The sequence below is a fragment of the Nostoc sp. CALU 546 genome (assembly GCF_048836525.1).
In genome coordinates, this window is sequence record NZ_JAWJTF010000048.1 from 1 (window position 1) to 57,671 (window position 57,671).

A 57,671-nucleotide genomic window follows, 5' to 3' on the forward strand; every position below is an offset into this window, starting at 1 on the left:
CCCCTGCCCCCCTGCCCCTCTGCCCCCTAGCCTTAAATCCGGGGCTTGTTCTAAAATGACGTGGGCATTTGTACCACCAATGCCAAAAGAACTAACTCCGGCGCGGCGTGGTGTGCCGTTGCTTTGCCAAGGTGATAATTTGGTGTTGACGTAGAAGGGGCTGTTGGCGAAGTCTATTTCTGGGTTGGGTTGTTGGAAGTGTAAGCTGGGTGGTATTTGTTGATTTTTTAGGGCTAGGACTGTTTTAATTAAGCCTGTGACTCCTGCTGCTGTGTTTAAGTGACCTATATTTGTTTTTACTGAGGCGATCGCACAAAAGTTTTTTTGTTTAGTACGGGCTGCAAACGCCTTTTTCAGGGCACTAATTTCAATCGGATCGCCTAAAGCTGTACCTGTTCCATGAGCCTCAATGTAAGTGATAGTTTCCGCAGCAACCCCAGCGATCGCTTGAGCCTCAGCAATCACTTCAGCTTGACCACTCACACTCGGAGCCGTGTATCCTACCTTAGCCGCACCATCGTTATTGATGGCTGAACCCTTAATAACTGCGTGAATGCAGTCACCATCTGTCAAGGCATCTTCTAATCTTTTAAGGACAACAATACCCGCGCCATCCCCAAAAATAGTTCCTTGGGCATTAGCATCAAAGGCGCGACAGTGACCATCAGGAGAAGTGATACTTCCTTCTTGATAAAAATAACCTTGCTTTTGCAGAGATTCTATGGAAATCCCACCTGCCAAAGCCATATCGCACTCATAGTTTAGCAATCCTTGACAGGCTGAATGCACAGCAACTAGCGATGTAGAACAGGCAGTCTGAACATTGATACTCGGCCCTTTCAGATTTAATTTATATGAAACTCTTGTAGCTGCAAAGTCCTGACTATTGCCATATATAACTGCCAAACCCCTTGATTGGATAATATCAGGGTGGGAACTGAGATTACTCAGAAAATAGTTACTCATATTGGTTCCCACATAAACACCGGTTAAGCCTTTGCCTGAACTTGGGTTATAACCAGCATTTTCCAATGCTTCCCAAGCACACTCAAGCAGAATTCGGTGTTGAGGATCGATGATCTCGGCTTCCTTTGGTGAGAAATCAAAGAAAGGTGCGTCAAACATCTCGATATCTGACAGACGAACACCAGCTTTTACATAATTGCGATCGTTCAGCCATGCTGGATCTACGCCTGAAGCCTCTAGTTCTTCATCACTAAAGAATGAAATTGACTCCTTTCCTTGACATAAATTATCCCAAAATTCATCAATGCTTTTAGCTCCAGGAAAACGACCAACCATACCAATTACGGCTATGCCTTTGATGGAATCTTGGATTTGTTGGTTATCCATTTACCTTCCTCCTTTGTTGCATTAATTGTCTTTTTTCTTGCATAGCCGCTTCTTTTCTGCTGGCACGTTGATCGGCTTGTTGAAATGTTGGTTCCTCAACTTGTTTTTTGCCGAGATATTCAGCCAAGGTACTTACGGTTGAATATTCAAATAATTCAGCAACGGACAAATTTTTATTTAAGGATTTCAGAATTTTACTGCGAACTTGAATTATTAAGAGAGAATCTCCTCCTAATTCAAAAAAGTTATCATTCAGTCCAACAGTTCTGATTCCTAGAATCTCTTGCCATATATTAGCAATATTTTGCTCAATTTCATTTCTTGGAGCAACATATAGATTTTCTAAATCAGGTCTGTCATGAAGTAATAAATTTGCTGCTCTTGCTGGTAAAGATTCCAGCTTTAGCCATTGGTCAGTTCTAGCTTTAAGTTCTCCAGTTGAGACAATTATATGATTAAACTGACTACATTTAAAAATTCTTTTAAATGCTTTTATACCTTCTGCTGGCTGAATAGCTAATTCATCTAAACTTACACCTACAGATGTACTTTGTTGATCTTCTTTTTGAAGTTGCCAACCATCCCAACTTATGCTTGTCCATGAAACTGGATGATTTTGATTATGTTTGTGTACAAAAGCGTCCATAAAGATATTTGCTGCTGAGTATGCAACAAATCCTAATCCTCCTAATACAGATGATAAAGAAGATAGTAATAAACAAAAATCAAGCTGTTTGTCTTGTAAAACTTTTTCTAAAACTAAAAGTCCATGTACTTTTGGTTGGAATTGCTGCTCACAATCAATTTTCCGTATCTTTTCAATAGACTCGCCGCCAAGAATACCCGCAGCATGAATCACACCATTTAGATTCCCAAATTGCTGTTGAGCTTGAGCGATCGCATTTTGCATTTGTTCGGGGTTGGTAACATCAGCATTCACTACCAAAACTTCTGCACCCAACTGTTCTAGTTCTTTTACTTTGCGAATTTTGCAGCTAATACTATCAGTGTCGTCGTGAGTAATCAACCATTTTTCCCATTCATCTCGGCTAGGTAAAATCGAACGTCCTGTTAATAGTAGTTTTGCTTGTACAGTTTGAGCTAAATATTCTGCTATAACAAGTCCAATACCTCCGAGTCCACCTGTAATCAGGTAGGCTCCCCTTTGCCTTAATTGTGATTTTCCTAGATTAGTTTCATCAAAGTGTACTGGCTCAAAATGTTGCACCCAGCGATTCAAACCTCGGTAAGCAATCACTTTATCAGAATTAGAAGTAGTTAATTCTGCCAGCAACTTTTCTACAAGTTTTTCTTCTTGCCAACTACCAATATCAGGCAAATTAACATCAATACTACGACAATGAAGATTTGAATATTCTTGAGATATAACTTTAATTGCACCAAGTAAAGTTGCTTTTTCTGGACAAAGCACTTCAGTTCCTGTTACTGCCTGTAAATTGTTAGAAATGACTGTAATTTGAAAATCATCCGTAGTTTCTTGTTTTGACAAAGCTTGGGCAAGAAATAGTAGACTATAAAATCCAGTTAGCTGTGATTTTTCAACTTCTTCAATTTTCAATTCTTTGTCAATGGCAGGTGTGACACTCCATAAATGAACAATGGACTTTGGTAATTGATGTTGGATTAATAGTTCTTTAATTAAAGTATCGTAGTCATAATTATACTGAGGATTAAGAGCATATTCACCTTCACTAATTTTTGTGAACTCTGTTCCAACTTTGACAGTAATAACTTTCTGGTTTTTTTGTTCTAACTGTTTGACTAATTTAGCACCCAAGCCACACTCATCAATAAATACTAAAGTACAAGATTGTTGAGATGTGTATTCAAGCGGTGCTGAGACTAAAGATGGTTTCCAGAAAGGAATATAGAACCAGTCAGAAATATCAGGCTTTTTACCCAGTGAGACTAAACTAGAATAATTATCTGGTTTTTGTTTTTCAGGTTCAATCCAATAACGTTGACGTTCAAAAGGATAAGTAGGCAAAGGCAAACGCCAATGCCGTTGATGAAGATAAAATCCAGACCAATCAATTTCAACACCAAACAACCACAACCGACCTAAAGCTTGCAATAAATAAGCAAAATCAGATTGTTCTTCTTTAACATGGGGTAAACAATTCACCACCAGTTGTTTAGAATCAGATTGTAAATGTTGTTTTGTGAGAGTAGTTAACGTCCGTCCTGGCCCTACCTCCAAGAAAACACCCTCAAATTGCAAAAGTTGCGATATACCATCAGAAAAACGCACAGTCTGCCGCAAATGTTCACCCCAATAGCTGGGATTAGTCGCATTATTATCACTAATCCAAGTTCCAGTCACATTGGAAATAAAGCGAATACTTGGCACATTCAGTTTCACCTTGCTCAAAGCATTGACAAACTCTGGCACAATCGGTTGCATCATTTCACTATGAAAAGCGTGAGATGTGTGCAACATTCGACATTCAATTCCTTGGAGTAATAATTGATTGTGCAGTGCAGTTATAGCTTCACTCTTACCAGAAACCACACAAGAAGACGGGCTATTAACCGCAGCAATTTGCGTATCATCAGTTAAGAGCGATCGCAAATTTTCTACTGGTAATGGAATTGCTAACATACTACCTGTGGGTAACTGTTGCATCAGTCGTCCCCTGGTGGCAACTATAGCCAAAGCATCTTCGAGAGAAAAAACACCCGCAATGGTTGCAGCGACATATTCCCCGATGCTATGCCCAATCATTGCTTCTGGATGTACTCCCCATTCCATCCATAATTGAGCTAGGGCATACTCAATAACAAATAATGCTGGTTGAGTAAGGGCGGTTTGTTGTAGTTGTTGGCTAGCAGTTTCAATTTGTTGTTCTGTAGGGAAAAGTATCTGGCGGATGTCAAGATTTAGGTGTTGCTGAAGAATCTCGGCGCAAGTATCTATATTTTGGCGAAATGTCGGTTCAACTTCGTAGAGTTCCCGCGCCATGTTGACATATTGCGTCCCTTGTCCAGAAAACATGAAGATAACTGGACGGTGACTGGGTTTGTGGTGGTAGGTAAATACACGTTGCGGATTTTGGCTGGTTAATGCTTCCACCGCATCGTTTTGGTTACAACATACTAATATACGTCGATGTTCAAATGCTTGACGACCAACTTGTAGGGTGTAAGCGGCATCTGCAAGGTTAATTTCAGGATGTTCTTGAAGATGCCTGACTAGATTAGCTGTAGCTGTTTCTAAAGCTGTGCTAGTTTTGGCAGAAACTACCAACAATTGATACCTTCTCCCCTGCTCCCCTGCTCCCCTGCCCCTCTGCCCTAAATCCGGGGCTTGCTCTAAAATCACGTGGGTATTTGTACCGCCAATGCCAAAAGAACTAACTCCGGCGCGGCGTGGTGTGCCGTTGCTTTGCCAAGGTGATAATTTGGTGTTGACGTAGAAGGGGCTGTTGGCGAAGTCTATTTCTGGGTTGGGTTGTTCAAAGTGTAAACTGGGTGGTATTTGTTGATTTTTTAGTGCTAGGACTGTTTTAATTAAGCCTGTGACTCCTGCTGCTGTGTTTAAATGACCTATATTCGTTTTTACTGAGGCGATCGCACAAAAGTTTTTTTTGTCAGTACTAGCACGAAAAGCCTGTGTCAAAGCCTTGATTTCAATGGGATCTCCTAATGCAGTGCCAGTACCATGTGTTTCTATATAGGCGATCGTCTCAGGTTCTACTCCTGCTAAAGCAAGGGCTTCTAAAATAACTTCCCTTTGTCCATCGACACTGGGGGCTGTATATCCCACCTTTAAGGAACCATCGTTATTAACAGCTGAACCTTTAATTACTGCGTAAATCAAGTCACCATCGGCAATGGCATCCTCTAATCTTTTCAAAACCACTACACCCAAACCATTACCGCCATTAGTTCCTTGAGCCTTGGCATCAAAAGCCCGGCAATGTCCATCAGGAGAATGGATTCCCCCTGGTTGATATTGATAACCAGACTTTTGCGGCACCATTATAGAAACGCCACCAGCCAAAGCCATATCACTTTCACCATTCAGTAAACTTTGGCAAGCTAAATGAACAGCAACTAAAGATGTGGAGCAAGCAGTCTGAACATTAATACTCGGCCCCTTCAGATTCAATTTATATGAAACTTGTGTGGGTAAAAAATCCTTATCATTTCCAATCAAAATTTGAAAGCTATCTACTGACTCCATCAATTCTCGGTTGGGATATAAGTTGGAAAGTAGATAATTACTGGCAGCGACACCAGCAAAAAGTCCAATTTGACCATCATAGTTTTGGGAGTTATAGCCAGCATTTTCTAGAGCTTCCCAAACACATTCTAAAAAAAGACGATGTTGTGGATCTGTAATTTCAGCTTCCCTGGGAGAAAAACCAAAAAATGAAGCATCAAATAACTCTACATCTTCTAGTACACCACCTGCTTTGACGTAACTGCTTTGGTTTAGCAATGCCGCATCTATTCCAGCCGATACTAGTTCTTCATCTGTGAAAAAAGAAATAGACTCTACACCATCTCGGATATTTCGCCAAAAATCAGCAATATTTTCGGCTCCAGGAAAACGCCCTGACATACCAACGATAGCTATTTCTTCTTGAGCATTTAAGTTATTAATATCGGTTAAAAAGTTCATTACCAAAACCTTATGTAATCTTCTAAATCGTCACTATTCTAAATAAAATTGAATGCATTAATTTTTGCAGCAATTTGAATTTGATCATTTAGCACTGCATCAATATCTTCTTCTTTAGTTAACGGATTAGCAATTACTGCTCGCAGAGCAATAATAGGAATTTCTTTGCCTAAAGTAGTGGCTGATTTTGTAGTCCGCGAGATAAAAGTATTACCAATTTGACGCTGGGTTTTCTGCAAACATTCATTAAAATTATTGATCAGTTGATTGTCAATTTCAGTCAACTGTTTTTTGGCAACTAACTCTCTTAATGGCTCTGGAATATATCTATAGAGAAGCAAGTTAGTATCAGGTTTTGCCAACAACTCAAACTCAGGCATACTACAAATACGATCCGCCATATATTGAGTTTTCCTAATTCCTTCATCAATTAAAAATTCATATCCTTTGAGTCCTAGCAGATTCAGTCCAGCGTGTAAAAATAAAGCCATACCAGGCCGAGATCCTTCTAAAGCACGTTTACCTAAATCAAATGACCCTTTACGCATGGTATAGCTTGCTTGCTTTTCGATGGCTGTTGCTATATAAGGATCGCGCAAAAAAACCATCCCAATACCCATTGGTAGATATAGTTGTTTATGCCCATCAATAGTTACTGAATCAGCTTTTTCGATACCAGCAAGTTTATGACGATGTTGTTCAGAAAAAATGAGTGGCCCACCCCAAGCAGCATCCACATGAAAATGAACATTAGCTGCTTGTGCAATGTCGGCAATCTCAGCCAATGAATCCACTCCGCCTGAGTCTGTAGTACCAGCAATGCCTACAATTGCAATAATTAGCAAGTTTTGGTCACGACACTCTTTAACAGTTTGACGCAACTTCTGGATATTAACTCGATTGTTACTGTCAGTGGGGATTCTAATTAAACTCTGCGTACCAATACCCATTAAATCCGCAGCTTTATCAAAGGAGAAATGCATCAATTCAGAACCAATAATCACTGCTCCTTTGTAGCCATAGAAATCTAGAGCCGCGGCTAAACCTTCTTTTTCTATACCAAGAAAATCATTTTTTGCTGCCAAAGAAGCGTTTCGGGCACACCAAAGTGCCGTGATATTTGCCACGGTTCCACCAGAAACTAAAATTCCTAGGGTACTTAAGTTATGTTGAATATGTTGAGCGTAGAAATTATCAGAAAATTGATAAATTAGTCGATGTAACATTGCTAAAGCTTCGCGTTCACAAAAGCTTAATGCTTTAGCAGTTTCTATCTTGACAGCATTTTGATTCATTGCCGTCATCAATTTTGCCATTGGGCGCACAAAAGAAGGAAGCGCCGAGGTCATGTGACCCATAAATCGTGGCGAGGATGTATGTATTGAATGAGCTACAACATTGTTACCTAAATTTTGGATATAGCTCTCAAAATCAACAGGTTGGACAGGTATTTGACTATCAGAATAATTGTCTAGTAAAGAATCTAAATCGATACGACTATTAGCATCGGTTGTACTTAAAAAATCTTGAGATAAATCATTAACTATTGCATCTATTTGTTCTTCGATATATATTCCTTGGCTTGATGAACTAAACAGTTGCATCACTTGCTTTTCAATATCATCATGTAATTTTTGCTCAGTTTTAACAAAATAATTTTGGTTCGACATTTCTTGTTTGCTTAATGTCATTTTATATCCTTGGATAGGTTTCTTTTTTAGTGCATTGTTGTTGAATAAGTTCGTAGTCACGACTAAAGCCCTGGATTTTTAATCACTAAAGTGTTTACTACAAACCTTGCAAAATTAATGGGACTTGTGCTTTGTCGCTGCTCGATGTTCTTTTCTAGCTTGTTTGCGTTGCTGTACTGAAGCTGTTCGGCTTTCGGGGCGATGAGAATGTTGGGTAAAAGATGGCTGTTCGCTTGACTCTTGAATTAGATATCTAGCTAGGTGACTAATAGTAGGATATTGAAACATTTCAATCATAGAGAAGTCTCGCTGAAATGTTTTTTGCAATTTGCTATGAACTTGAACTAATAACAATGAATGACCACCGAGTTCAAAGAAGTTATCATGGATTCCTAAATTTTCAACTTGGATTACTTCTTGCCAAATCTCAGCAATAGTTTTTTCTACTTCAGTTTGAGGTGGCTGATAAACTGCTTGCAATTCTGGGCGTGTAGTATCTGGTGCTGGTAAAGCCTTGCGATCGCATTTACCATTGGGTGTAAGAGGTAGCGCTTCTAGCAATACAAAAGCTGTTGGCACCATGTAGCTTGGTAACTTGGATTCTAAGAAATTCCGCAACTCTGAAATTGCTAGTGTTTGCTCTGTTTGCGGGACTATGTATGCTACTAAACTTTGAGTATCTGTTGCCACAACTACAGTCTCTCGTACTGTTGGGTATTGGCTAATGAATGCCTCAATTTCTCCAAGTTCGATACGAAAGCCACGAATCTTCACTTGGTAGTCAATTCGACCAATGTACTCAATTTCTCCATTGGGTAAATAGCGTGCCTTATCACCTGTTTTGTACAAACGTGTTCCCGGTTGTTCGCTCAAAGGATTGGGGATAAATTTTTCTGCGGTTAGTTCTGGACGGTTTAAATAACCCCGACCTACGCCTACACCACCAATATATATTTCGCCTGGGACTCCGATAGGTACAGAGTTCAGATTCTCATCCAAAAGATAAATTTGGATATTGGCAATTGGATAACCAATGGGAACCGTCTTTTGAGTAGTAAGACTATTTTGACACTGCCAAAAGGTGACATCTACAGCAGCTTCTGTCGGGCCATACAGATTGTGCAGTTGGGCATTGAGTTGATCGCAAAAGCGTTGTTGTAATTCTACTGGCAAAGCTTCACCACTGACTATTACCCGCAGTAAAGAGTCACAGGTTTCCAAATTTTCAGCTTCGAGAAACACTTGCAGCATCGAAGGTACAAAATGAATTGTGGTTATTTGCTGCTGTGTAATCACATTCACTAAATAATTGGGGTCACGATGTCCTTGTGCTTTTGCTACTACTAACCGCGCACCTGTTATCAATGGCCAGAAGAATTCCCAGACTGAGACATCGAAGCTGAATGGTGTCTTTTGTAAAACTCTATCTGTGGCTGTTAGTTGATATTGCTCTTGCATCCACAGTAGGCGATTGCAAATTCCTCTGTGGGTATTCATCGCTCCTTTGGGTTTGCCTGTGGAACCGGAGGTGTAGATGACGTAAGCTAGGCGATCGCTACTAAGATGGTAATCTGGGTTTTGTTGGCGATGTTGGGCGATAACTTCCCAGTTGGTATCTAAGCAAATTAGTTTGGCTTTGTGAGCTGGGAGATTTTCTACTAGCTGTTGTTGTGTTAATAAGACTGTTGGTTGTGAGTCTTCTAACATATAAGCTAGGCGCTGTTGAGGATAGCTTGGATCTAGGGGGATATATGCGCCACCTGCTTTTAGGATGGCTAATAGTCCGATTACCATCAAAAGCGATCGCTCTACACAAATTCCCACCAGTACTTCTGATTTTACTCCCAATGAACGGAGGTAATGCGCCAATTGGTTAGCTTTGGTGTTTAGTTCGCGGTAGGTTAGTTGCTCATCTGCAAATACTACTGCGATCGCATCGGGTGTTTTCTCAACTTGCGCTTCAAACAATTCATGAATACATGTTTTTTGCGGATATTCTGTTTGCGTGTTATTCCATTGGGCAAACTGTGTATTTTCTGCTGGAGTTAACAGTGGTAATTCTGATAAACGCTGCTGCGGATTGCCTACAATGCCTTCTAGTAAAGTCTCTAAATGATTTAATATTCGGCTAATAGTAGCCCTTTCAAAGTGCCGGGTATCGTATGGAATCAACAGATGCAATGAATCTGCATCAGGCTCTACTACTAAAGTTAGGGGATAGTTCGTCTTTTCAAATGAGCGAGATTCGCTGATCCCCATGCTTTGAGCTAGGTTGCCTTGATTGGAATCTACTAGATAATTATTAAAAACTAAAAGGCTATCAAATAGTGATAAACCACGAGGGATCTCACTCCATTGTTGGATCTGTAATAGTGGGCTGTATTCGTACTGACGCATTTCCACTTCTTGGGCTTGCAGATTTTTCAGCCAAGGCAAAAGAAAAGCATTAGCAGGTACTTCTACTCGGAGTGGCAGCGTGTTGATAAAGAGTCCCACCATAGATTCTGCCTCTAGCAGCGCAGCCGGCCGGCCTGAAGATGTGGCTCCAAAAACTATATCTGACTCACCGCTATAACGGCTTAAAAGTAAAGCCCAAGCTCCTTTAAGTAAAATATTTAAGGTCAACTGATGCTTGCGTGCAAAAGATTTGAGGGCGGTTGTGAAAGAAGCCGATATCTGAATCTGTTGTCGATCATAAGCTTCTTTTTGACTAGAAAAACTAGCTGAAGTTTTACTTACTGCAATTGGTGTCGGTACGGTGAATCCTTTAAGTTTCTGTCGCCAGTAAGCTTCTGCTTTCTGCAAGTCTTGCTGTTGTAACCAAGTAATATATTCTCTGTAAAGACGCGGACGTTCTAGATATAAATCTTTACCTTGGCAGAAGGCTTGATAAAGTTGATAAAATTCGTTCCACAGCCAACTAATAGACCAGCCTTCCATGAGGATGTGGTGAAAACTGAAGACAAATTTATAAGTATCATCAGCTACCTGAATCAATGTCAGGCGGATTAAAGGAGCTTGGGAAAGGTCAAAGCCGCGATCGCTATCTGCTTTTAAGAAAGCTTTTAGCTGCTTTTGTTGCTCTTGTAAGGATAAATTTTGCCAGTCTTGAAATTCCCACGGTAAATCTACTTGCTGATGAACGACTTGATAAGGTTTATCAAGATTTTCCCAATAAAAGGAGGTACGCAAAATCGGGTGACGATCTACAACTCGTTGCCAAGCTTTTTGGAAGGCTGAGATATTAAGTTGAGTTTGCAAGGTGAAACAATTCTGCTCGAAATACACCACCGAACTGGGTGCAGCAAGTTTGTGAAAAAGCATACCCTGCTGCATGGGTGAAAGTTCATAGATATCTTCAATATTATTGTTCATGAAAAATTCCTCCTGCCTGATTGACCAACTTGAGCGAGCAACTTAGTCAAATTTTCTTGATTGATATTTGCTGCCGCAAAATCTGAAGGGGTATAATCTACAGTTTCTAGCGATCGGCAGTGAGCAATTATAGACAAGAGCGCCTTGATAAAATTGTCAGATAATTTTTCTATTGTCTCTAGTCGATGCAGATTCTTGCTGTAGTACCAATTAAGCTGCAACTGACCTTCGGTAATTGTCCCAATTAGATGTAACTTATGAGGACGAGTTGCTTGCAGACTGCGCGTCGTATCAGGTAAATCTTCGGTCAATTGGAACAAGGAATTTTGAGGTAAGCTTTTAGCGATTTGACCAACGTAAAGGAATGCTACCTCTGCTTGGGGAAGTGACCGAATTTTTTCTTGAACTACTACATCTTTATTTAAATAACGCAGTACTCCATAATCAATGCCTTCACCAGAAATACTACGTAGCTGCTCCTTAACCACTTTTAAGGCATCGCCTGGACGATCAACTTTTTCCAAGTCCAAAAGTACCGGATAAGTAGTAGTAATCCAACCTACAGTCCTGGAAATATCAACATTATCTATTCCACTGGTACTGACTTCTCGCCCATTTTCTTCAAGATCAACCAAGAGCAAATTTTCGCCTGTCCATTGGGCAAAAGCTTGGGCAAAAGCAGTAAGCAGAACTTCTTGTGTATTAGTCCGATAAACTGCTGGAACCTCCTGAAGCAGAGCTTGAGTATCTTGGTTACTCAGCGTTACTGTCACAGCTTGTTCTGATGCGACATCGTTGATACTCCCAGAATAGTCTACAGGCAGAGGAGAAACTTGCTTGTGGCGATCGCTCAACCAATAATTTTGAGCTTTCTGTAAATTTGCGGAGTGGGCGTATTCCTCTAACCGCAAAGCCCATTGTTTATAAGAGGTTGTCTTTGGTGGCAGAGCAATCGCTTTACCTTGACGGATTTGTTGATAAGCCGTTTGCAGATCCTCTAATAAGATTCGCCAAGAACCGGGATCTACTCCCAAGTGATGGCTAGCAATAAACAAGCGGTTTGATTTATTTGCACCCAAGTTGAAAAGCGCCATCCGCACAATCGGCCCTGTTGACAGGTTCAGGCTAGCTTGTAGTTGAGCAGCCGTTGTCTCCAATGCCAGTTGTTGAGCATCTGATGCCAATGCCGATAAATCTATGTGTGTAAATGGTACTTCTTCCAGGCTAGCGTTCACTGCTTGCCAACCACATTCTGAGAATTTGAACCGCAAGCGAAGGGCATCATGATGTAATAGTAATTGCTGCCACGCTTGTTTTAACATCGCTGGCTCGATCACTTCTGCGGCCTCTAACAAAATTGATTGGTTCCAGTGGTGTGGTTCTGATATATTCCGTTCAAAGAACCTATGCTGAATCGGTGTCAGCGGTAGTGAACCAGTTACTAAACCTTGTTCAGCCTGAACTACTTGGGTTGTGCTTACCACCTCTGCTAATTTAGCGATCGTTTGATGTTCAAATAATTGCTGAGGAGTTAACCGCAAGCCGACTTTAGCAGCTCTGGCACTGACTTGAATGCCAAGTACAGAGTCGCCCCCCAACTCAAAAAAGCTATCGTGAATGCCTACTTGCCCAATACCAAGGAGTTCTTGCCAAATATTGGCGATCGCTTGCTCAACTTCACTTTGAGGGGCAACATAAACGTTATCTAGATTTGGTCTTAAATAAGATGAAGCGGAACTAGTTTTGGGTGCAAGTTGAGAATCTTGACTAAATTCAAGTTGAATCCATCTTTTGATGCTAGCTTCCAAGTCTACTGTTGATGCGACTATCTGTGTAAATTTACTTATAGATAAAGCCCGTTTAAAAACCTCTAGTCCTTCTTGCCGCGTCATCATTGAGTCCGCACCTTTAGGCGCAGTCAATATTTCAGATGATTCTTGAGTAATCCAATCGCCATAATTGATGCTCAACCAAGGAACTAGACTTGTTTGATTGTGTTTGTGTATAAAAGCATCCGTAAATATGTGTGCTGCTGGATAGGCAGCCATACCCATTACTCCCAAAACAGATGCTAATGACGATATGACTACGCAAAAATCAAGCTGTTTTCCTTGTAATATCTTTTCTAAGACAAACAATCCGTAGCCTGTGGAGCGTAATTGATTTTCACACTCAGTTTTACTAATCTGTTGAACAGTGTTGTAAACTCTCACAGTTGCAGCATGAATGACACCATGAATTTCACCAAAGCGGTTTGATGCTTGAGCCATGACTGCTTGCATTTGTTCGAGATTGCCAACATCGGCGTGACAAATTAAAACTGATGCACCCAATGCTTCTAATGCCTGTATTTTTTGAATTTTGCGACTGATGCGATCGCTTTGATCATGAGTTGCCAGCCATTGATACCACTCTGGTTTTGCGGGTAAACTCGAACGACCTGTAAGAATCAGCTTAACACGGGTTGTTTGGGCGAGATATTCTGCTAGCACCAAACCAACATCTCCCAAACCACCAACGATTAAATATACTCCCCCTTCTCTGATGGGAATTGTTTCTTGATCTGGTTCTTCAAGTCGTATTGGTTCAAAAGTTTGCACCCAGCGATGTTTACCACGGTAAGCAACTATATTTTCGGTTGCCGTTTGAGTAAGTTCTGTTACAAGTTGGTCTATGAGTTGATTTTCTGGGGATGTTTCTGGTTCAGGAATGACTACATCAATGTGACGACAAGTGATATTGGGATACTCTTGGGGAATTACTTTACAAATTCCGATGACAGTTGCCTGTTCAGGACACAACTCTTCATCGCCATTTACCTCCTGCACATTGTTGGTTGCTACCAGAATTTGGACATCTGTAATTTCTTGTTTGCCCAATGCCTGGGCTAAGAAAAGTAAACTATAAAAACCATTATTTTGACATTCTTCAAAGAACTGATGCTTTGATTCTCCTTGTGGTTTGGGAGTCAAACTCCAAAAATGAAATATTGCATTTGGTTTTAAATTCCATAGTTCCTTCAGCAAGGCATCATAGTCACAGCTAGCTTGGGGATTAATTGCATAAGAGCATTCGCCTAACTTGGTAAACTGCTCTCCAACCCTCACAGTAATCACATTATGCCCTTCTAATTCCAACTGTTTGGCAACTTGTGAACCAATACCAATAGGATCAATAAAGACCAAGCAAGATAATTTTTGTGCTGATTTTGATGATATGTCCAAAGAGCGTTTCCAAGAAGGGATGTAAAACCAGTCAGCAATATTGGGTTTTTTCTTATGTAATGTTGCTGGTGATAGCTTTGCTAAAGCAGCTTCCGGGTTAGCATCAATCCAGTAACGCTGACGTTCAAAAGGATACGTCGGTAAGGGAATGCGATTGCATTGTTCATGAACATAAAAACCAGACCAATCTATTTTTACCCCTGCCAGCCACAGGCGGCTGAATGTGTTCATTAAGAAGGCGACATCTGATTGTTGCTCATAAGAATGCCGCAGGGAAGGCAGCATTACTGATTTGGCTTTATCGTTACTTTCTAGACATTGCGATGCGAAACTAATTAATGCTTGACCAGAGCCAACTTCCAATAAAATGGGATGATCTTTTTGCCATAATTGTTGGACTCCATCAGCAAAGCGTACTGCTTGACAGAGATGCTGCACCCAATAACTGGGATCTGTTGCTTGATCTGCTGTAATCCAAGTTCCTGTGACGTTAGATAAATAGGGAATTTTCGGGGGTTTGAGGCTGAATGTGTTCACTAAATCGTGAAAACTTGGTGCGATCGCCTCCATCATTACAGAATGGAAAGCATGGGAAGTTTGTAACCGCTTACCAACTAAACCCTGTTCACTCAACTGTTGTTCCAAGCCTTCAATAGCATCTGTGTAACCTGCAACTACACACAACGATGATCCGTTAATTGCAGACATGGATATTTTATCATTTAAGAGGGGCTGAATTTCTGACTCTGAGAGAGCGATCGCTAGCATTGCCCCACTTGGCAACTCTTGAATCATTTGCGCTCTTTTCGCTACCAGAGTTAAAGCGTCTTCTAGAGATAAAACCTCGGCTAGAGTTGCTGCTACATATTCACCAATGCTGTAGCCAATCATTGCCGCCGGACGAATTCCCCACGATATCCACAACTGAGCTAAAGCGTATTCGATGACGAAAATAGCTGGTTGAGTGAGAAAAGTTTGATTCAGCTTTTGAGTGGCAACATCTGCCACTTCCGTCCCCCGACCTAACATTTTTCGCAAATCAAACCCAGCAGAGAGAGTATTTTGTTTATTTCCATTCTCGCTGTTTCTACTGGGATACAAGACATCTCGCAAATCTAGACCGAGGTGGGGTTTGAGAAGTTCGCAGCATTGATCAACACAGGCGCGAAATGTTGGCTCAGTTTGGTAAAGTTCAAGAGCCATATCAACATAGTGAGTTCCTAGCCCAGAAAACATGAAGCCCACAGGGCGTTCTTGAGTTTTTTGAGTATTGGTAAAAACTCGCTTTGGTTCTTGAAGTGCATTGACAGCATCTTGAATATCTCGGCAGACAACTGCACGCCGATAATCAAAATTTCTACGCCCAATCTGCAATGTGTAAGCTACATCAGCAAGGTTTAAATCGGGATGTTCTCGCAAATAATTAGCAAGATTTGTTGTAGCTGTTTCCAACGCCGATTCCGTTTTGGCAGAAAGAACTAATAGATGATATTTTCTCCCCTGCTCCCCTGCTCCCCTGCTCCCCTGCTCCCCTAAACCCGGCGCTTCTTCAAGAACCACATGGACATTAGTTCCCCCTAAACCAAATGAACTAACTCCTGCACGCCGGGGAATACCATTTGTTTCCCACTCAGAAAGTTGGGTGTTGACGTAGAAAGGACTATTGGTAAAGTCAATTTCAGGATTTGGCAGCTCAAAGTGTAAGCTTGGTGGTATCTGTTTGTGCTTGAGTGCCAGAACGGTTTTAATTAATCCCGTCACACCAGCGGCAGTGTCCAAATGCCCGATATTGGTTTTGACTGAACCAATGGCGCAAAAACCTTTTTTCTGAGTACTTGAGCGAAAAGCTTGTGTCAGGGCAGCAATTTCTATCGGATCTCCTAAGACTGTTCCAGTACCGTGAGCCTCAACATAAGTGATGGTTTCCGCTTCTACTTCGGCGACTATTTGGGCTGTTCTAATTGCCTTTGCTTGGGTATCGATGCGGGGTGCTGTGTAGCTGACTTTAAATGAACCATCATTATTGATTGCTGATCCTTTGATTACAGCATGAATAGTGTCGCGATCGCTAATAGCCTCTTCTAATCGTTTCAACACTACAATACCTACACCCTCGCCGCCTACAGATCCTTTGGCTTTGGCATCAAAGGCACGGCAATGTCCATCAGGAGAAGCGATTCCTCCTTCTGTGTACATATATCCGGCTTTTCTTTCCGCACTGATAGCAACGCCACCAGCTAAAGCAATATCACATTCACCATTCAGCAAACTTTGGCAAGCCAAATGAACAGCAACTAATGAAGTTGAACAGGCAGTTTGTACAGCATAACTAGGCCCCTCTAAGTTAAGTTTGTAAGAAACGCGGGTGGTTAAAAAATCTTTATTACCTGCAATCACAAGTTGCTGAGAATCAACTGAGTTGATGATATTTTGATTTAAATAAATATTCAGTAAATAGGTGTTTAAACTAGAGCCAGCATAAACTCCGACAGCACCTTTATAAGTTTGTGAATCATATCCAGCATTTTCTAAAGCTGACCAAGCACACTCAAGAAAAATTCGGTGTTGTGGATCGGTAATTTCTGCTTCTCTAGGATTAAAGCCAAAGAATGAAGCATCAAATAATTCTGCATCTTCTAATATAGCCTGCGCTTTGACATAGTTAGGGTCATTTAATATAGATAAATTTATTCCTGCGGATAAGAGTTCTTCATCAGTGAAAAAAGAAATTGATTCTCTGCCATTTTGGAGATTATCCCAAAATTCATCAATATTTTTAGCTCCGGGAAATCGCCCTGATAAACCGATAATTGCTATTTCTGAGCCATTTAGAGAAGTTGAGTCTGTCGGAATACTCATAATTTTGCTTTCTCCTTAAATATTATTTTCAATAGATTTCAGCTTTTGCAGACGTTTTCTTTGTTGAGATTTACCGCCGGCAATTTTTTCGGTAACTATTTCTGTTACATCAGAAGATATTTGTTGACTTTTAATTTGATTAAAATAATCTGCTAAAGAGCTTATGGTGGGATATCTAAATAAGTCAATTACAGATAAATCTTTCTTAAATACTTCACGCAATTTGCTGTGAACTTGAACCAAAAGCAATGAATGGCCACCGAGTTCAAAGAAATTATCATGAATTCCTACAGACTCGATTTGAAGGACATTTTGCCAAATATCGGCAATGGTTTGTTCTACCTCTGTTTGAGGCGGCTGATAAACTGCCTCCAATTCTGGGCGTGTAGTATCTGGTGCTGGTAAAGCCTTGCGATCGCATTTACCATTAGGTGTAAGAGGTAGCGCTTCTAGTGTCACAAAAGCTGCTGGCACCATGTAACTTGGTAACTTCGATTCTAAGAAATTCCGCAACTCTGAAATTGATAGTGTTTGCCCGATGTGCGGGACTATGTATGCTACTAAATTTTGAGTATCTGTTGCCACAACTACAGTTTCTCGTACTGTTGGGTATTGGCTAATGAATGCCTCAATTTCTCCAAGTTCTATGCGGAAGCCACGAATCTTCACTTGGTAGTCAATTCGACCAATGTACTCAATTTCTCCATTGGGTAAATAGCGTGCCTTATCACCTGTTTTGTACAAACGTGTTCCCGGTTGTTCGCTCAAAGGATTGGGGATAAATTTTTCTGCGGTTAGTTCTGGACGGTTTAAATAACCCCGACCTACGCCTACACCACCAATATATATTTCGCCTGGTACTCCGATGGGTACAGGGTTAAGATTCCCATCCAAAAGATAAATTTGGATATTGGCAATTGGATAACCAATGGGAACTGTCTTTTGAGTAGTAAGACTATTTTGACACTGCCAAAAGGTGACATCTACAGCAGCTTCTGTCGGGCCATACAGATTGTGCAGTTGGGCATTGAGTTGATGGCAAAAGCGTTGTTGTAATTCTACTGGCAAAGCTTCACCACTGACTATTACCCGCAGTAAAGATTCACAGGTTTCCAAATTTTCAGCTTCGAGAAACATTTGCAGCATCGAAGGTACAAAATGAATTGTGGTTATTTGCTGCTGTGTAATGACATTCACTAAATAATTAGGGTCACGATGTCCTTCTGGTTGTGCTATTACTAACCGCGCACCTGTTATCAATGGCCAGAAGAATTCCCAGACTGAGACATCGAAGCTGAATGGTGTCTTTTGTAAAACTCTATCTGTGGCTGTTAGTTGATATTGGTCTTGCATCCACAGTAGGCGATTGCAAATTCCTCTGTGGGTATTCATCGCTCCTTTGGGTTTGCCTGTGGAACCGGAGGTGTAGATGACGTAAGCTAGGCGATCGCTACTAAGATGGTAATCTGGGTTTTGTTGGCGATGTTGGGCGATAACTTCCCAGTTGGTATCTAAGCAAATTAGTTTGGCTTTGTGAGCTGGGAGATTTTCTACTAGCTGTTGTTGTGTTAATAAGACTGTTGGTTGTGAGTCTTCTAACATATAAGCTAGGCGCTGTTGAGGATAGCTTGGATCTAGGGGGATATATGCGCCACCTGCTTTGAGGATGGCTAATAGTCCGATTACCATCAAAAGCGAACGCTCTACACAAATTCCCACTAGTACTTCTGATTTTACTCCCAAGGAACGCAAGTAATGCGCCAATTGGTTAGCTTTGGTGTTGAGTTCGCGGTAGGTTAACTGGTGATTTTCATATACTACTGCTACAGCATCGGGTGTACTTTCTACCTGAGACTCAAACCATTCATGAATGCATTTTTCTGGCAGATACTCACTCTTAGTATCATTCCACTCCACGAATAGCTGATGTTGTTCAGGTTGTGTTAATAGTGGTAATTCTGAAAGCCGTAGCTTCGGATTTGCCACAATACCTTGAAGCAATATCTGCAAATGTCCGGCCATTCGGCTGATGGTGCTTGCTTCAAATAAATCAGTATTGTACTCTAGTGTGCCAAATAGCCCCTGTTGTGTTTCTGTGATTTCTAAAGTCAAATCAAATTTGGCACTACCACTTTCAATAGCCAAAGAACTTAAAGTTAGACCAGGCAACTTTAAATCCGACATGGGTGCATTTTGCAGCACGAACATCACTTGAAATAGTGGTGTGTGGCTCAAGTCTCGCTGTGGTTGTAGTTCTTCTACCAAAAGTTCAAAAGGCAAATCTTGATGTGCATAAGCTCCCAATGCCACTTCCCGCACACGGGTTAGTAACTCTTCAAAGGTAGGATTACCAGCGAAATTAGTTCGCAAAACCAAAGTATTGACAAAAAATCCAATTAACCCTTCTATTTCTGCCCGATTGCGATTAGCGATGGGCGAACCGACCACAATATCTTCGCTGCTAGTGTAACGCCATAGCAGAGTTTGGAAAGCTGCCAACAAGGTCATAAATAAAGTACTTCCTTGCTGCTGGCTGAATTGATTCAGAGCTACGGATAACTCTGAAGATAGCTCAAATGAATAGGTTGCACCCCGATAAGTCTGAATCGCTGGTCTGGGATGGTCAGTGGGTAACTCTAATACTTTTGGTGCGTTTTCTAAGTGCTTTAGCCAGTAAGATATCTGAGATTGTAGGACTTCTTTTTGCAGCCATTGCCGTTGCCAAGCTGCGAAGTCTACATAGTGAACAGGAAATTCCGCTAAGGGTAAGGGTTGCTCATCGCAGAAGGCTTGATAAAGTGTTACTAACTCACGTACCAACACACCGATTGACCACCCATCAGAGACAATGTGGTGCATTGTGAATAACACTACATATTCTGCTTCACTCAGGCATAGTAGTTTCACCCGCAATAACAGGTCATTTTTAAGATCAAAGGTTTGTTGTGCTTCTGCTAATGCTAGTTGTTTAACTTGAGCTTCTTGTTCATTTGTAGACAATTCACTGATGTCAAATATGGGCAACGTTAATGATGTCTCTGAAGAGATGATAGCTACGGGTTGCCCTTCTCTTGCCTGGAAGTTAGTCCGCAAAGCTTCGTGACGGCGGATAATTTCGTTGAAACTTTGTTGTAGTGCCTTGATGTGTAATTGTCCTTGGAGTCGGACAGCCGCCGGAATGTTGTAGAAGGAACTATTGGGATCTAACTGAGCTAGAAACCATAACCGTTGCTGGGCAAAAGACAGGGGTAATTCGTGGAAACGCGAAATTCGCTCAATGTTTGCTATTTGACTTTCTGAGCCTATCCTGGTGGCTTTTTCGATGTCTTTCGCCAGCCCAATTATTGTTGGTTTTTCAAATATGCGCCGTAAGGGAAGCTCTACTTGAAAGACTTGCCGAATTTGGGAAATTAGACGAGTCGCTAATAGGGAATGCCCTCCCACTTCAAAGAAGTTATCGTAAATGCTAATCTCAATACCAAGTACCTTTGTCCAGATACTAATTAGTATCTCCTCAATTGGTGTAGAAGGAGCGACAAAATTTGATTGAGATATTAACTGTGTTTGACTAGGTGTAGGTAAAGCTTTGCGATCGACTTTACCATTAGGTGTGAGTGGTAGTGCTTCTAGGATCACAAAAGCTGTTGGCACCATGTAGCTTGGTAACTTCGATTCTAAGAAATTCCGCAACTCTGAAATTGCCAGCGTTTGCTCGGTGCGTGTAACTATGTATGCAACTAAACTTTGAGTATCTGTTGCCACAACCACAGTTTCTCGTACTACTGGGTATTGGCTAATGAGTGCTTCAATTTCTCCAAGTTCTATACGGAAGCCGCGAATCTTCACTTGGTAGTCAATACGTCCCAGATACTCAATCTCTCCATTGGGTAAATAGCGTGCTTTATCTCCGGTTTTGTAGAGACGTGTTGCTTCTTGACTAAAGGGATTGGAGATAAATTTTTCGGCTGTCAGTTCTGGACGGTTGAGATAACCTCGTGCCAATCCTTTGCCGCCAATACAGAGTTCGCCTGGTACACCAACAGGAACTAACTGATGATATTGATCTAGGATATAAAGTTGTGTATTAGCGATCGCACCACTTATTGGTACAGTACTGTTAACTGTTTTTACTAGACTAGCTGCTGACCAAATGGTGGTTTCAGTCGGGCCATACATATTCCACAGAGCATCACATCGGTTGAGTAACTGATTTGCCAATTGTCCCGGTAAGGCTTCGCCACCACACAAGATTTTTAACGAATGATTGCCATCCCAACCAGCTGCCAAAAGTAACTGCCAAGTAGCTGGTGTAGCTTGCATGACTGTAGCTTTTGAGTCAGACAATTTTGCTGACAACAATGCTCCATCTGAGGCAGTTTCTTGACTGGCAATTACCAAACAAGCGCCTGTGATGATTGGTAGAAAAAGTTCTAATGCCGCAATGTCAAAGGATATGGTAGTAACAGCTAGTAAGATATCTTGCTCTGTTAACCCTGGTTTTTGGCGCATAGCTTGCAAGAAGTTGCTTAAAGCGCTGTGGGGAATCTGGACACCTTTAGGTTTGCCTGTAGAACCAGAGGTATAAATTACATAAGCTAGGTTATCAGTACTTGGTTCACGAAGTATATTGTCTTGGCTCTGTTGAGCAATCAAGTGCCAATCAGCATCTAAACATACTACTTTGGCTTTGTGTTGGGGCATTACCCCCATGAGGGAGGTTTGCGTCAGCAGCACTGGCACTTGCGAATCTTCTAGTATAAATGCTAACCGTTCTTGGGGATAACTGGGATCTAATGGTAAGTAAGCACCACCTGCTTTGAGGATGCCTAACAATCCAATTATCATATCAAGCGATCGCTCTACACAAATCCCTACTAGTACTTCTGGTTTGACACCTAAAGTTTGCAAATGGTGCGCTAACTGGTTTGCTTTAACATTTAGTTGCCGATAAGTAAGTTGTTCTTCCTCAAAAACTACTGCCACAGCGTCTGGTGTTCTTTCTACCTGCGCTTCAAATAATTCCTGGATGCATTTATCTTGAGGGTAATTGATAGCAGTATCATTCCAGTCAAGCAACAGAGTCTGACACTCTGTCTCTGTCAACAGTGGCAAATCTAATAAGCGCTTCTCTGGATGGGTGACAATAGCTTCGAGCAAATTAGTAAAATGCCCAATCATGCGGTCAATCGTGGCAGCATCAAACAAGTCTGTGCTGTACTCCAACCAACCCCAAAGTGCTGGCTTGGCATCTACCACAGACAGTGTTAAATCGAATTTTGCTGTTTGACTATGGTTTTGCAGCCATTTTAAAGTCAAATCAGGTAACATCAAATCTTTTTTGCTGTCTTCTAGCCAATCAAACATGATTTGAAACAGAGGTGTCTGACTTAGATGACGCTCAGGGTGAAGTTCTTCTACTAGTCGCTCGAAAGTTATATCAGCATGAGCATAAGCATTGACGCAGACTTCGCGTACTCGCTTGAGTAATTCTAAAAAGCTTGGATTCCCAGAAAGGTCAGTACGTAGTACCAGAGTGTTGACAAAAAAACCAATTAGCCCTTCTATATCAGTATGGTTGCGGTTAGCTATAGGGGAGCCAATGCAAATATCTTGTTGGTTTGTGTAACGGTACAACTGTGCTTGAAATGCCGTTAATAGGGTCATAAATAGAGTGACCCCTTGGCGGTTGCTTAAAGACTTAAGCTTTTCAGTTAAGCCTGATGATAGCTTAAAAGTTGCGATCGCACCCTTGAAGCTTTGCACCGGGGGGCGAGGACGGTCTGTCGGGATTAAAGTAGTAGAAGCATCTGCTAATTGTTGCTTCCAATAAGCAAGTTGAGTTTTTTCTCGCTCCCCTTGTAGCCACTGATGCTGCCAAACAGAAAAGTCTGGATATTGAATGGGCAGTTCTGAAAGTGGGGAAGATTTTCCAGCACAGAAGGCTGCATATAGTGCTGCTAATTCTTGAGTTAGCACTTGTACCGACCAGCCATCACAAACAATATGGTGAATACTGAATAAAAGTAGATGTTCTTGTTCACCTGTCTGCAATAACATTCCTCGCAGCAGAGGGTCTGATGCTAAGTCAAAAGGTTTTTGGATAATATCATTCGTCAATCGCTCAACTTCCGATGCTTGCAATGCTGCTGTTTGTTCACTCAAGTTCACTACTGGCAAGGCTACAGTTAAAGTTGGATGAATCACTTGAACTGGTTGCCCTTCTAACAACTCAAAGGTTGTACGCAGAGATTCATGACGACTAACAATTTCATTAATACTTTTATTTAATGCTACTAAATTCAATACACCTTCTAAGTGTATTGTTACTAATTCATTATAAGCAAAGCTTTGGGGTTCCAGTTGTTGAAAAAGCCATAACCGCTGTTGAGCAAAAGACAGAGGCACAGGACTTTGTTGAGAACGTCGAGGAATAACTATTTGTGGAGTATTAGACTCCGATTCACCCCGTAAACGCTTTTCTAAAATTGCTTGTTTTGCAGGTGAAAGTTGAGAACGTCGTTGAGAAATAGTGTCTTTTTTAAGATTCATAAATATTATGTTTAATTTTCAATAAGTAATTGCTACGACACTTCTAGATCACTTGCAAAAAATTCTCTTATTCCTCGGAATCTCTGTTTCTTATGTCTTAGTCATTTATCTGAAATTTTACATAGGAAGGTACTGACTGTATTCGTTTTAAATCGTTCTCAAAAACAACTAGATCACCACTATTTTTAATTTCTTTAAAACCTGCAAATTTATAAGCAATATACATCATGCGATTACGATTATTTGACACAAACTCTGCAAGCAAACGTACATTGTTACTTTGCGCTAGACTCATGACATAGTTCAACATAATTGTGCCAACTCCCCTAGACATAACGCGACAAGACATTAGCAACAGCTTGATTGTCCATAAGTCCTCTTGACATTCAATCAAAACTAATCCTATTTGACCGTAGCTCCCATATTTATCTTCTAAACTGGCAATTAGCAGTTTGTGGTTTTCTGAGGAGCGAAAATGATTGAGTTCATCATAAGAGTAGGTGTAACCAGTTGTGTTTAATTGGTTGGTTCGTAATGTTAATTCTTCTGCTCGTTGTAAATCCTCTTCTTTGGCAAAAGATATCGTGAAATTCATATTGAGAGTAGCTAAGAATTCCTCTCCTGTGCCAATAAATTCTTTTTCTGCTTGTTGACGTTCTATATCACTAAGATACATCAATCTTCTCATGCGAGAATCTTCTGTAACAAAACGGGGATTCATCACTGGCATATCTAAAATATGCTCTATTTGATCTGCATTGATACAGAGGATATCTGGCAAAGAAAACTTGACTTCTTCGAGTTCAAATATCTGGTCATCAATGAAAGCGATCGCATCAAGACCAATATTTAATAGTTTAGCAATTTCTTGTACAGAACTAACCTTAGAATTCCAATTAATTTGAGGATATAAAAAATATTCTTGTAGCCCAAATTCTTGGAGCTTAACTAAAGCTGTAGAATCATCATTCTTACTGGCAATTGATTGTAAAAGACCGCGATTATCCAAATCATGAATAATCTTAACTATACCTCTTCGTAAAGAGACTTGCTCATCTTCCAACAAAACTCCATGCCACAGTGTATTATCTAAATCCCAAACCACACATTTAATAACTTTTTTGTCTGCTTGTTGAAGATTTATAAGTTGGCTGGTATCACTAATCATATTTTAAACTCTCTCTGCTAATTTCTTACCCATAACATTGGGTACTGTTGATAAAAGATAATTCTGATAGCCTGACTCAGCAATAGTAATTTCTTGAATTTGCGTACTACCTTCAATAACTTCCATAATTTTAGAGTCTCGTAAATACCTTTCAACTGGGTATTCACTACTACACCCATTACCACCATGAATTTGTACAGCATCATTCGCTATTTTTGTAGCTGTCGTAGAAGCAAAGTACTTAGCAATTGAAGTCTCTATAATCGAGTTGGGATCGTTAATCTCTTTGAGATAACCAGCTTGATAACATAGCAGTCTTGCAGCTTTGACATTAGTTATCATCTGAGTGATCTTTTGGCGAATTAATTGATGCTCTTTGAGATAAACATCAAACTGTTTTCGCTCGCTTGTATACTGAATACAGGCTTCTAAACAAGCTTGGGCAATACCTACACAACCCCATGCTACACTATATCTCCCATAATCAAGTGCAGAAGCGGCAATATAAGAAAAGCCAAAACCTAATTTACCTACTAAATTTTCTAGAGGCACATAACAGTCAGCAAACTGCAATTCTGCTAACATTGAAGCCTTAACACCTAAAATCCCAGAAATTGGTTTGATTGACAACCCTGGACTATTTTTTTCAACCAAAAAAGCAGTAGGTTTACCTTCAAATTTGGCAAATACTAAAAATACATCTGCTATCTGTCCATAGGTAATCCATTTCTTTTGCCCATTTAAGACATAACCATTTCCAGCAAGTGTTGCTGTTGTTTCTACACTTTTGGCATCGCTACCTACATTTGGTTCGCTTAATGCAAAAGCGCCGATAATTTCACCAGATGCTAATTTTGGCAGCCAATATTCTTTTTGAGATTTAGTACCCCATTTACCAAGAGCATGAGCAACCATGCTGTGAACTGTGAGCAAACTCCTAATAGAAGAACATCCTCTGCCAAGTTCTTCGTTGAGAATGCCATAGGTGATCATATCCATTTTTTGACCACCAAATACTTGAGGTATTATAGCACCTAAAAAGCCATGATTAGCTAATTTTCTAATAATTTTGGGTGGCGTAAATTCCTGGCGATCGCATTCACTTGCATGAGGGCATATTTCCTCGTTTACAAAGGCCCTAAATTCAGCTTGAGCATTTTTTTGCTGAGTAGATAATTCTAGTTTCATATCCTGAATTTCACAATTTTATCTCTGTACTAAGATAGCGGTTTTACGTTCAATTAAGTTGACGATAGAATTGATAGTTCGGAAATTTTCAAACTCCAAATCTTCGTTTTCTATTGCAATCTGAAACTCTTGTTCTACAAACAAGACAAGCTGCATAGCAAACATAGAATTCACAAAACCTAGAGCAAAGATATCTTCGTCTGGCTGTAAATCGTGATTACCAAAAAAACGAGAAAGGAATGTTTGGACTTTAGTGTTAATTTCGCTCATTTATGAAAGCTCCTATTTATTGATAAGCGTAAAAACCTTTACCACTTTTCTTGCCATGTAATCCGGCATCTACCATTTTTTTGAGTAAGGGGCACGGTCTGTACTTGCTATCATTGAAGTTTTCATATAAAACTTCGATAGAAAATAAAATGGTATCTAGTCCAATCAAATCTGCTGTTTCTAAAGGCCCCATTTTGTGACCGAAACAGCCTTTAAATATTTTGTCTATATCTTCTACAGTGGCGACTTGATCTTGCAATAAAAACACAGCTTCATTAATAGTTAACATCAGTACTCGGTTGGAAACAAAACCCGGCGAATCATTGACGAGTATGCATTCTTTCCCCATCTGAGCCAGAAACTTTTTGCCTATTTCAATTGTTTCATCAGAGGTATGATAACCGCGAATCACTTCCACCATCGGTTTCATGGGGACAGGATTCATAAAATGCATACCAATAACTTTATCCTGACGCTTAGTGACTGAAGCAATGCGGGTAATGGGAATTGCCGATGTGTTAGCTGCAAATACACTATCTGCTGGACAAATAGAATCTAGCAGGGGATAGACCTGCTTCTTAATATCCCATTTTTCTGTGACATTTTCTACTACAAAATCAGCATTTTCCAAAAATTTAAAATTTGTAGAAAATTCAATTTTATTTAAAATATCCTGTGGGGTTTCTGTACTGTCACTTTTTTTGAAAAAACTTTGGAAGCGAATATTATTTCTGATCTCTTGTTTAGCTTTATCTAGAATATCTTCAGAAATATCTACTAAAACTACCTGATGACCTGTTTGGGCAAGGTTTTGTGCAACCCCTACGCCCATGACTCCTGCTCCCACTACGCCTACTACTTGAATATTCATAATTGAAACTCACCTTCCTTTAATACCTAGTGGTTTATCGCATTAGTTACGAGTGATGAATAAGTTTGTAGTAAGGACTTTAGTCCGGGATTTTTAAGCACTGAAGTACTTACTACAAACTCATCAAAATTAATATGACAGACTACTAATGTTTGAATTTCAGATGCGGATAGCGTAAACGTTGTACATAATTGAATGTTGATATAAATCTTCTTGCTCAGTTACAACGTTGTAACCTTGTTTTTTCAGCAGACTGGTTATATTTTCTAGCCGTCCATCTGTGTCATGTACTTCGATCACAATTTGCTGAATTTTTTCCCAATCTTGCTCTTGGATACCTTGAATAACATCGAGTTCGCTTTTTTGGACATCAATTTTTAGTAAATCGATGCGCTCAACTTTTTGTTCACGGATAATTTCAGAGAGAGGTTTTAACTGACAGGTAAAATTCTGCTCTCTCAACCTTTCTCCTAATAATTCATCAGCGTATTCCATCACTTCATTCATGCCAGTCATACCACGTTCTAATTGATTGACCATGATGGCTTTTAAGACTTCTTTCTCTTCTTCTTTTTCAGCATAGAAGGAAGACATCCCGGAACTATGAGGATAAAAAGTAAAGGTTGCAGTTTTAGATTCGTTAGAAATTCCTAAGTTGAATAGTTTAACATTTACCTCATGTAAAGTAGTGTTGAGACGTAAAATTTCAAACAAAGGAGGTGCTGGCTCAAAAGCATAAATGGTAGGGTTTTGGCATTGTTGAGATGCAAAAAGTGTAAACATACCTATATTTGCACCTACGTCAAATATACAGGCGCGATCGCACAACTTAATCCCATGTTTGAGATACACTTGATTATTAAATATGTCCTCATAAAAATAGTCAACTTCAGCTTTGCTTTGGTAAACAATTTCTAGATTATTGGGCAGTTTGTAGCGTCGCTGATTGACAACTTGAGGTACTTGTTGTTCTGGAGTAATTGTAACTTGATTTGCCGCTTCATTTTCGGTTAATTCTTCTAATTCTCCAATTAACATATCTTCAATTACCAAAGATAACTCGGATACAGTTGGCGCTTCAAAGATGTGACGCAAAGATAGTTCGACCTCAAAATCTTTACGAAGCTGGGAAACCATTTGAGTTGCTATTAAGGAATGTCCACCCAAATCAAAAAAGTTATCATCAATGCCGATTTCCTCTACACCTAGTAATTCCTGCCAAATATCTGCAATTTTTTGCTCAAAAGCATTACTAGGAGCAATATATGCAGTTCCTAAAATAGGCCTGGGATGTGCTTGTTTACTTTGATGAGACTGTTTGGAATTTTGTAAGAACAGGGGTACTGCAAAAACTTGATGTTCTGCGATCGCAGTTTGTAGGTTTTGCGTTGATACAATTATTTGAGGTAGTGTTTTAGACAGAATTCGGTTAAATGCATCTATACCTTCTAAAAAAGATATACCATATTGCTGTCGCATTTGCTTAAATTCGGCTTGGATAGTTGGTGCAAATGACAACAATGATTCTTGCCAACTGTCCCATTGCCACCAATCCCAATTAATTGAGACAGTAGGAATTTGCTGTTGGTAAAAATTGTAATGAGCAAAGGCATCTAGAAAAGCATTAGCTGCACAATAATCTACTTGTCCTATGCCACCTGTGATTGCAGTGTTAGAAGAAAACAAAACCAGAAAATCTAAATTTACTGCTTGCAAAACAGCATTTAACACCAGTGTACCCTTAAGTTTGGGCTGAAAAACTTTTGCCGATGATTCGGTAGTTTTGAGTTGAATTAAACCTGCACCTGGCACTCCTGCTGCATGAATCACACCGTTAATCTTGCCAAAGCGATCGCGTACTTCATTAATCGCGTTCTGCATTTGTTCAAGGTTTGCAACATCTGCTTTTAGAACTAAAACCTCAGCACCTAATTCTTCTAATAGCTGAACTTTTCGGATTTTTGTAGTTAAAAAATCCTCTTGTTCGTGACTTGATAAAAATTCCTCCCACTCGACTTTTGGGGGTAATCCCGAACGTCCAATTAGGACTAATTTTGCTTTTACTGTCTTTGCTAAATATTCTGCGATCGCTAATCCAATTCCTCCTAATCCACCTGTAATGACATAAACTCCTCTTTCCCGTAACTTAGTAGATACGCTTGGTTTTTCGATTGCTAATGGTTCAAAATATTGAACCCATCGCTGATTGCCACGATAGGCAATAACTTGGTCAGAAGTTATTGTACCAAGTTCTATCAAAAGATGATCTATTAACTGCTGCCATTGCTGTGTACCAATTGGGGGAAGTGTAATGTCAATACTGCGGCAGGAAATGTGGGAATATTCTTGCGGAATAACTTTACATACACCAAGGATAGTTGCCTTCTCTGGGCATAAATTGTCTTCATCGAATAACTGCTGCATATCATTAGAAATAACACTAATTTGCAGCGAGTCGTTAATATTTTTTTCTCCTAATGCTTGTACTAGAAATAGCAAGCTATAGAAACCGATATCTTGAGTTGCATCAAAATACTCAAGTCGCGATCCTATCTTTTGCTGTGGTGTAATGCTCCACAAATGAGCAATTTGTTGAGGGATTTTGCCTGAATCACCAATGCTTGTTAATAATGCCTCATAGTCATCTCTACTTTGAGGATTAATTGTATATTCCCAGTCACTAATTTGACAAAACTTTTCACCAATTTTGACAATTATAACATCTTGAGGTTTGTCTTGTAGCTGTTCTATTATTTGGTTGCCAATACCACAAGTGTCAATAAAGACTAACCAGCAATTGTTTGACTCTATTAACTTTTCTTGTGCAAGATATTCAGCAGGAGCAGAACGTTTCCAAGAAGGAATATAAAACCAGTCGCTAACATCCAGCTTTTGTTTTATAGCTGCTTGATTAGTTTGGTCATTTCTGATGGATTCTTTTGGTTCAATCCAGTAGCGTTGACGCTCGAAAGGATAAGTAGGTAAAGGAATACGATAACGATGCTCATGTTTATAAAATCCTGACCAATCTACTTGGAATCCTGCTAACCACAGCCGACTTAATGTGTTGAGTAAAAATGGTAAATCTGGCTGTTGATCGTAGGAATATCTCAGGGAAGGTAGGACAATCTGATTGATTGCTGGATTATTTTCTATACATTGGAGTGCAAAACTACCAAGAGTCTGACCAGTTCCTACTTCCAACAAAATTGGATGTTGTTGTTGCCACAATTCTTGTACACCCGGAGCAAATAATACAGGTTCGCATAGATGCTTAACCCAATAATTGGCATCTGTGGCTTCTGCTGCTGTAATCCAGGTTCCTGTAACGTTTGATATATATGGGATTTTTGGTGCTTGGAGGTTGAATGTTTTGACTAACTCATGTAAATTAGGGGCGATCGCTTCCATCATCACAGAGTGAAAGGCGTGAGAAGTTTCTAACCGGCGACAAGCTAAACCTCTTTGAGTTAACTGTTGTTCTAAAGCCTCTACAGCGTCGGTTTCACCAGCGACTACACACATCGATGAGCCGTTGACTGCTGAGAGTGAGAGTTTATTACTGAGTAGAGGGGATATCTCTGTTTGGGAAAGCGGAACCGCCAACATTGCTCCACTCGGCAATTGTTGAATCATTTCTGCTCTGGCGGCAATCAGTTTTAAACCTTCTTCTAAAGATAAAACTCCTGCTAAAGTTGCTGCTACATATTCACCTATGCTGTAGCCAATCATTGCTTGGGGGCGAATTCCCCAGGACATCCATAATTGTGCTAGGGCATATTCAATCACAAAAACCGCTGGCTGGGCTAGATGAGTTTGATTGATTTGTGCATCTGTTTTTGCCTCGGTGCGACCCAACATTTTTCGCAAATCCACACCTGGAGATGACTCTTGATTTATTTGTTGTTGAGAATTTCTATTTGGATAGAGTACATCTCGTAAATCTTGATTCAGAAGTGGTTTGAGGAATTCACAACAGTAGTCAATTTGTTGCCTAAATGTCGGTTCAACTTGATAAAGTTCAAGAGCCATGTTGACATATTGAGTACCAAGTCCTGGAAACATAAAGGCTACAGGACGTTCTTCAGTTTTTTGAGAAGTGGTAAGTACACGCTTTGGATCTTGAAGTGCAGCGATCGCATCTGCGATATCATGACAAACAACCGTCTGCCGATGCTCAAAAGCTTGTCGTCCACACTGCAATGTGTGAGCAACATCCGCAAGCTTTAAATCAGGATGCTGTTTGAGATAATCTACTAGATTTGCACTAGCACTTTTGAGCGCTGAATCTGTCTTTGCAGAAAGTACCAATAACTGCCAGGGACGAGAAGAACTAGACTCTGGAAGGATAGGTGCTTCTTCTAAAATGACGTGAGCATTAGTTCCTCCTAGACCAAAAGAACTGACACCTGCACGTCGGGGAGTGCCATTCCTTTTCCATTCAGACAGTGTGGTATTGACATAAAAAGGGCTGTTAGCAAATTCAATTTGGCGATTGGGCTGCTCGAAGTGCAAACTAGGAGGGATCTGTTTGTGTTTGAGGGCTAGGACGGTTTTAATTAGACCTGTTACCCCAGATGCTGTATCTAGATGACCAATATTAGTTTTTACTGAACCAATAGCACAAAAGCCCTTTTTATCAGTACTAGCTCGAAAAACTTGTGTCAGCGCTGCAATTTCAATCGGATCACCCAACGCTGTTCCAGTTCCGTGAGTTTCAATGTAGGAGACGGTTTCAGGTTCAATATCAGCTAGAGCCAGAGCTTCTGCGATTACCTCTTTTTGACCATTCACACTAGGCGCTGTGTAACCAACTTTCAGCGAACCATCGTTATTGATTGCTGAACCTTTAATCACCGCATGAATGCAGTCGCCGTCAGCTAAGGCATCCTCTAATCGCTTCAAAACCACAATTCCGACGCCGTAGCCAGGGAAAGTTCCTTGTGCTTTGGCATCAAAGGCGCGACAATGCCCGTCTGGAGATAAAACTCCTCCATGTTGATAGAAATAGCCAGTTTTTTGCGGCACAGATGTTGTAATGCCACCAGCTAAAGCCATATCACATTGGTAGTTTAGTAGGCTTTGACAAGCTAAGTTAGTAGCAACCAATGAGGTGGAGCAAGCCGTCTGAACATTAATACTTGGCCCCTTTAAATTTAAGTGGTAAGAAACGCGAGTTGTTAAAAAATCTTTGTCATTGCCGATTAGCGCTTGCTGACCAATAAGTGATTCTAGAAAATCTCGGTTTGGAGCAATATTAAAAGCTAAATAACTATTCCAGCCAGTACCCGCATAAGCCCCAATTCGACCAGGATAAGTTTCGCAGTTGTAACCAGCATTTTCCAAAGCTGACCAAGCAGACTCTAAGAAAATCCGGTGTTGGGGATCTAAAGTAGCAGCCTCTTTTGGAGAAAAGCCAAAAAAAGCAGCGTCAAATAACTCTATATCTTCTAGTATGGCTCCAGCTTTGACATAATTCGGGTCATTCAAAACAGCAGAGCTTATCCCAGCTTCCAACAATTCTTCATCTGTAAAAAAAACGGTTGACTCTACTCCATCCCGAAGATTATGCCAAAATTCATCAATACTTTTAGCCCCAGGAAAACGCCCCGTCATGCCGATAATAGCTATTCCTTCTAGAGAATTTGGCATTTCTGAAATACTCATAAATCTATTTCCCTGCTTTGCGTAATTTCTTTTGTCTGTTGAGAGATGCTTTTTGCTTTTCTGCTCTATCAAAAATCTCTGTAAATTTGTGCTGGGTTTCTATCTGTGTTTGACTAAGTTTTTTTGCCAACAAGCTGATAGTTGGGTATTGAAAAATTTCTACTATTGATAAGTCTCGATTTAACTTTTCTCGCAATTGGGTATGCACTTGACCTACTAATAGAGAATGACCCCCCAAATCAAAGAAGTTATCATGAATACCCACTTTTTTGATACCCAACAAATCTTGCCAAATAGTAGCGATAATTTGCTCGACCTCAGTTGCCGGTGGTGTATAAAGAGTATTACTAACTGCGGAAATATCTGGTGAAGGTAAGGCACGGCGGTTCACTTTACCGTTGGATAAGAGGGGCACATCATCCAGAAGCATGAAGTTTGCAGGAACCATGTATTCTGGTAGTTTTTCACTCAAAAAATCGCGCAGTTGTGGTACTAACTCCAAGGCAAATTTTGCCTGTAAGGGATTGTTAGTATAATCTCGCCAAGGGCGATGTTTTGCACTATGAGTAATTTCAAACTGGGTTGTCTTAACTGTTGGCTCTCGCCTAAATATGACATCGTAACGACCATTATCTCCACAGCTTGACCAAGTAATATCGATGGAGTAAGGCAAATCTTTGCTTAATGCCCAAAAATCTTCCGGCTCAATTCCTCGACACTCACTGTTTTTGTCCAGGAATTGTCTCATATCTCCTACAGTTGCAGCCCCTCCAGGAGAAGTTAACCACTGCCAAATCTGTATATCTTTTGCAATTCTAGCATTCGGAATCCGAGCAATACCTAAGATATTCGGTGTAGTTTCTAAGAGCATTTGGTGGACAGATGCCAGTGTTAACTCTTGTTTTTCCCAGTCTAACCAAGGGAGATCCAACAGAGGAATTTCATTTCCAATATGGAGAATCACATCGTAGCGAAATTTATTCAGTTCGTTCTGATGATAACCACGTTCTAGAATAATTTCTACATGACTTATCTTAGGTAAATGTTGTTTTAAAGCTGTGAAGAAAGCTGGATCAATAACTAGCTGTTTCTCCTCAAACAATTGTTTTCTTGCCCGTTGTTGTAACTCTTCTTTTGAGAGAAAATCTGGCGCTCGATGGAATTGGACAGATGTATGGAATACTTCTAATAAAGGTAAGCTCCGAATATCTCCAAGAAAGATAAAACCTCCTGGTGCTACTGCATTCACGGCGTTCTCTAATACTTGCAGTAGATAGTCAATACGAGGAAAATATTGCATTACAGAAACTATCAAAACAGCATCAAAACTGTTAGATACTACACCCTCAAAGTTATTTGCTCCTCTGTGAATGAGAGTTACTTCTGATGGTTTATGCTCTAGCATTGTCATCTGATGCTTCAGATTCAGCAAAGCTTTTTCTGAGAGGTCTGTTGCACAATATTGCTGACAGTGAGGAGCTATCCGAAATAACATCAGACCGCTACCACAACCAATTTCTAATACCTTGGTTGGTTGTAAAGACAAAATTCGCTCGACTGTTGGCTCTACCCAATCACGTACTTCTGCTTCTGGTATTGGTTGTCCCGTGTAGCTACTGTTCCATCCTTTGATATCGAATTTTAATGCTTGTTCATCAGCAGTATCTCGATAAAGTTCGTCAAACACACCTTCCCACTGCGACACCTGCTTGCTGCTTAATTCCTTTCCTGAGATTAATTCTGCTGTAGTTTCTGGTTCAGAATTTTGTACCACATAAGCAACTAAGCGTTTGTTACCAGGGTTATCTTCTTGAGCAATAACTACAGCTTTCTCAACCGCTGGGTGTTGGTTTAATACTGCCTCAATTTCTCCCAACTCAATCCGAAAACCTCGGATTTTTATTTGATAATCTTCCCGACCTAAAAATTCAATATTTCCATCCTCTAAGTACCGTGCTAAGTCTCCGGTTTTGTATAAGCGTGCGCCCGATTCCTGGCTAAATGGATGAGGAATAAATTTTTCGGCGGTCGATTCCGGGCGATTAAAGTAACCTCTAGCTAATCCGACTCCACCAATATAAACTTCGCCGGCAACTCCTATGGGTACGGGCTGTAGTTTGGAGTCTAATAGATATATTTGAGTATTGTTGAAAGGGCGACCAATTGGTACTTGTCGCTCCATCTGTAAATTAGTTGTAGTAGTTTCAAAATATGAGCTATCAATGGTGGCTTCGCTAACACCGTAGGAGTTAATTAATCTGGTTGCATGACCACAAAAATGCTTGACTTGATGATATCCATTAACATACCAGCTATCAGAACCGATAATTAGCGATCGCATAAAGTCAACAGATTGTTGAGTTTTTTCCAAATACTGAACTAAATTCATCAGTACGGCTGGCACAAACTCGGCACAGTTGACTCGTTCGGAACACATCAATGCATAAAGTCGATCTGGCTGCAATAAAAATTCCCGTGGACAAAGTACTAGTTTGCCACCGGAGCATAAAGCCCGAACTAAGTCTCCAGTGAAAACATCAAAGGAAAAACTTGCCATTTGCAAATGACTTGTGGCTACAGAGCGAAGTGAGTAGACATCTTCCCAAGCAAGATAGGCATTTACTAAACTGCCGTGAGTAACCATCACTCCCTTGGGAATCCCTGTAGAACCGGAAGTGTAGATTGCATAAGCTAGGTTTTGAGGAGTTGTTTGATGGAGTAGATTTTCGTTGCTCTGTTGGGAAATACTCTCCCAGTTGGAGTCTAGGCAAACAACCTTGGCTTGGTGTTCTGGGAGATTTTTTAATAGCCACTTTTGAGTTATCAAAACTGACACTTGCATATTTTTCAACATGAATGCCAACCGCTCATGGGAATAGACGGGATCTAGAGGCACATAAGCCCCTCCTGCTTTGAGGACGCCCAAGACTGCTACCACCATTTCCACAGAGCGTTCTATGTAGATGCCAACCATAACTTCTGGCCCTACACCCAGTCTTCGTAAATGATGTGCTAGCTGATTAGCACGTTGATTCAACTCCTGATATTTCAACTGGTTTTGAGCAAATACTACTGCAACTTCATGCGGTGTTTGCTCTACTTGTGCTTCAAAAAGCTGATGAATACACTGTTTTATATTGAATTTGGGATTTTGAATTTGGGATTTATTTTGATTAAATTCTACAAGGAGTTGATGTTGCTCTTTTTTTGTCAATAGTGACAAGTCGGAAAGTTTAGTTTGGGGATTTGCCACAATCCCTGAGAGCAAGTTTTGAAAATGTTCCACCATTCGGGCGATGGTAGTGGCATCAAATAAATCAGTGTTGTATTCAAATGACAACATTAGCTCTTGCCCAACTTCCACAGATAGACTCAAATCAAATTGTGACGTTTCATTTTCTACTTTTAATTGACTCACAACTAAATTGGGCATTTCTGGTAGAGGTGGAGCATTCCGGAAATCGAACATCACCTGAAATAGGGGGGTGTGACTGACGTTTCGTTTTGGATTCAATGCTTCTACTAGTTGATCAAAGGTTAAATCTTGGTGTTTATATGCTTCTAGAGCCACGCTTCGCACACGACCAAGTAAATTTTGAAATGTAGGATTACCGGAAAGGTCAGTACGTAACACCAAAGTATTGACGAAAAAGCCAATCAGCCCTTTTAATTCATCACTGTTACGGTTAGCAATTGGTGAGCCGACTGGAATATCGTTTTGTCCTGTGTAGCGATAGAGGAAAGTCTGGAATGCCGCCAATAGCAACATGAATAGAGTCACGCCTTCTTGACGAGCGATCGCCTTGAGTTGGTCTAGGAGAGTTTTGGGTAACTCAACAGATTGATGGAAACCGCGTGAGGACTGCACCGCCGGTCTTGGTCGATCTGTTGGTAATTGTAAAAGAGTTGGTATATCTGCAAGTTGTTGCTTCCAGTAAGAGAGTTGGGTTTGCAGAATTTCACCTTCTAACCATTGTCGCTGCCAATATGCAAAATCTTTGTATTGGATCGACACTTCTGGGAGAGGTGAAGAACTTCTAGTTAAGAATGCTTTGTAAAGTAATGCAATTTCTTGTAAAAAGACCTCAGTAGACCAGCCATCAGAGATGATGTGGTGCATCTCCAGCAAAAGAATATGCTCTTGCTGTGCTAGGCGCAAAACTTTAGCACGTAATAATGGCCCGTGCGTTAGGTCAAAAGGTCGTTGACTTTCTTGAGTCAATAATTTTTGAACTGCAACATTGCTCTGTAATTCGATATTTATTACTGATAAAGATAATTTTAGGGAATCAGCAATAATTTGTACTGGCTGTCCGTTGACTGTTGTAAATGTGGTTCTTAAAGTCTCGTGTCGCCGGATAATTTCATTCAGACTTTGTTCTAGTAAAGTAACCTCAAGCTGACCTTTGAGATTAACAGCTAAGGAAATATTGTAAGCTGGGTTGCCTGGTTCTAATCGGTCAAGGAACCATAGTCGCTGCTGGGCAAAAGATAGAGGATATACTTCAGCTGGCTGGATTTGGCTTAGAGACACTGAGGGGATAGCAGATGCCGTTGTCAGTTGAGCGAGTATTTTTGTAGCGAGCGATCGCGCACTGATCCCTTCAAAGAAGTCTGCTATAGATACTTCTATTTCTAGGTCAACTTCAATCCTGTTTTTTAACTCAAAGACTTTTAAAGAATCAAGTCCAAAGGTACTTAAAGGCTGTTCAGAATTGACTTCATCAGGGGGAATTGTTAGTACCGCAGCTACCTGTTCTATCAGATATTTTTCTAAAACTAGCTGACATTCCTGTGGAGCAAGCTCTAAAACAGTGGAACGTTTTAAACGAGTTTCGTTTCTGACAATATCACTACTTTTTAAAATATTACAGCCAACTATATCTAATTCCCCTTTTTGCCATTGCACGCGAGTTGCACGGCGTTGAATCTTGCCACTGGAAGTTTTAGGAATACTACCTGGTTTAATTAAAACGACAGCATAAACTTGTACTTCATGTTCTTCTGTTACTGCTTGACGAATGGTAGCAATAACCTCTTCTAAGTTTGGCTTGACGCGAAACTCTAATTCTTGGACAACTACTAGCCGTTCTTCATTGTTAACTTCTACTGTGAATGCTGCACCACTACCAGAACGCAACGATGAATGACTACACTCTACGGTTATTTCTATATCTTGTGGATATAGATTTCGACCACGAATAATAATTAAATCTTTGACTCTACCTGTAATGAAAAGTTCTTCATTCTGCAAAAAGCCTAAATCTCCCGTCCGTAGAAAAGGCCCTACACCCGTGTCTGATAGATAAGCATGAAATGTGTCTGCTGTCTCTTGAGGACGGTTCCAATAACCTTGACCAATACTCGGCCCAGATACCCAGATTTCCCCAATTTCATCAGATTTGCAACTACTCAATTTTTCTGGATTGGCAATTACTACTTTTTGGTCTGGGATAATGTTACCGCAACTTACAAAATTGGAGATATCTTGATCTTTAACAGTTGCTTCAACTACTCGATTCAATTCTAATGCAGCTTTCTGGACTGTTTTGATAATTGGTGATGTTGCCTGATCAACACCAGAAACCATCAGAGTTGTTTCAGCCATGCCGTAACAAGGATAAAATGCCTCTTTACGGAAGCCACACTCTACAAAAGCTGTTGCAAATCGTTCTAAAGTATCATGGCGAATAGGTTCAGCTCCATTAAATGCAACACTCCAACTACTTAAATCAAGAGTTGCTTTTTGTTCAGGAGTAATTTTTTGAATGCATAACTCATAGGCAAAGTTAGGGCCACCACTGGTTGTGCCTTTGTAGCGAGAAATCGCTTGCAACCAACGATAAGGACGTTGGAGAAAGGAAGTTGGGGGCATGATGATGCAAGGAAAACCTCCATACAAGGGTTGTAATATTCCTCCAATCAGACCCATATCGTGGTACATCGGCAACCACGTTACAAACTTACTTTCTGGAGAATGATTCATGAATTGGTAAGTTGTGACAGCATTGTGCAGTAGGTTGCCATGACTTACCATTACACCTTTGGGTGTCCCTGTAGAACCAGAGGTGTATTGCAAAAAAGCTAATGTATCTTGATTAATAAAAGGTTCTTGCCAAGTATCTTCTATTCCTTCTGCAAGATTATCAGTAGTTAGCCAGTGTAAAGATTCTAGGTTGGTCTTTTCTGTCATTAAAGACCGGACTGTAGACAAAATTTCTGTTGTGGTAAGAGCGATCGCTGCTTGTGCGTCTGCCAAAATAGCTTGTATTCTGGGTGTGTTGCGCTGATTACGAGGCGGATATGCAGGAACAGCAACGACTCCTGCATACAAGCAACCGAAAAAAGCTGCCAAGTAATCTAGTCCTGGTGAATACAGCAATAAGGCTCGTTCCCCAGTTAAACCTAATGACTGTAATTGAGATGCTATTCGACGCGATCGCTTATCTAATTCTTGATAAGTGAGTGTGGCTGTTTCTATTTCGCCATCTTGCAAGAAAGTAAAAGCCTCTCTATTTGGCTGCGTCAATTGTCTTAAGCGTAGCAGCTCAATCACAGTAGAACAATTGCGGGAAACTTCTTGGAAGCTATTGGAAAATTGATTCATTTTTACTCTTAACAGTTAGATGCAACCCTGATGTAATTCTTTCTTATATATCCACTGCTAATACAGTTTGGTTAACCATAAGTGCTGAGTCCTGAGTATTCCAGTACTTATGGTTAACCGCTGTATTCTGCTCTGATCCTCACACAAGCAATAAAGCTGATACGAATGGCACTAATAAAAGCCTAAAGCCTTGTCTAGTCTTGTTCCCAGACTGGGAATGTGGGTTAAAAGAGGCTCTGCCTCTTGTCAAGCTACTGGAGGCGGCAGCCCTTCCAGAATGGTTTCCCAGCTTTTAGGCTTGTTCCAGTCAGAGCAAGGGCTGTATCTTTTCTTATTGTCATTCAGAAGAATCTAGGTGAAGTCCTTATTTTGCCTGAGACTCAAGTCATCGAAAAACGCTAAGGAGCGCAAAATTAAGTCTAGCTAATTGCAAGTAATTTTCAATTGCCTCAATCACTATAATGGGAATTGTTGCATTTGACAACTAGGCGCTTTATAAGTAATTTTTATTTGTAAAAATTTTTGTATCACTTTCAATTATCAAATAATCTCTATATCAGCAATCAGGACTGTTTCATTAACTGACAATCCTTTACCTTCTCCCAAAGAGCTACGGTGTTCCTTCTGACTCCCTCTAACTCCCCCAATCGGATATTTCCCCCCTTGGCAAGGGGAGAAATCCAGGGTTTTTACCAAGATGTGTATACGCCGTAGCTCTTTGGGAGAGGCTAGCGCTAAGGCAGAAGTCTCTCGATAATTTATCGAGGATGTTGGAGGCAGATAGCGCAGCGTTAGCGAGTCCGCGAGCGTCGGGCAGGAGGCAGGAGTAAGACTGTCCAACGCTCTCTATGAGACGCTGCACGTAGCTTGCTTTTCTGTAAGAGTACGCGGCGAACTCGCTAATGCTGCGCTATCTGCCTCCTGCCTCCTTCAATTTTTTAATGTATTGATTTGCAATAAGTAAACATTTATCCTAATATGTATTGCAAATCAATGTTAATAAATAGCTGCGTCATCGACTAGGAACGAGTGGCATATTTGGTTGTGAGGAAATTAATGAAATTAGAGCAACTATTTCAAAGCCTGTTGGTTACAGGCTCATTTTTCGTATTGGTAACGACTCCTGCCTTGAGTGAGGAGGGACGAGATGATGTACAGCGTTCTTTTCCATCAACTAGTGCAAGCACGAGTTCCGATGAAGCCTTACCCCGATCAACTTCAGCAGGGCAAGTTCAACCAATCATAGAGGTTCAGCCACTCTCAAAATTGAAACGTCCACCTACCAGTGGGCAAAAGCTAGTGCAATCACCAGTACCAACACCAGGTTCAGCTGCTTCCCAAGAAGTTATCCAAATTACTGGAGTCAAAGCAAATCCTACGGAAAAAGGCGTAGAAGTGATTTTGCAGACATCCAATGGGGAACAGTTACAAATCTCAAATGTTAGTACTGGCAATAGTTATATCGCTGACATCCCTAACGCCCAACTACGTCTGCCTAATGGTGATGGATTCGTATTTCGTTCGGAAAAACCGACTGCGGGAATTAGTGAAATCACAGTTACTAATCAGAATGTCAATACAGTCCGGGTGACGGTGACGGGTGAAGTGGGGTTGCCACAAGCTGAATTGTTTGATGGCGATGAAGGTTTAATTTTTGGTTTGACACCTGCTGCATCTACAACACAACTACCACCGCAACCAGAAGCGCCACAAAATTCTGAGCCAGAAAAACCTGCTAGCAACACTCCTCCAGCAGAACCATCAGGGCAGACTGATGAACCAATCGAGTTGCTAGTGACTGGAGAACAAGACGGCTATCGCGTGCCTGATGCTGCTACTGCTACTAAAACAGATACACCTTTACGCGATATTCCCCAGTCAATTCAAGTCGTCCCTCGACAGGTGTTAGAAGACCAGCAAGTAACAAACTTGGGTGAAGCCCTCAGAAACGTATCTGGTGTATCACAGGGGGATGGCTCACGATCGCGCGGGGCTGCTAATACTCCGAGAATCCGAGGGTTTGATTCCCGCTTTGATATTTTGACAAATGGGTTGAAAGATTCGACGAATTTATTGTTTGGTTATGATCCTGCAATTATTGATCGAATTGAGGTACTTAAAGGCCCTGCTTCTGTTCTCTACGGCCAAGGTTCCACTGGAGGTGTGATCAATCTTGTCACTAAACAACCTCTGAGAGATCCTTTCTACTCAGTCGAATTTTCCGCTGGCAACTATAATTTCTACCGTGGTGGGATTGATCTTTCAGGCCCACTCAATGATGACAAAACAGTTCTGTATCGCTTGAATGTAGCTGCTCAGACAACAGAAAGTTTCGTTGATTTCTATGATGGGCAACAGTATATTGTTGCTCCGAGTCTCTCGTGGCAAATTAGCGATCGCACCAAACTAACTCTAAGCAGCGAATATATTAATCGCCCCAAAGATTTTGGTCAAATGGGTATCCCCGTTGTGGGTAGCATTTTGCCCAACCCCAATGGCAGAATTAATCGCGATCGGAACTTTTCTGAACCGTCTAGCCGCGATGATTTAGAAGTATTCCGAGTTGGTTATGACTTAGAGCATCGCTTCAGTGAGAACTGGCAACTACGCAGTGTCTTGAAAGCAGGGTGGGCTGATCAGGATCGAGTGGTTACTCAAGGAACTAGTCTCAGAGCAGATAACCGCACCCTCAATCGGATATTTTTTGAGTCTGATATTGATGATAGAGTCTTTAATTTTGACAACTATGTTGTCGGTAAATTTGCTACAGGCAGTATCCAACATCAACTGGTAACAGGTTTTAATTTAACCAGATTGGATACCAGAAATGTAGACCTTGCTTTCAATCTAGCTGCACCAATTGACGTATTTAACCCTGAGTATGGCCAACCACTTGGAGAATCCATTGGCCCAGAAACTTTAGAGTTGGGTACAAATGCTTATGGTTTCTATGTCCAAGATCAAATTACAGTCACAGAAAATTTCAAAGTCCTAATAGGTGGACGGTTTGATATTATCAATCAGAAATTTGAGAATTTCACTGCCTCCACCAGTGAATCTGTGCAGCAAGAAGCCTTTAGTCCAAGGGTTGGGATTGTCTATCAACCAATCCCACCAATTTCCCTCTACGCTAGCTATAGCCGAGCATTTTCACCCAATCAATCAGTTTTTAGTCCAACACTGCCTGAACCAGAACGGGGAACACAATACGAAGTGGGGATCAAAGCAGACTTTAGTGAACGACTAGCTGCGACTTTGGCATTTTATGATTTGACTCGCTCTAATGTTTTAGTCGCCGATCCTAACAACATAGCACGGTCTATCCAAGTGGGTGAACAGAAAAGCCAAGGGATTGAATTTGACTTATCTGGTGAAATTTCGCCGGGATGGAACATCATTGCAGGCTATGCCTACACAGATACCGAAATCACTGAGGATGAACCCTCTAGAGTTGGCAATCAATTGAACAATGTGCCGAAACACTCTTGGAATTTGTGGACAACCTATGAACTTCAGTCAGGTAATTTGAAAGGTTTAGGCTTTGGTTTAGGCTTATTTTATGTAGGAGATAGACAAGGAGATTTAGCGAATACATTTGAATTGCCTAGTTATGTTCGTACTGACGCTGCTATCTTCTATAAGCAAGATAGGTTCCGCGCCGCGCTCAATTTCAAAAATATTTTCAATATAGACTATTGGGATTCTGCATTGAATAGAGCAAATGTTTATCCAGGCGATCCTTTTATTGTGCAGGGAACTGTTTCCTTTCAACTCTAATCTCCTTTGAGGTTGAATGCACAATGACGTGCAGTGCGTTCAAAAAACATTAAATCTCTTCCCAAGATATTGGGAAGGGATCTATTTATCAACTCTTCTGCAATGACAAAGAGAATTAACAGAATTATCATCTTTTTCCTCCTTGCTAGCCTGACTATTTTTCTAATTTCTAGCCATCAAGTTAAATTCGCTGATACTCCACCTCATATCAACAAGTTGTCCAACATTTCTAACTGTCGGATGATTGAACACACATTGGGAAAAACCTGCGTTCCTAATAATCCTGAACGGATTGTTACTTTGAACGATATCATCTTGGGTAATGTTCTTACTCTTGGTGTCAAACCAATTGGAAGCGCTACTTATTTTAGAAAAAGTAAATTTTCTCCACAGGTAAAGAGAAAAGTCGGTGACATCAACTTGTTAGGAATAATTCGTCAACCGAATCTAGAAAAAATGTTACTACTTAAACCTGATTTGATTATAGGTTGGCGAACTACCGATCAAGTAAATTATTCTCTACTATCAAAAATAGCTCCTACTGTACTCTACGATTCACAAGGTTTATCGTGGCAAGAACAGTTTAATTTTGTAGCTAACACACTAGGTAAAGAAGCAACAGCAACAGTAGTTTTGAATAATTATAAGCAACGAGTTCAAAAGTTAAAACAATATTTGGGAAGTCGTTATAAACAACAAAAAATTTCTCTGATCAACTTCTGTTGTAATGGGATAATAAGCGATGTCAAAAATTCATTTGCAGGTACTATCCTCAACGATGCAGGATTACAACGACCAGAAGCCCAAGACATTAATCAAAAATATGGAATTATGGAGATTCCTGAAGAAGAATTATGGAAAGCCGATGGTGATATTTTGTTTGTCTCAGCTTACTTAGATAGTGACCGTTCTTATTTAAATAAACTAGAACAAAAACCTCTGTGGAAAAATATTCGAGCGGTGCAAAAAAATCATGTGTATTTTGTAGATGCTACAGCATGGAGAGGAAATAGTTTAATTGATGCTGAGGTGGTAATAGATGATTTGTTTAAGTACTTAATTAACCCTTAAATTTATGCCCAAACACACACTATTTGTTTGTAAATACTGCCACCATTCGTCTGAAAAACTATCAGAACAGCAGCCTACAGATGGCTCTCTTTTAATAGAGAATTTAAACATTACCTTTGACAAGGAGTTTCCATCAGAACAAGTGGAAATTCAGCCTACCCACTGCATCCGGGCGTGCGATCGCGCCTGTGTTGTAGCTATTTGCAGCCCTGAAAAACCTACCTATCTTTTTGTGGATCTTCCTATTGACAAAAGTTCCACACCATTATTGGAATTTATGCAACTATATATCGAAAGTCGCACAGGGGCGATCGCCTGGAAAAATTTCCCTCAACTATTGCAGTCTGCTATTTTTGCACAAATTCCATCACAAAATCATTCTTGAAAAAGAATTCAGAATTCAGAAGCGGAGCCGGAGACTCCGAAAGCTCCGGTCAGAATCAAGACGCTCTCTACGAGTACAAATAGTTAGCTAGATGATTTTGTGGGAAAACCATTATTTCACAGGTCGCTTTTAGGAATTTCCTCACGAAATTCTATGACCAATTGCATAGTTTCCACTACCAAATCACGTAAATCCCGATTGAGCGCTACAGCGCCTTGAGACCCAAACCAACGGTCAAAAATAGTCACATATTGCTGATTACCATTGACGAATCCTTGCATGAACTTGACCAGAGAATAGTTGACTGTATCCAAGAATTTCGAGTTATTTTCTGGCACCATACAAGCGATACCTTCTTGTGAATAGGGGCGAGGGGGTACGATCGCAAAAGCATCTGGATTTTTTTGCTGTTGCAACCATCCCTCTAAAAGAATGCTATCGGACGAGAAACCATCAATAGTACCTTTTTCCAAAGCTGTGTATCCCTCTGCCCTAGTTTTAAAATACACCCGCTTAACTCTAGGTTGTACACGAGCGATCGCCTGCTCATTTGTGGTTCCCGCCAGCACACCAATTCGCTTACCAATAAGGGATTCAGGGGAACCTATCTTACTTCCTTTCTTAACTAATAATTGGGTTCCAGTCACACCGTAGCTCACAGAAAAGTCTACTTTTTTATCTCGATTCCATGTAAAACTACTAGCATCACACACAATATCAACTTGTTGATTAACTATTTTAGTAATCCGCTCAGAAGGGCTAAGACCAACTAATTGCAGTTTAATTTTTTTATCTAGGTCTTTTTCTAATTGCTCTTTAATCAGAGTCAGCATATCTACAGAATAGCCATTTAACTTTCCTTGACTATCCACATAGGCAAAAGGTAATGCATCTCTACTAGTACCAGCTGTTAATACCCCTGTTCTGGCTACTTTTTCCATCACAGTCTCAGCAGCTACCATATTAGGCATGAGCGTTGCAAATATGAGACTTAAAATAGGAATAGCAATTTTTTCATACATAAGCTTTAAGAATAGGTCGTTTTTTCAAAAATTAAATCTGATTTATATATCAAGCATCGAGAAGGTATCACTATCGAGTACATAGTAAGGTTATCTAGTAACTATTCTTTACATTAGAGCTTATCCGAGTCGTATTGGGAGAGGTTCTCCTCCTGCCTCCTTCTCGTTGATTTTTTCAAAAATATCATCGGATTGCTATAGCTGTTTTAAAATACAACTTACATCTAAGGGTGCTGAAGGCATGATTACTAAACCCAAGATTTTCATTGATGGCGAATCAGGAACCACAGGCTTACAAATTTACTCACGTCTCAACCAACGAGATGATATCGAGTTAGTTAGCATTGAGGAATCTAAACGTAAGGATGCATCTGAGCGAGCTAAACTAATCAATGCCGTCGATGTTGTTATTCTCTGCCTACCTGATGATGCAGCCCTTGAAGCTGTTAGCTTGGTAACTAGTACTACGGTTAAGATCCTTGATGCTAGTACTGCCCATCGCACAGCTAAGAACTGGGTATATGGTTTCCCTGAACTAAATCCAGGACAGCGAGAGAAAATCGCCAGCGCCCAGTTTGTGAGCAATCCTGGCTGTTATCCTACAGGATTCTTGGCTTGTATCCGTCCGTTGATTGCCAAGGGACTCCTGAACAGCAACTTTCCCATCACTGTGAATGCAGTGTCAGGTTACTCTGGCGGTGGGAAGAATCTCATCAAACAGTACCATACCTTCCACGAGCAACAAGCCGGAGCAGAGTCACTCTATCCCTATGGAATCTATGGGTTACAGTTTGGGCATAAGCACGTCAAAGAAATGCATTATTACTCCGGGTTAGCATCGCCGCCGCTGTTCATACCGGCAGTAGGGGATTTTGAGCAGGGGATGCTGGTACAAGTGCCTTTGCCGCTGGGAACTTTGGATAATCCACCATCAGGTGAAGTTATTCATCAAGCGATCGCTAACTACTACCAAAGTGAAAAATTTGTGCAGGTTGCTCCATACCAAGATTCTACTCTGCTGCGAGACGGAATATTTTTGGATGCGATGTCTACGACGGGCTACGCCTACGCAATCAAAAACACCAATATTGTTCAGGTTTTTGTATTCGCCAATGACACTACCAAAGAAGTGTTGCTAGTAGCTCGTCTTGACAACCTGGGTAAGGGCGCATCAGGAGCCGCCGTCCAAAACCTAAACATCATGCTCGGTTTTCCAGAAGAGTTGGGATTTTGAATGAGGCATAGGGAGTGAGCAGTGAGGAGTGCTGAGTCATGAGTGCTGAGTGGGGAATCTCACTTTTTTACTCAGAACTCGGAACTGTTTTCCCCATGCCCCATGCCCATTATGTTGATTTTTCTTTCAGTTTCTCAAGCAACTGAATAACACTATGCTCAAATCCTCTATTTCGCTCTTGAACTGATTCAATCAAGGGTTTATTAAAAAGATTAATGACATAGTTACCTAATTGAATACCTAGAGGTCTTAAATGTCCACCTGCAAAACTTTTCCGAAAATCTTGAGGCGGCTTTTGCAAAATATTAGTAAACCATTCACAGGTTGATTTAGCAATATTGTCTGACTTGAAACAGACTAAACCCATGATGTTAAATAGCCCACTATCCTTGATTAAATTCTGGGTTTCTTCAACAGTTGGTTTCACACCCCAACCCAAATTATCGATGATATCCGCTAAAAATTGAGGACGAATTGCACTCCCTGTGTCAGCAATAGCAGGTGCTAATAGGATAGAAACCTGCCCTCTAATGAAGACACTGTTAAATTTGATATCCTTATGCACATAACTATAAATTAATTTTTTAACTTCAGCAGTTTTTCGCGTTAGTTCCTCAAAGAGAATGTTAATGTCTGCAACGACACTTTTTATCTGTGACTCATCGGAAGTATGAGACAGCAGATTACGAATAAACTGTTCTCTATCTTGAGGCTTTGGAGGTAGAGCAGTAAATCCTTCTAACAAAGAGATATATTTGCAACCAAGGCTATGTCCAATCCAAGAAAAGTTCTTATCATCTAGATAGGCTTCATAATCATATCCTGCAACACTTGCCATTTTCACAAGCTCTGGCAGAATTTCATACTGCTCTCTCATGAGAAAACCAGCTTCTACATAATGATTAAAAGTAAAATTAAAAGGCAGAAGGATAATTGTATATCCCTGCTCGAATAAACATTGAAGCAGATAGCGATAAAAAAGCATGGGGCCAAAAGTACCAAAGAAAGCCCCTGCAATAAATTGAATTACTCCTTTAGGCTGTGGATGTAGAGCAACCCAACTGTGAGAAACAGGTTTAAATCTCAGTTTCAAATTTGTATTTACCATGACTTAGCAATGAGTACATCTCATTTTGGTAGGTGTATACTTAATCTCCAAACTGAAATTGCTGCTTTTCGGATTCTTTATTCATATATCCCCATCCTCTCTAACCATTTTCTTATACAAGTAATTTAAAAAGTCCTCTTAGTTACACGCTCAAGGAGGGTGCTAGGGCTAAAGTTTTCGTAAGATCAGTAAGGAGAAAGCGATCGCAGAGGTTAAACATTTCTACCTCGGTCTGGGTCTGTCGCATCAGCCGGAGGAAATGACCCTCAGTGTCAACACTCAGGGCAATGTAGTTGAGGAACATTTTAAGGTAGCCTACGCGCGATCGCACTGGCATCGTTGCAGCTGTGGGAGTTTGCCATAAACGATCGATATAGTTGCGTACCTCTACTAAAGGAACTGGCGTGATCGTCTCGAAGCGCAAAGCCTGCCGAATTTGATTAAAAAGCCAAGGATTCCCGATCGCCCAGCGTCCCACCATCACACCCGCCGCGCCCGTTTGAGAAAGCACTTCCACAGCTGTTGCCGCAGAGTCGATATTGCCATTGGCAAGCACTGGACAATGAACCCGTTTGACTGCTTCAGCAATCAAATCATATTTCACTGCTCCGTGGTACATATCTTTCACGGTGCGACCGTGCAAACTCAGCAAATCAATGCTGTGGCGATTAATTATATCTAGAATTTTGTAAAAGTTATCTGTATTTTCAAAGCCTAGGCGCATCTTGACCGTTAAAGGTCGATCGTTGACAGCAGAACGCAGTTCTCCCAAAATCCGATCCACTTTTTCTGGTGAGAGCAACAATCCACCCCCAACATTTTTGCGATAGATTCTAGGTGCTGGACAGCCCATATTCAAGTCAACTCCAGCAATATTATAGTTGCAGAGTTCCTTTGCTGTTCTCACTAAATCTGGAATGCTTTCGCCAATCATTTGAGCAAAAACGGGGCGGCCTGTGTCGTTTTCGGTGATTGCTGTCAAAATGCCACGATTGAGCCGCGAGGTATCATTCACGCGGAAATACTCGGTGAAAAAGTAGTCAGGGCTGCCGTAGTGGGCAATCACCTTCATAAACCAGAGGTTTGTTACATCCTGCATGGGCGCAAGAGCCGTGAGGGGTAAGTCTGGATGCAACGATTGGGGGAGCGATACCTGGGACATAGAGATGAAAAGGGTTCGACAAAGCATTACTCTTTGAACCTCGCATGGCTAGAAGTCACACGATTCCTGCTTCATAATACTGTTTTCTTTGAGTGAACGAGTGTGAGGCTTGCAGAAATCAAAGTCAGACTAACTGCCCAGTACTTCACTGATTTGCTCTGCCAGTTTCAATGGACGGAAAGGCTTGGCAAAAATAGCAGCAACATCCAAATCAGTAAAACTCTCTCGATCTGATTGCTGAAATTTGGCTGTTAATAAAATTACTGGAATTTCTTTAGTGGCGGGGTTAGCTTTCAGTTGTTGCAGAGTTGCACGCCCATCCATATCAGGCATCATCATATCTAGTAAGATGACATCTAGTTTATGGTTAAGAGCTACGTTTAAGGCTTCTTGACCAGAACTAGCTGTCAAAACATTCCAGCCAGCACCCATTTCTAATCCCAATTTTGCGATCGCCCGCACATCTTCTTCATCATCAACAATCAAGACATTTTTGCTCATAATGACACTCTTCCACGATGTATGTGCTGATTTGCTTGATCGCTCTTGAGATATTCTAAAGCTAAATCGGGGAAAAGCAGGGGAGAATTAAAACAATTCGCACTCTTGCTAACGCCCCGCTCCGCTAACGCAATTCGCAATGACGCTTCGCTAACGCGGACTCGCTAACGCAATTATGTTTTGTAACGGGGATTTAACCCCTACACAAAACCTGCTGCTTATAGAGGCAGGGGACTTAAACCCCCAAACTTTGTTAAACAGTTAAAAGCCATTTATTAGAAAGCTGCCAGAGGTAACAGTACATAAAACGTGCTACCTTCACCCAAAATGCTCTGAACCCAGATTTTACCGTTATGTTGTTGGACAATATTTCGGCAAATAGCCAGTCCTAAACCTGTTCCTCCTTTTTTGCGGGAGTCGGATGCATCTACCTGCTGAAAGCGCTCGAAGATTAGTTGTAATTTATCTTTAGGAATTCCTCGCCCTTCATCTCGGATAGTAATTAGCAGAAAACTGGGTAATGGAGTACTTTGTGTTGAAGAATGGTCATTTTCTCCCAACCCAACAACCTTGTGTTCTGCGAGTGTGGCACTTATCCACACGGTATCACCTGGTTCAGAAAACTTAATAGCATTACTTATTAAGTTGGTCAGAGTTTGCAGTAGGCGATCGGGGTCTGCCCAAAGTTCAATTGCTAGAGGCTGGACAATCAGTTTAACTTGCAATTTATCTGCCATTGCCTGCATTGTTTCTGTTGCCATAATTAGCAGATCAGCAGCGTTGCACTTCACCTTCTGCATGAAGATTTTGACTGATTTCATCCGCTCTAAATCGAGAATATCATTTATCAATCGGATCAGGCGTTCTGTATTAGTAGTAGCAATGCTCAGAACTTTTTGTCCCTGTTCAGTTAGAGTTCCTAATTGTCCTGCACCCAATAAATCTAACGCTCCCATTGTAGAGGTTAAAGGTGTACGTAATTCGTGACTAACTAGAGAGATAAACTCGTTTTCCAAGCGTTTACGTTCGGTGATGTCGTTGGCAATTAATAAAGCGCATTGCACCCCACCCAGGTCAATCAATTCGATAGATAGCAGTATAGTCTTGACCTCTCCAGACTTGGTAGAAAATTCAAATTCTTGATTATAGAGTGACCCAGTATCAGATAAAAGTTGGATGGTCTGAGCGATCGCTACTGCATCCTTACCTAAATTAAGTTCAGCAACCGTATCACCAATCACTTCCTCTAGACAATAGCCACTCATCTTCAAGAAACTAGGATTGACATCAATAAAGCGTGCTTCTGCAATGGTGGCGATCGCGATCGGATTAGGACTAGAGCGGAAAACTTTAGTGAACTTCTCTTCTGCTTTGGCGCGATCGCTAATTTCCTGCTGCAACCGCTCATTTTGGGCTTGGAGTTGTTGTTGCAGCTTCCAAATCGTCAAGTGATTTTCAATTCGTGCTAAAACCTCTTCTAGTTGAAAAGGCTTAGTTATATAGTCCACCCCACCAACTGCAAAGGCTTTCACCTTATCCAGCACATCACCCAAAGCGCTGATAAAGATTACTGGAATTTCGCGGGTGCGATCGTTTGCCTTCAGGTGTTGGCAGACTTCATAGCCATTCATCTCCGGCATATTCACATCCAGCAAAATCAAGTCTGGGGGAACTGCATTTGCTCCCCGTAACCCCGTAGAACCTTTAGTTACGCTGCGAACTTTATATCCCTGTTCCGTCAGCATGGCAGATAAGAGGTTTAGGTTTTCTGGCGTGTCATCAATCACCAGTATGTCTGCTTTTGGCAAGTTGAGTGGCTTTTTAGGCATGGCAATATCGACTTTAGCCAGAATAGGCTACTAATTCTTTCTAGAAATTTTAACCTTAGTTCCATGTCTTAATAATCAGTTACAAAAAAAATATCAATTACCCATTTATCTCCCCTAGTTCTCCCCGATTAATTTCTAATGTTAAAAACATCAAATCAAGTTTGTAGATTACACCTACCAAATTACACAATAAGGAGTAACTTGTATGCAAAGTTCAACTATACGTAAACCAGCTATTATTGCACCTGGAGAAGGTAATAAATTCTCAATTCTTGGTTCACAGTTCACAACAAAAGTAACTGGGGAAGAGACAAATCAAGCTTGGACAATTTATGAAATTACGGATACAGAAGAAAATGGCCCGCCACTGCACACTCACCCTTGGGAAGAAGCATTTTATGTTCTAGAAGGGCAATTAGACATCCAAGTTGGTACAGAAACAACTTTGGCATCACCAGGCTTTTTCATTAACATTCCTCACAATGCACCACACGCCTTCAAGATCCGTTCTGCTACTGCTAAATTTCTGGTTTTAATTTCACCTAAAGGTGCAAAAAACTTTTATGAAGAAATGGGTCAAGTAGCAGATAGTTCATCGTTAAACATGGAAAAAGTGCAACCTGTTTTGAACAAATATGGATTGCAATTTCTTGCGTGAACGTTTCATTGGGATGCAGTGTACAGCTAGCTATCCTAGTGGTAACTGCTATATATAAACACGCAAATTTCGCGTTATTAAATCTATTTCTACAAAAGTCAAATGTACTCAATAACAAATAACCAACTTTATTCAATGCCAAAAACTGTCCGCCTTTTCGCTTCTAGTGCCTTGAGTTTAGGACTCACCGCTAGCCTTGTTTTTTACCCAAGCGCGAGTCAAGCGGGTAAAAACGATACTGGAGTCCCTGCTGAACTCCAGGGCGAGTGGCGATATGGTCGAATCTCGTCCATCCAATACCAAGATAGTTACACAGGGCAGTCAGCAGCCCCGAACGGTTCTAGCGATCAATTTCAACTCGCATCTAACGGAAACTACAAGCGAAATAGGCTGCTTCAAATTAACACTTACAACTGCGCGTCTAACCTCTTCATAGAGGAAAAAGGCAAAGTTAAAATTGAGGCTCAACGCCTGACTTTCCAACCCAGTGACAGCACATCCAAAGGGCAAATTTGCAATAGCGGGCGCACTTACTCCAGCCGCAATACAGCAAAGCCTGAGACTTATCAGTGGTCGATTGAGACGAATGAGTACGGGCAGCAAGTTCTGGTGCTTGAGACTGCCGATGGTAAAGGTAAAGCTCATTACGGGCGACCTCAATAAGCTAATAAGCATTAGACCTCTTGCAAAAACATATTTTTGCAAGAGAGGGAAAAGGGTAAAGGTTAAAGGGAAAGGATTTTGAGTTTATTTACCCTTTTCCCCTTCCCCTTTACCCCGACTTTTGCAAGAAGTCTATTTAAGAGTTAAGCTTTTTTCTCTCCCCTAGTTCTCCCCGATTGTTTCCTAATTTATAAAATATCGAACTGAGGTTATTCCATGATTCACCATATTTCAATTGCTGTTAGAAACCCTAGTCATGTTGCTCAAGTTCTGGCAGAAATCTTAAAAGCGCAAGCTGTTTCATTTCCTCCTAATCCAGGAAGCTATATGGTTATACCTTTTGATGAATACGGTACAGCCATTGAACTTTATCCTTTAGGCTCTCAAATTGAACCTGGTGAAAATGATGAAGAATGCGTATTTGTGCATACTGCAATTACCTCTATTTATACAGATATTCATGCAGCTATTTCTGTACCAAGTAGTCAGGAAGAAATTGAACAAATCGGTGTCCGTGAAGGTTGGCGTGTAGTGCGCTGTAACCGCGATTCTTTCTTTGATGTGATTGAGTTCTGGGTGGAAAACAGATTAATGATAGAATTGCTAACACCAGAAATGGCATCTCAATATTTGAAATTTGCGACTCAGCAAGAAAATCTGAAATATTTTTTGGCAGAACCAGCTTTAGCCACAAATTAATCAACTCTAAGCATTTAACTTGCATGGTTACAGTCCATACAAATTAAATGCTTATTTTTTCTCTAATATTTGCTAAAAAAGTTCTATCATCAAAATTGTGATCGCTAATTTTTAACCTTTTCCCCAAATCAAATTCCGAGGTAAAAATGCACAAAGCGTGTAGTATTGCTTGTGATTGCTTCATTCCACTTCTCTACGAGACGCTACCGCGAACGTTGCATTCGCAATGAAATATCACAAGTAATTTGCCGGACATGATATTACAAGTTATCCTCCGTTAATCCGATAATTTCATCGAAGCAGAAACTACGGACTAAATTTGCCAATTTTTCTGCCAAAGCGGAATGTGTTGGTGGAATTTGCTCAATTAGTTGGAAAATCCTTTCAGCATCGACTTCGACGGCTGCCTGATTAAGTTCTGTTACCCATTGGGCAGGCATAACGGTAATTGCAGAGCGAAGATCCAAGATGGAAAATTCAATATTTTCTAGGTTGTTGTCTGTTGCTTCTTCACGGCTTTCTTCTGCGTAAACATAACGCACCTGCAAATATTCAGCGATCTTTTCAAAAATCACTTGCTCCCGGAATGGCTTACGAACTAAGTCATCGCAACCTGCGGCTAAGATACTTGCCTGTTGTTCTTCAAAAGCACTGGCAGTTAGGGCAATAATTACGGTGCGGTGATTTGTAGTTGTATTTTTTTCCCTGGCTCTAATCTCTTTTGTTGCATCGTAACCGTTCATTACAGGCATCCGCATATCCATCCAAATTAGGTGAGGTTGCCAGGTTTGCCAAATTGCGATCGCTTCTTGTCCATTATTCGCAGCCTTAATCTCAAAGCCAATACTACCAAGAAGTTGCACAATTAAATCGCGGTTTTCTTTGCGGTCATCCACTACCAGAACCCGGTAAGATGGTTGGTCTGCTGCCAGCTTGAGTACACGTCCCTTACTCAATTTTGGTGCAGCTTTCAAAGCTGCGGCTAAATTCACTTGGATGTCAAAACTAAAAGTAGATCCTTGTCTAACGCTACTCGTCAAGTGAATATCGCCTCCCAGTAACCGCACAAATTGACGGCTGATAGTCAGCCCTAGTCCAGTTCCCTCCTTGGTTTGGATACCGCTTGTCGTCTGGACAAAAGGTTGAAACAGGTTATTCATTTCTTCTGGTGCTATTCCCCGTCCAGTGTCTTCGACTTCAAAGTGAAGAAATGGGGCATTGGGCATTGGGCATGGGGCATGGGGCATTGGGCATGGGGCATTGGGCATTGGGCATAATAGTTTTTCCTCCCCTGCTTCCCCTGCCTCCCCTGCTCCTCTACTCTCACTCCCTAATCTGACCCTTAAAGTTACTCCCCCTGTTTGAGTAAACTTGACGGCGTTACCCAAAAGGTTAATCAGGACTTGGCGGAGTTTTCCCTCGTCTGTTTGTATATAGCGGGGAAGATTGGGAGCAATTTCAAATCTGAGGAACAATTGCTTTGTTTGTGCCCTTACCTGAAACATTTCTTGTAATGTTTGCAACAGCAGATAAAGGTCGAAGTCTTCAGGGTTGAAAATAATTTGTCCAGCCTCAATTTTGGACATTTCTAGGACATCATTAATCAGGTTTAGCAAGTGTTCTCCACTGCGGTTAATGGTAGCTAAAGATTCACGCTGGTTTGAGTTGAGGCTAGTATCTCGTTCCATTAACTGAGAAAAACCCAGAATGGCATTCAGAGGCGTGCGAAGTTCGTGGCTCATATTAGCCAGGAAAGCACTTTTGGCACGGTTGGCAGTTTCGGCGGCTTCTTTGGCAATTCTCAGCGCTTCTTCTGCTTGATGTCTAGCTCGACCGATCGCAATTATTTCACCTACCAGCTTTAATAGATTCAGATCCTCTTGACTCCAGGTTTGACAAAAGTGAATCATCGCTGTACCAACAAATCCAACTACTTCACCAGAGTGAAGCATGGGTACAGCAACTACAGACTGAAACGACATCCCCTCAAATAGCTTTCTCTCTGGTGTATCAGGTGGCAATTCTGCGACACAAGGGATTTGTATATGGTTGCCCAGCAGGATTGGAGCATAAAAATAGGGAAAACTTTCTACAGGTGATCCTTTGGCAAGATCAATCAATGGCTCGACACCTTCGCCACACCATTCATGAATGAGGTCGAACCGCCTTTGATCTTCGGATAATTCAAAGATGCAACTGTGTTCGGCACTAATAAACTCAGCGATCGCTCGCAGTGTAAAATTAATTGCTGTATCTAAATTTTGGTCAATAAATTGGCGAGAAATGCTACTGAGTAAACTTTCTGCTTGAGTCCGACGTTGTAAAGCTGCTTCTGCTTGTTTGCGATCGCTAATATCACGAGCTACACCCACAATCTGAAAATTACCTTGGGCATCTTGTGTGCGGACTGCATTAGCAGTTAGCCAAACCCAGCCTTTAGTCCGATGTTTGGCGCGGTACTCAGTTCCCGAAATTCCCTCACCTGTTGCCAGGATAGTTTGGGCGGCTTCAAAACATACTGGCACATCATCAGGATGAGTAAAAGATGCCAAGGAATTGCCCTCCATTTCGCTAGGAGCAAATCCGGTGGTATTCAATATATTAGGGGAAATATAGTTAAATACCCCATCAGGACTAATAACAAACAGCATATCGTTGACCTTTTCAACGATAGTGCGAAACTTTAACTCACTTTGCTGTAGGGCTGCTTCTGCTTGTTTCCGTTCCAGTTCGGCACCGGCACGGGCAGCAAAAATTTTAAGAATCAGTTCCCGTCCGGGATCATGCTTCATTGGTTTAACATCTATCACTGCTAGATGTCCGATGATTTCGCCGGATGAACTGGTTAGAGGAACGCCAAAAAAACTCTCGGCATTCATCTTCACTAAATCTGCATCTTGGGGGAAAGCGGCTTGTACTGCTTGGGGGTAGTGACACATATTGCCTTGCAAGGTATGTTCACAAGGAGTACCTTGCAAATCATATTCCAAGTTCTCGTTAATAGTCCCACCACACCAAAATGCTAAAGTGCGGACTTTAGTTTTTGGCTCATCACCAAACTCAGTAACTAGGGCATATTGAACTTGCAATACTTCGGCAAGGTAACGAACGCAGGAATTGAAAAATTCATCACCTGTTTTTGCTGCTGTGCCCTCAACAATTAAGCGTAAAGCCTGTTCTTGCTGTTTGCGTTCGCGTAGCGCGGCTTGCCGTTCGCTAATATCTGTAAAAACAGAATCGAGACAAGATTCTTCGGCATTGAGGCGCAGTGACAACAGTAACCAAACAACCGAACCATCGAGCCGTCGCAGTGCTATTTCAAAATTACGAACTTCACCGTCCTTTTCTAACTCTGCTAGCATCCGCGTGCGATCGCCTGGATTAACATATAAGTCAGTTGTGAAATACTTGCCAATTAAGTCAGCAGCAGAGGAAAAACCTAATATCTCAGCACCACGTTGATTTGCATCGATAATCAATCCATCCTTTTGGCAGGTGCGGAAAATCCCCACTTGGGAATTTTCAAAGATGTTGCGGTATTTCATTTCACTACGACGCAAAGCTTCTTCAGCTTGCTTACGTTCTGTAATATCGCGTCCCACACCTGCGATCGCAATTTCACCGTTGGGAGTGTTGATTGTGGAAGTGTTAAAGTTGAACCATCGCCAGCTACCGTCTTTGTGTCGCAATCGCACCTCAATATCAGTCAGCTTTTCGCCAGTTAGAGCTTTTTGTAAGGCGGTGACGCTAATTGCTAAATCTTCAGGTTTGGTAAACTCCACCACCGAATGACCTTCTACTTCCTCCAGGCTGTAACCCAAAATTGCAGTCACATTTGGCGAGTGATAAGTAAACATTCCCTCTGGCGAAAGGACAAATATCAGATCATTGGCATTTTCAACAATGCTGCGGAATTTTAACTCACTTTCTTGGAGGGCTGCTTCGGCACGTTTACGTTCTGTGGCATCAGTGCCGACTGAAAGTATTTCGACTAAGTTTCCTTGTGCATCTAAAATAGGTTTATTTGCCCAGACTATCCAAACGCGATCGCCATTTTGGCATAAGTTTTCATTTTCGTTGAATAAATAGTTT

General features: G+C 41.0%; 25 protein-coding genes (1 of these 25 running past the window's edge). 7 read left to right on the plus strand and 18 right to left on the minus strand.

What is annotated here, in order from left to right; all coding sequences use genetic code 11:
* The 12 genes from RRG12_RS22250 to RRG12_RS22305 all read right to left on the minus strand — a co-directional run.
* The coding region (locus RRG12_RS22250) for a type I polyketide synthase (RefSeq protein WP_420760738.1) at positions 1-1,353 on the minus strand (1,353 nt) is incomplete at its 3' end.
* Entirely contained in the window at positions 1,346-6,001 is a 4,656-nt protein-coding gene (locus RRG12_RS22255) for an SDR family NAD(P)-dependent oxidoreductase (RefSeq protein ID WP_420760739.1), read from the minus strand. The genes RRG12_RS22250 and RRG12_RS22255, both read right to left, overlap by 8 nt.
* A gap of 38 nt (positions 6,002-6,039) precedes the next feature.
* Complete coding sequence (gene panP / locus RRG12_RS22260) at positions 6,040-7,752, minus strand: pyridoxal-dependent aspartate 1-decarboxylase PanP (RefSeq protein ID WP_420760740.1); 1,713 nt, start codon at positions 7,750-7,752, stop codon at positions 6,040-6,042.
* Positions 7,753-7,806: 54 nt separating this feature from the next.
* A complete protein-coding gene (locus tag RRG12_RS22265; protein ID WP_420760741.1) occupies positions 7,807-11,067 on the minus strand; it encodes an amino acid adenylation domain-containing protein in 3,261 nt (1,086 codons plus the stop codon).
* Positions 11,064-17,150, minus strand: coding sequence for an SDR family NAD(P)-dependent oxidoreductase (locus RRG12_RS22270; RefSeq protein ID WP_420760742.1), 6,087 nt, complete (start codon positions 17,148-17,150; stop codon positions 11,064-11,066). The genes RRG12_RS22265 and RRG12_RS22270 overlap by 4 nt, the downstream gene beginning before the upstream one ends.
* A 15-nt stretch (positions 17,151-17,165) precedes the next feature.
* Positions 17,166-23,699: an amino acid adenylation domain-containing protein gene (locus RRG12_RS22275; protein WP_420760743.1), complete on the minus strand. Its 6,534-nt coding sequence runs from the start codon at positions 23,697-23,699 to the stop codon at positions 17,166-17,168.
* A 97-nt stretch (positions 23,700-23,796) separates the two neighbouring features.
* Positions 23,797-24,867: an HAD-IIIC family phosphatase gene (locus RRG12_RS22280; protein ID WP_420760744.1), complete on the minus strand. Its 1,071-nt coding sequence runs from the start codon at positions 24,865-24,867 to the stop codon at positions 23,797-23,799.
* 3 nt (positions 24,868-24,870) lie between these two features.
* Positions 24,871-26,055, minus strand: coding sequence for an acyl-CoA dehydrogenase family protein (locus RRG12_RS22285; protein ID WP_420760745.1), 1,185 nt, complete (start codon positions 26,053-26,055; stop codon positions 24,871-24,873).
* A gap of 18 nt (positions 26,056-26,073) precedes the next feature.
* The gene (locus RRG12_RS22290) at positions 26,074-26,325 is read right to left on the minus strand and encodes an acyl carrier protein (RefSeq protein WP_420760746.1); all 252 of its coding nucleotides are present in this window, start codon (positions 26,323-26,325) and stop codon (positions 26,074-26,076) included.
* 16 nt (positions 26,326-26,341) lie between these two features.
* Positions 26,342-27,196 (minus strand): 3-hydroxyacyl-CoA dehydrogenase family protein, encoded by an 855-nt coding sequence (locus RRG12_RS22295; RefSeq protein WP_420760747.1) that lies wholly within the window; start codon positions 27,194-27,196, stop codon positions 26,342-26,344.
* Between the two features lie 159 nt (positions 27,197-27,355).
* On the minus strand, positions 27,356-32,863 hold the full coding sequence (locus RRG12_RS22300) for an FkbM family methyltransferase (protein WP_420760748.1): 5,508 nt from the start codon (positions 32,861-32,863) through the stop codon (positions 27,356-27,358).
* Positions 32,864-32,867: 4 nt separating this feature from the next.
* On the minus strand, positions 32,868-39,470 hold the full coding sequence (locus RRG12_RS22305; RefSeq protein WP_420760749.1) for an amino acid adenylation domain-containing protein: 6,603 nt from the start codon (positions 39,468-39,470) through the stop codon (positions 32,868-32,870).
* Between the two features lie 1,056 nt (positions 39,471-40,526).
* Between RRG12_RS22305 and RRG12_RS22310 the strand changes: the two genes are divergently transcribed.
* The 3 genes from RRG12_RS22310 to RRG12_RS22320 all read left to right on the plus strand — a co-directional run bounded on the left by RRG12_RS22310 (position 40,527) and on the right by RRG12_RS22320 (position 44,703).
* Positions 40,527-43,247: a TonB-dependent siderophore receptor gene (locus RRG12_RS22310; RefSeq protein WP_420760750.1), complete on the plus strand. Its 2,721-nt coding sequence runs from the start codon at positions 40,527-40,529 to the stop codon at positions 43,245-43,247.
* A gap of 102 nt (positions 43,248-43,349) precedes the next feature.
* A complete protein-coding gene (locus RRG12_RS22315; protein ID WP_420760751.1) occupies positions 43,350-44,318 on the plus strand; it encodes an iron-siderophore ABC transporter substrate-binding protein in 969 nt (322 codons plus the stop codon).
* Between the two features lie 4 nt (positions 44,319-44,322).
* Complete coding sequence (locus RRG12_RS22320) at positions 44,323-44,703, plus strand: DUF1636 family protein (RefSeq protein ID WP_420760752.1); 381 nt, start codon at positions 44,323-44,325, stop codon at positions 44,701-44,703.
* A 116-nt stretch (positions 44,704-44,819) separates the two neighbouring features.
* Here RRG12_RS22320 and RRG12_RS22325 read toward each other — a convergent pair whose 3' ends face one another.
* Positions 44,820-45,725 (minus strand): amino acid ABC transporter substrate-binding protein, encoded by a 906-nt coding sequence (locus RRG12_RS22325; RefSeq protein ID WP_420760753.1) that lies wholly within the window; start codon positions 45,723-45,725, stop codon positions 44,820-44,822.
* A 244-nt stretch (positions 45,726-45,969) separates the two neighbouring features.
* Here RRG12_RS22325 and argC point away from each other — a divergent pair, with 244 nt between their 5' ends.
* Entirely contained in the window at positions 45,970-46,959 is a 990-nt protein-coding gene (gene argC, locus RRG12_RS22330) for an N-acetyl-gamma-glutamyl-phosphate reductase (RefSeq protein WP_420760763.1), read from the plus strand.
* Between the two features lie 109 nt (positions 46,960-47,068).
* Here the strand turns inward: argC and RRG12_RS22335 are convergent, their stop codons facing one another.
* From RRG12_RS22335 to RRG12_RS22350, 4 genes are all read right to left on the minus strand, one after another.
* A complete protein-coding gene (locus RRG12_RS22335; protein WP_420760754.1) occupies positions 47,069-48,067 on the minus strand; it encodes a DUF1350 family protein in 999 nt (332 codons plus the stop codon).
* Positions 48,068-48,209: 142 nt separating this feature from the next.
* Positions 48,210-49,229, minus strand: coding sequence for a tRNA-dihydrouridine synthase family protein (locus tag RRG12_RS22340; protein WP_420760755.1), 1,020 nt, complete (start codon positions 49,227-49,229; stop codon positions 48,210-48,212).
* 129 nt (positions 49,230-49,358) lie between these two features.
* A complete protein-coding gene (locus RRG12_RS22345) occupies positions 49,359-49,730 on the minus strand; it encodes a response regulator (protein ID WP_420760756.1) in 372 nt (123 codons plus the stop codon).
* Positions 49,731-50,005: 275 nt separating this feature from the next.
* Complete coding sequence (locus RRG12_RS22350; protein WP_420760757.1) at positions 50,006-51,559, minus strand: ATP-binding protein; 1,554 nt, start codon at positions 51,557-51,559, stop codon at positions 50,006-50,008.
* 205 nt (positions 51,560-51,764) lie between these two features.
* On the opposite strand from RRG12_RS22350, the gene RRG12_RS22355 reads away from it, so the two are divergent.
* From RRG12_RS22355 to RRG12_RS22365, 3 genes are all read left to right on the plus strand, one after another.
* A complete protein-coding gene (locus RRG12_RS22355) occupies positions 51,765-52,217 on the plus strand; it encodes a cupin domain-containing protein (RefSeq protein WP_420760758.1) in 453 nt (150 codons plus the stop codon).
* A gap of 135 nt (positions 52,218-52,352) precedes the next feature.
* Positions 52,353-52,880, plus strand: coding sequence for a hypothetical protein (locus RRG12_RS22360; RefSeq protein WP_256090877.1), 528 nt, complete (start codon positions 52,353-52,355; stop codon positions 52,878-52,880).
* Between the two features lie 216 nt (positions 52,881-53,096).
* A complete protein-coding gene (locus RRG12_RS22365) occupies positions 53,097-53,579 on the plus strand; it encodes a hypothetical protein (RefSeq protein WP_069069408.1) in 483 nt (160 codons plus the stop codon).
* 260 nt (positions 53,580-53,839) lie between these two features.
* Here the strand turns inward: RRG12_RS22365 and RRG12_RS22370 are convergent, their stop codons facing one another.
* Positions 53,840-57,671: the 3' portion of a PAS domain S-box protein gene (locus RRG12_RS22370; RefSeq protein WP_420760759.1), read on the minus strand. 1,790 nt of this gene lie beyond the right edge of the window; the window shows 3,832 of its 5,622 coding nt (coding positions 1,791-5,622); its start codon lies off the right edge, out of view; it ends in the stop codon at positions 53,840-53,842.

Coding starts and splice junctions, on each gene's coding strand:
- RRG12_RS22350 (WP_420760757.1), bottom strand. CDS start 51,559: ATGCCTAAAAAGCCACTCAACTTGCCAAAAGCAGACATACTGGTGATT.
- RRG12_RS22355 (WP_420760758.1), top strand. CDS start 51,765: ATGCAAAGTTCAACTATACGTAAACCAGCTATTATTGCACCTGGAGAA.
- RRG12_RS22325 (WP_420760753.1), bottom strand. CDS start 45,725: ATGTATGAAAAAATTGCTATTCCTATTTTAAGTCTCATATTTGCAACG.
- RRG12_RS22285 (WP_420760745.1), bottom strand. CDS start 26,055: ATGAAACTAGAATTATCTACTCAGCAAAAAAATGCTCAAGCTGAATTT.
- RRG12_RS22335 (WP_420760754.1), bottom strand. CDS start 48,067: ATGGTAAATACAAATTTGAAACTGAGATTTAAACCTGTTTCTCACAGT.
- RRG12_RS22310 (WP_420760750.1), top strand. CDS start 40,527: ATGAAATTAGAGCAACTATTTCAAAGCCTGTTGGTTACAGGCTCATTT.
- RRG12_RS22270 (WP_420760742.1), bottom strand. CDS start 17,150: ATGAGTATTCCGACAGACTCAACTTCTCTAAATGGCTCAGAAATAGCA.
- RRG12_RS22360 (WP_256090877.1), top strand. CDS start 52,353: ATGCCAAAAACTGTCCGCCTTTTCGCTTCTAGTGCCTTGAGTTTAGGA.
- RRG12_RS22345 (WP_420760756.1), bottom strand. CDS start 49,730: ATGAGCAAAAATGTCTTGATTGTTGATGATGAAGAAGATGTGCGGGCG.
- RRG12_RS22315 (WP_420760751.1), top strand. CDS start 43,350: ATGACAAAGAGAATTAACAGAATTATCATCTTTTTCCTCCTTGCTAGC.
- RRG12_RS22300 (WP_420760748.1), bottom strand. CDS start 32,863: ATGAGTATTTCAGAAATGCCAAATTCTCTAGAAGGAATAGCTATTATC.
- RRG12_RS22280 (WP_420760744.1), bottom strand. CDS start 24,867: ATGATTAGTGATACCAGCCAACTTATAAATCTTCAACAAGCAGACAAA.
- RRG12_RS22265 (WP_420760741.1), bottom strand. CDS start 11,067: ATGAACAATAATATTGAAGATATCTATGAACTTTCACCCATGCAGCAG.
- RRG12_RS22290 (WP_420760746.1), bottom strand. CDS start 26,325: ATGAGCGAAATTAACACTAAAGTCCAAACATTCCTTTCTCGTTTTTTT.
- RRG12_RS22255 (WP_420760739.1), bottom strand. CDS start 6,001: ATGAACTTTTTAACCGATATTAATAACTTAAATGCTCAAGAAGAAATA.
- RRG12_RS22320 (WP_420760752.1), top strand. CDS start 44,323: ATGCCCAAACACACACTATTTGTTTGTAAATACTGCCACCATTCGTCT.
- RRG12_RS22275 (WP_420760743.1), bottom strand. CDS start 23,699: ATGAATCTTAAAAAAGACACTATTTCTCAACGACGTTCTCAACTTTCA.
- RRG12_RS22340 (WP_420760755.1), bottom strand. CDS start 49,229: ATGTCCCAGGTATCGCTCCCCCAATCGTTGCATCCAGACTTACCCCTC.
- RRG12_RS22295 (WP_420760747.1), bottom strand. CDS start 27,196: ATGAATATTCAAGTAGTAGGCGTAGTGGGAGCAGGAGTCATGGGCGTA.
- RRG12_RS22365 (WP_069069408.1), top strand. CDS start 53,097: ATGATTCACCATATTTCAATTGCTGTTAGAAACCCTAGTCATGTTGCT.
- RRG12_RS22305 (WP_420760749.1), bottom strand. CDS start 39,470: ATGAATCAATTTTCCAATAGCTTCCAAGAAGTTTCCCGCAATTGTTCT.